57 protein-coding genes and 1 pseudogene are annotated in these 55,620 nt (G+C 75.1%); 36 read left to right on the forward strand and 22 right to left on the reverse strand.

The annotated features are described in order from the left end of the window. Positions 1-443 precede the first annotated feature (443 nt). A complete protein-coding gene (locus tag BMW62_RS18060; RefSeq protein WP_091933836.1) occupies positions 444-1,175 on the reverse strand; it encodes a hypothetical protein in 732 nt (243 codons plus the stop codon). 73 nt (positions 1,176-1,248) lie between these two features. Here BMW62_RS18060 and BMW62_RS18065 point away from each other — a divergent pair, with 73 nt between their 5' ends. Continuing rightward, positions 1,249-1,683, forward strand: coding sequence for an NfeD family protein (locus tag BMW62_RS18065; RefSeq protein WP_091934016.1), 435 nt, complete (start codon positions 1,249-1,251; stop codon positions 1,681-1,683). A gap of 78 nt (positions 1,684-1,761) precedes the next feature. Next, positions 1,762-3,000 (forward strand): SPFH domain-containing protein, encoded by a 1,239-nt coding sequence (locus tag BMW62_RS18070; RefSeq protein ID WP_244524137.1) that lies wholly within the window; start codon positions 1,762-1,764, stop codon positions 2,998-3,000. Between the two features lie 137 nt (positions 3,001-3,137). On the opposite strand, the gene BMW62_RS18075 is transcribed toward BMW62_RS18070, so the two are convergent. Beyond that, complete coding sequence (locus tag BMW62_RS18075; protein WP_091933839.1) at positions 3,138-4,190, reverse strand: RNA polymerase sigma factor SigF; 1,053 nt, start codon at positions 4,188-4,190, stop codon at positions 3,138-3,140. Continuing rightward, positions 4,187-4,615 (reverse strand): ATP-binding protein, encoded by a 429-nt coding sequence (locus BMW62_RS18080; protein ID WP_244524138.1) that lies wholly within the window; start codon positions 4,613-4,615, stop codon positions 4,187-4,189. The genes BMW62_RS18075 and BMW62_RS18080 overlap by 4 nt, the downstream gene beginning before the upstream one ends. A gap of 289 nt (positions 4,616-4,904) precedes the next feature. Here BMW62_RS18080 and BMW62_RS18085 point away from each other — a divergent pair, with 289 nt between their 5' ends. Both BMW62_RS18085 and BMW62_RS18090 read left to right on the forward strand, forming a co-directional pair. Then, complete coding sequence (locus BMW62_RS18085; protein ID WP_244524139.1) at positions 4,905-6,725, forward strand: SpoIIE family protein phosphatase; 1,821 nt, start codon at positions 4,905-4,907, stop codon at positions 6,723-6,725. 58 nt (positions 6,726-6,783) lie between these two features. Continuing rightward, positions 6,784-7,788 carry a DNA topoisomerase IB gene (locus BMW62_RS18090; protein WP_244524140.1) on the forward strand — a complete coding sequence of 335 codons (1,005 nt, stop codon included), beginning with the start codon at positions 6,784-6,786 and terminating at the stop codon, positions 7,786-7,788. Between the two features lie 93 nt (positions 7,789-7,881). On the opposite strand, the gene BMW62_RS18095 is transcribed toward BMW62_RS18090, so the two are convergent. Next, the gene (locus BMW62_RS18095) at positions 7,882-8,274 is read right to left on the reverse strand and encodes an STAS domain-containing protein (protein ID WP_091933845.1); all 393 of its coding nucleotides are present in this window, start codon (positions 8,272-8,274) and stop codon (positions 7,882-7,884) included. Between the two features lie 263 nt (positions 8,275-8,537). Further along, entirely contained in the window at positions 8,538-8,951 is a 414-nt protein-coding gene (locus BMW62_RS18100; RefSeq protein ID WP_091933847.1) for a hypothetical protein, read from the reverse strand. Positions 8,952-9,144: 193 nt separating this feature from the next. Between BMW62_RS18100 and BMW62_RS18105 the strand changes: the two genes are divergently transcribed. From BMW62_RS18105 to BMW62_RS18130, 6 genes are all read left to right on the forward strand, one after another. After that, positions 9,145-9,720, forward strand: a complete 576-nt coding sequence (locus BMW62_RS18105) for a DUF1360 domain-containing protein (RefSeq protein ID WP_091933849.1) — start codon at positions 9,145-9,147, stop codon at positions 9,718-9,720. A 138-nt stretch (positions 9,721-9,858) separates the two neighbouring features. After that, complete coding sequence (locus BMW62_RS18110; protein WP_091933852.1) at positions 9,859-10,893, forward strand: non-homologous end joining protein Ku; 1,035 nt, start codon at positions 9,859-9,861, stop codon at positions 10,891-10,893. A 1-nt stretch (position 10,894) separates the two neighbouring features. Continuing rightward, positions 10,895-11,863 carry a non-homologous end-joining DNA ligase gene (gene ligD, locus BMW62_RS18115; RefSeq protein ID WP_244524141.1) on the forward strand — a complete coding sequence of 323 codons (969 nt, stop codon included), beginning with the start codon at positions 10,895-10,897 and terminating at the stop codon, positions 11,861-11,863. A 34-nt stretch (positions 11,864-11,897) separates the two neighbouring features. Continuing rightward, positions 11,898-12,830: a non-homologous end-joining DNA ligase gene (gene ligD / locus BMW62_RS18120; protein WP_244524142.1), complete on the forward strand. Its 933-nt coding sequence runs from the start codon at positions 11,898-11,900 to the stop codon at positions 12,828-12,830. A 50-nt stretch (positions 12,831-12,880) separates the two neighbouring features. Beyond that, entirely contained in the window at positions 12,881-13,378 is a 498-nt protein-coding gene (locus BMW62_RS18125) for a Fur family transcriptional regulator (RefSeq protein WP_091933854.1), read from the forward strand. After that, the gene (locus tag BMW62_RS18130; RefSeq protein ID WP_091933857.1) at positions 13,375-15,036 is read left to right on the forward strand and encodes a catalase; all 1,662 of its coding nucleotides are present in this window, start codon (positions 13,375-13,377) and stop codon (positions 15,034-15,036) included. Before BMW62_RS18125 ends, BMW62_RS18130 begins: the two co-directional genes overlap by 4 nt. A 283-nt stretch (positions 15,037-15,319) precedes the next feature. Here BMW62_RS18130 and BMW62_RS18135 read toward each other — a convergent pair whose 3' ends face one another. After that, on the reverse strand, positions 15,320-16,273 hold the full coding sequence (locus BMW62_RS18135) for a proteasome assembly chaperone family protein (RefSeq protein ID WP_091933859.1): 954 nt from the start codon (positions 16,271-16,273) through the stop codon (positions 15,320-15,322). A gap of 112 nt (positions 16,274-16,385) precedes the next feature. Continuing rightward, the gene (locus BMW62_RS18140; RefSeq protein WP_091933862.1) at positions 16,386-17,717 is read right to left on the reverse strand and encodes an AI-2E family transporter; all 1,332 of its coding nucleotides are present in this window, start codon (positions 17,715-17,717) and stop codon (positions 16,386-16,388) included. Between the two features lie 76 nt (positions 17,718-17,793). On the opposite strand from BMW62_RS18140, the gene BMW62_RS18145 reads away from it, so the two are divergent. The 12 genes and pseudogenes from BMW62_RS18145 (at position 17,794) to BMW62_RS23280 (ending at position 25,011) form a co-directional block, all read left to right on the forward strand. Continuing rightward, on the forward strand, positions 17,794-18,261 hold the full coding sequence (locus BMW62_RS18145) for a PPOX class F420-dependent oxidoreductase (protein WP_091933865.1): 468 nt from the start codon (positions 17,794-17,796) through the stop codon (positions 18,259-18,261). A 38-nt stretch (positions 18,262-18,299) separates the two neighbouring features. Beyond that, on the forward strand, positions 18,300-18,887 hold the full coding sequence (locus BMW62_RS18150) for a hypothetical protein (protein ID WP_170852457.1): 588 nt from the start codon (positions 18,300-18,302) through the stop codon (positions 18,885-18,887). Further along, positions 18,884-19,402 carry a hypothetical protein gene (locus BMW62_RS18155; RefSeq protein ID WP_091933868.1) on the forward strand — a complete coding sequence of 173 codons (519 nt, stop codon included), beginning with the start codon at positions 18,884-18,886 and terminating at the stop codon, positions 19,400-19,402. Before BMW62_RS18150 ends, BMW62_RS18155 begins: the two co-directional genes overlap by 4 nt. A gap of 76 nt (positions 19,403-19,478) precedes the next feature. Beyond that, positions 19,479-20,231 carry a dienelactone hydrolase family protein gene (locus BMW62_RS18160; RefSeq protein ID WP_091933871.1) on the forward strand — a complete coding sequence of 251 codons (753 nt, stop codon included), beginning with the start codon at positions 19,479-19,481 and terminating at the stop codon, positions 20,229-20,231. Between the two features lie 103 nt (positions 20,232-20,334). Beyond that, positions 20,335-20,733 (forward strand): ankyrin repeat domain-containing protein, encoded by a 399-nt coding sequence (locus BMW62_RS18165; RefSeq protein ID WP_091933874.1) that lies wholly within the window; start codon positions 20,335-20,337, stop codon positions 20,731-20,733. A 50-nt stretch (positions 20,734-20,783) separates the two neighbouring features. Further along, complete coding sequence (locus BMW62_RS18170) at positions 20,784-22,082, forward strand: AI-2E family transporter (RefSeq protein ID WP_091934032.1); 1,299 nt, start codon at positions 20,784-20,786, stop codon at positions 22,080-22,082. A gap of 56 nt (positions 22,083-22,138) precedes the next feature. Beyond that, positions 22,139-22,183 (forward strand): annotated as a pseudogene (locus BMW62_RS23620) (hypothetical protein); the annotation flags it as partial. Positions 22,184-22,328: 145 nt separating this feature from the next. Next, complete coding sequence (locus BMW62_RS23270) at positions 22,329-22,598, forward strand: hypothetical protein (protein WP_244524150.1); 270 nt, start codon at positions 22,329-22,331, stop codon at positions 22,596-22,598. 101 nt (positions 22,599-22,699) lie between these two features. Beyond that, positions 22,700-23,470, forward strand: coding sequence for a 3-oxoacyl-ACP reductase FabG (gene fabG / locus BMW62_RS18180; protein ID WP_091934035.1), 771 nt, complete (start codon positions 22,700-22,702; stop codon positions 23,468-23,470). A 100-nt stretch (positions 23,471-23,570) separates the two neighbouring features. Next, entirely contained in the window at positions 23,571-24,341 is a 771-nt protein-coding gene (locus tag BMW62_RS18185) for a crotonase/enoyl-CoA hydratase family protein (protein WP_091933877.1), read from the forward strand. A gap of 46 nt (positions 24,342-24,387) precedes the next feature. Beyond that, complete coding sequence (locus tag BMW62_RS23275) at positions 24,388-24,741, forward strand: GDSL-type esterase/lipase family protein (protein WP_244524143.1); 354 nt, start codon at positions 24,388-24,390, stop codon at positions 24,739-24,741. Beyond that, entirely contained in the window at positions 24,742-25,011 is a 270-nt protein-coding gene (locus tag BMW62_RS23280) for an SGNH/GDSL hydrolase family protein (protein WP_244524144.1), read from the forward strand. Between the two features lie 3 nt (positions 25,012-25,014). Here BMW62_RS23280 and BMW62_RS18195 read toward each other — a convergent pair whose 3' ends face one another. From BMW62_RS18195 to BMW62_RS18210, 4 genes are all read right to left on the reverse strand, one after another. Next, complete coding sequence (locus BMW62_RS18195) at positions 25,015-26,181, reverse strand: cation:proton antiporter (RefSeq protein WP_091933879.1); 1,167 nt, start codon at positions 26,179-26,181, stop codon at positions 25,015-25,017. Positions 26,182-26,188: 7 nt separating this feature from the next. Next, positions 26,189-26,674, reverse strand: a complete 486-nt coding sequence (locus BMW62_RS18200; RefSeq protein WP_091934038.1) for a cation:proton antiporter regulatory subunit — start codon at positions 26,672-26,674, stop codon at positions 26,189-26,191. A gap of 25 nt (positions 26,675-26,699) precedes the next feature. Further along, a complete protein-coding gene (locus BMW62_RS18205; RefSeq protein ID WP_091933882.1) occupies positions 26,700-29,546 on the reverse strand; it encodes an FAD-binding and (Fe-S)-binding domain-containing protein in 2,847 nt (948 codons plus the stop codon). Between the two features lie 106 nt (positions 29,547-29,652). Then, a complete protein-coding gene (locus BMW62_RS18210; protein WP_091933884.1) occupies positions 29,653-30,054 on the reverse strand; it encodes a cupin domain-containing protein in 402 nt (133 codons plus the stop codon). 375 nt (positions 30,055-30,429) lie between these two features. Here BMW62_RS18210 and BMW62_RS18215 point away from each other — a divergent pair, with 375 nt between their 5' ends. From BMW62_RS18215 to BMW62_RS22780, 5 genes are all read left to right on the forward strand, one after another. After that, positions 30,430-31,761 carry an MFS transporter gene (locus tag BMW62_RS18215; protein WP_244524145.1) on the forward strand — a complete coding sequence of 444 codons (1,332 nt, stop codon included), beginning with the start codon at positions 30,430-30,432 and terminating at the stop codon, positions 31,759-31,761. A gap of 75 nt (positions 31,762-31,836) precedes the next feature. Next, the gene (locus BMW62_RS18220; protein ID WP_091934044.1) at positions 31,837-33,390 is read left to right on the forward strand and encodes a gluconokinase; all 1,554 of its coding nucleotides are present in this window, start codon (positions 31,837-31,839) and stop codon (positions 33,388-33,390) included. A gap of 15 nt (positions 33,391-33,405) precedes the next feature. Then, entirely contained in the window at positions 33,406-34,866 is a 1,461-nt protein-coding gene (locus BMW62_RS18225; protein WP_091933886.1) for a GntP family permease, read from the forward strand. Positions 34,867-34,923: 57 nt separating this feature from the next. After that, positions 34,924-36,498 (forward strand): FMN-binding glutamate synthase family protein, encoded by a 1,575-nt coding sequence (locus BMW62_RS18230; RefSeq protein WP_091933889.1) that lies wholly within the window; start codon positions 34,924-34,926, stop codon positions 36,496-36,498. A gap of 139 nt (positions 36,499-36,637) precedes the next feature. Beyond that, positions 36,638-36,814, forward strand: coding sequence for a hypothetical protein (locus tag BMW62_RS22780; protein ID WP_170852458.1), 177 nt, complete (start codon positions 36,638-36,640; stop codon positions 36,812-36,814). 45 nt (positions 36,815-36,859) lie between these two features. Here the strand turns inward: BMW62_RS22780 and BMW62_RS23285 are convergent, their stop codons facing one another. From BMW62_RS23285 to BMW62_RS18240, 3 genes are all read right to left on the reverse strand, one after another. Further along, the gene (locus BMW62_RS23285) at positions 36,860-37,240 is read right to left on the reverse strand and encodes an NAD(P)H-dependent oxidoreductase (protein WP_348271472.1); all 381 of its coding nucleotides are present in this window, start codon (positions 37,238-37,240) and stop codon (positions 36,860-36,862) included. An 81-nt stretch (positions 37,241-37,321) separates the two neighbouring features. After that, the gene (locus BMW62_RS23290) at positions 37,322-37,474 is read right to left on the reverse strand and encodes an NADPH-dependent FMN reductase family protein (protein ID WP_244524146.1); all 153 of its coding nucleotides are present in this window, start codon (positions 37,472-37,474) and stop codon (positions 37,322-37,324) included. A 31-nt stretch (positions 37,475-37,505) separates the two neighbouring features. After that, a complete protein-coding gene (locus BMW62_RS18240; protein WP_091934046.1) occupies positions 37,506-38,618 on the reverse strand; it encodes an LLM class flavin-dependent oxidoreductase in 1,113 nt (370 codons plus the stop codon). A 253-nt stretch (positions 38,619-38,871) separates the two neighbouring features. On the opposite strand from BMW62_RS18240, the gene BMW62_RS18245 reads away from it, so the two are divergent. The 3 genes from BMW62_RS18245 (at position 38,872) to BMW62_RS18255 (ending at position 41,397) form a co-directional block, all read left to right on the forward strand. Further along, positions 38,872-39,792, forward strand: a complete 921-nt coding sequence (locus BMW62_RS18245) for a DivIVA domain-containing protein (protein ID WP_139206301.1) — start codon at positions 38,872-38,874, stop codon at positions 39,790-39,792. Positions 39,793-39,886: 94 nt separating this feature from the next. Then, the gene (locus BMW62_RS18250; RefSeq protein ID WP_091933895.1) at positions 39,887-40,396 is read left to right on the forward strand and encodes a universal stress protein; all 510 of its coding nucleotides are present in this window, start codon (positions 39,887-39,889) and stop codon (positions 40,394-40,396) included. Between the two features lie 80 nt (positions 40,397-40,476). Next, positions 40,477-41,397: an SMP-30/gluconolactonase/LRE family protein gene (locus tag BMW62_RS18255; RefSeq protein ID WP_091933897.1), complete on the forward strand. Its 921-nt coding sequence runs from the start codon at positions 40,477-40,479 to the stop codon at positions 41,395-41,397. A gap of 27 nt (positions 41,398-41,424) precedes the next feature. Here the strand turns inward: BMW62_RS18255 and BMW62_RS18260 are convergent, their stop codons facing one another. Further along, on the reverse strand, positions 41,425-42,078 hold the full coding sequence (locus tag BMW62_RS18260) for a TetR/AcrR family transcriptional regulator (protein ID WP_091933899.1): 654 nt from the start codon (positions 42,076-42,078) through the stop codon (positions 41,425-41,427). 123 nt (positions 42,079-42,201) lie between these two features. Here BMW62_RS18260 and BMW62_RS18265 point away from each other — a divergent pair, with 123 nt between their 5' ends. The 5 genes from BMW62_RS18265 to BMW62_RS18285 all read left to right on the forward strand — a co-directional run bounded on the left by BMW62_RS18265 (position 42,202) and on the right by BMW62_RS18285 (position 47,584). Then, positions 42,202-43,683: a flavin-containing monooxygenase gene (locus BMW62_RS18265; RefSeq protein ID WP_091933901.1), complete on the forward strand. Its 1,482-nt coding sequence runs from the start codon at positions 42,202-42,204 to the stop codon at positions 43,681-43,683. Continuing rightward, positions 43,683-44,513, forward strand: coding sequence for an SDR family NAD(P)-dependent oxidoreductase (locus BMW62_RS18270; RefSeq protein WP_091933904.1), 831 nt, complete (start codon positions 43,683-43,685; stop codon positions 44,511-44,513). The genes BMW62_RS18265 and BMW62_RS18270 overlap by 1 nt, the downstream gene beginning before the upstream one ends. Before the next feature lie 40 nt (positions 44,514-44,553). Next, entirely contained in the window at positions 44,554-45,564 is a 1,011-nt protein-coding gene (locus BMW62_RS18275) for a GNAT family N-acetyltransferase (protein WP_091933906.1), read from the forward strand. A gap of 92 nt (positions 45,565-45,656) precedes the next feature. Further along, positions 45,657-46,313, forward strand: a complete 657-nt coding sequence (locus BMW62_RS18280; RefSeq protein ID WP_211435192.1) for a class I SAM-dependent methyltransferase — start codon at positions 45,657-45,659, stop codon at positions 46,311-46,313. A gap of 437 nt (positions 46,314-46,750) precedes the next feature. Further along, positions 46,751-47,584, forward strand: coding sequence for an aggregation-promoting factor C-terminal-like domain-containing protein (locus tag BMW62_RS18285; protein ID WP_091933909.1), 834 nt, complete (start codon positions 46,751-46,753; stop codon positions 47,582-47,584). 166 nt (positions 47,585-47,750) lie between these two features. Here the strand turns inward: BMW62_RS18285 and BMW62_RS18290 are convergent, their stop codons facing one another. Further along, complete coding sequence (locus BMW62_RS18290; RefSeq protein ID WP_170852459.1) at positions 47,751-48,923, reverse strand: glycoside hydrolase family 3 N-terminal domain-containing protein; 1,173 nt, start codon at positions 48,921-48,923, stop codon at positions 47,751-47,753. A gap of 225 nt (positions 48,924-49,148) precedes the next feature. Here BMW62_RS18290 and BMW62_RS18295 point away from each other — a divergent pair, with 225 nt between their 5' ends. Continuing rightward, entirely contained in the window at positions 49,149-49,532 is a 384-nt protein-coding gene (locus BMW62_RS18295; RefSeq protein ID WP_091933915.1) for a hypothetical protein, read from the forward strand. Between the two features lie 3 nt (positions 49,533-49,535). Here BMW62_RS18295 and BMW62_RS18300 read toward each other — a convergent pair whose 3' ends face one another. The 6 genes from BMW62_RS18300 to BMW62_RS18325 all read right to left on the reverse strand — a co-directional run bounded on the left by BMW62_RS18300 (position 49,536) and on the right by BMW62_RS18325 (position 55,581). Beyond that, positions 49,536-50,219: a sulfite exporter TauE/SafE family protein gene (locus tag BMW62_RS18300; RefSeq protein WP_091933918.1), complete on the reverse strand. Its 684-nt coding sequence runs from the start codon at positions 50,217-50,219 to the stop codon at positions 49,536-49,538. A gap of 50 nt (positions 50,220-50,269) precedes the next feature. Next, entirely contained in the window at positions 50,270-50,704 is a 435-nt protein-coding gene (locus BMW62_RS18305; protein ID WP_091933921.1) for a hypothetical protein, read from the reverse strand. Positions 50,705-50,757: 53 nt separating this feature from the next. Next, a complete protein-coding gene (locus BMW62_RS18310; RefSeq protein ID WP_091933923.1) occupies positions 50,758-51,477 on the reverse strand; it encodes a GAF and ANTAR domain-containing protein in 720 nt (239 codons plus the stop codon). 227 nt (positions 51,478-51,704) lie between these two features. Beyond that, the gene (locus BMW62_RS18315; RefSeq protein WP_139206302.1) at positions 51,705-52,562 is read right to left on the reverse strand and encodes an MEDS domain-containing protein; all 858 of its coding nucleotides are present in this window, start codon (positions 52,560-52,562) and stop codon (positions 51,705-51,707) included. Positions 52,563-52,609: 47 nt separating this feature from the next. After that, on the reverse strand, positions 52,610-54,016 hold the full coding sequence (pntB, locus tag BMW62_RS18320) for a Re/Si-specific NAD(P)(+) transhydrogenase subunit beta (protein ID WP_091933929.1): 1,407 nt from the start codon (positions 54,014-54,016) through the stop codon (positions 52,610-52,612). Beyond that, entirely contained in the window at positions 54,013-55,581 is a 1,569-nt protein-coding gene (locus tag BMW62_RS18325; RefSeq protein ID WP_091933933.1) for a Re/Si-specific NAD(P)(+) transhydrogenase subunit alpha, read from the reverse strand. Before BMW62_RS18325 ends, pntB begins: the two co-directional genes overlap by 4 nt. Positions 55,582-55,620: the final 39 nt, after the last annotated feature.

Below are 55,620 nucleotides of genomic sequence, written 5' to 3' on the forward strand. Positions count from 1 at the left end.
GATCCGCTCTCCCCAGGCGGCCGACCGCTGGACCTGGCTGGTCCTCGCCTCCCACACCCAACTGCGCCTGGCCCGCCACCTCGCAGCGGATCTGCGCCGGCCCTGGGAGAGACCCCTGCCTCCCGAGCGATTAACCCCCGCCCGGGTCCGACGAGGGTTTCGCCACCTCCGCGTGAAGATCCCCCAGCCGGCCAGCGCGCCGAAACCCACCCGCCCGGGCCCGGGACGCCCTCCCGGTGCCAAAAACCGACAACGCGCCACCCGCCACGGCATCGGCAAGATCACCACACGGAACCATCCCGACACCCACAACCAACAGGTCAGGGGTTAAACGGCAAGCTGAGCCCTTGCTTCGTGCCTGCGCGGGACCCTCCGGGCCCCACTCGGCCTGAGTCGCCCAGGGGCGACGTCCCCGCCTGGGCTACCTCGAAACGTGGTTGTAGCTACCTCGGGACATCGTTGTAGGCGGCGGTGATCGCCTCGCGCACCGCGTCCGACAGCGGCCGGAGGGCGGAGTCGCGGGCGGCGATCTGCGCCTGGTTGACCGCCGCACCCGGTGCGTCGGTGGCCGCGAGGTCGAGCACGGCCGCCAGCCGCTGCGCCCGCCCCAGCACCGAGAGCGCCAGCGGGTCGTGGTCGAACGGGAGACCCGGTGCGGGCTTCGGGCGCGCCAGGTCGGCCAGCAGCGCCGGCACCTCGGGGTGCCAGCGGGCCAGGTCCAGGCCGGCCAGCGTGCGGGCGGCGTCGGTGACCGCGAGGTCGAGCGCACCGGAGGCCGCCCGCAGGGTGCCCTCGACCGGTGGCGGGGCTGCCGCCGCGCCGAGGGGGAACGCCGTCCAGGTGACCACCTCCGGGCCGGGGCGCGGCACCAGCACCAGCCGGTCGCCGACGGCCGCCTGTCCCGCCTCCAGCGCCGCGGCGGCCAGTCCCGGCACCGCCGGCAGCCCGCGCACGTCTCCGGGCACCGGGAGCACGAGCCGCAGCCGCTGCTCGCCCAGGACGCGCAGCGTGGTCAGCGCCTCGCCGAGCGGCGTCGCCCCGACGGCTCCCGGCATGCCGGTGACGAGGTGGGCGTGCTCGGCGGTCAGCGCCTCCAGCGTCTCGTCGTACGAGCTGCGCCCGGTGAGCCAGGCGGTCGCCCAGACCGCGAGCCGGCCGGCGGGGAAGTCGTGCACCGGTCGAGGCTACGACGGCGCGGCCGCTCCGCAGGCGGGCGTCCCGGGCCCGCGGCTCTGCCAGACTCGTGGCATGGCGTGGTTGCTGTGGTTGATCGGTGCGGGGGCGCTGGCCGTCGGGGAGATGCTCACGCTCGACCTGGTGCTCCTCATGCTGGCCGGCGGGGCCCTCGGCGGGATGGCGGTCGCCCTCCTCGGCGGGGCGCTGTGGCTGCAGCTGGCCATCTTCATCATCGTCTCGGGGGTGCTGCTGGTGGCGGTGCGGCCGATCGCGAAGAAGCAGCTGACCGACCGCACACCGCTGCAGCTCGACGGCGTCGACACGCTCATCGGCCGGACGGCGCAGGTCACCGCGCAGATCGACCGCACAGGCGGGCGGATCCGGCTGGGCGCCGACGAGTGGAGCGCCCGCAGCCAGCACGGCGCGGAGTCCTTCGCCGTCGGCGAGACCGTGCGCATCCTGCAGGTCGACGGTGCGACGGCGGTCGTGGGCGACGCCCTGGAGTGAAGTCTGTCCCCAGGGTGCTGACCCGGGAGGACCCGGCAGGGCAGGATCGACGGTGACCCCCGACGAAGGGAGCCAGCCGTGGATGCGGCGCTCATCGCACTGATCGTCGTCGCCGTGCTCGTGATCATCGTGATCGCGAAGAGCGTGACGATCGTCCCCCAGGCCCAGGCCAAGGTCGTCGAGCGACTGGGCCGGTACAGCCGCACCTTGTCGCCCGGCCTCTCGGTCCTCGTGCCGTTCGTCGACCGCGTGCGCGCGACGATCGACCTGCGCGAGCAGGTCATCTCGTTCCCGCCCCAGCCGGTCATCACCGCCGACAACCTCCAGGTCGGCATCGACACCGTCGTCTACTTCCAGGTCACCGACCCCCGGCTGGCCGTGTACGGCATCGCGAACTACATCACCGGCATGGAGCAGCTCACCACGACGACGCTGCGGAACGTGGTCGGTGGCCTGAACCTCGAGGGCGCGCTCACGGGGCGCGACGGCATCAACAGCCAGCTGCGCTCGGTGCTCGACGGCACGACCGGCCCCTGGGGTCTGCGCGTGGCGCGCGTGGAGATCAAGGCGATCGACCCGCCGCCCTCCATCCAGGACTCGATGGAGAAGCAGATGCGTGCCGACCGCGACAAGCGCGCCATCATCCTGACCGCCGAGGGCGCCCGGCAGTCGGCGATCACCACCGCCGAGGGCGAGAAGGCCGCGGCCATCCTCTCGGCCGAGGGCAAGAAGCAGGCGGCGATCCTGGAGGCGGAGGCCGAGCGGCAGAGCCGCATCCTGCGCGCCGAGGGCGAGCGCGCCGCGCTGTACCTGCAGGCGCAGGGCCAGGCGAAGTCGATCGAGACCGTCTTCCAGGCCATCCACGACGGCAAGCCCGACCAGGGCCTGCTGGCCTACCAGTACCTGCAGACGCTGCCGCAGATCGCGCAGGGCGACGCCAACAAGATGTGGATCGTGCCCAGCGAGTTCAGCAAGGCGCTGGACGGGCTGGCGAACCTGGGCGGCGCCGCGGAGGGGAAGTCCTGGATGGACGTGCCCTCGTCCGGTGGCGGCGACGGCGGCAGCGGCCCGAAGGACGGCGGGCTCGACACCAGCACCTGGTTCGAGTCGCAGCTCCCGCGGGCGGCCGACCAGCCGGAGGCGAAGATCGAGCTCTCGAGCATCGCCGACACCGCGCCCGCGGTGCCGACCCCGCCGCCGCTGGCCCAGGTCACCCAGGACGTGCGGGACAGCGGCCCGGCCGCCGATCCGCGCAACCGGGTCGGCAGCGACGACCCGGACGCCCCGGACGGCCCGCCGCAGCTACCCGCGCAGTAGCGACCGCTGAACGCCGATGGCCCAGAACTCGTGGAGTTCTGGGCCATCGCCGTTCACGAGCCGGTTACGGGCAATGGAAGCTTTACGTGCGTCCTGGCCGGCCAGAACGCACGTAAAGCTTCCATTGCCTGGGGCAGTCAGTCCTTGAGCAGGCCCTCGCGGAGCTTGGCCAGCGTCTGGCTGAGCAGCCGGGAGACGTGCATCTGCGAGATGCCGATGTCGGCGGCGATCTGCGACTGCGTCATGTTGCCGAAGAACCGCAGGATGAGGATGCGGCGCTCGCGGGCCGGGATGGTGGCCAGCAGCGGCTGCAGCGACTCGCGGTACTCCACGCCCTCCAGCGCGGCGTCCTCCTCGCCCAGCGTCGCCGCCAGGGTGGGGGAGTCGTCCTCGCCCGAGAGCCGCTCGTCCAGCGAGCTGCTCCGGTAGGCGTTGGCCACCGCCAGGCCCTCCAGCACCTCGGCCCGCGGGATGCCCAGGTGTTCGGCGAGCTCCGACGGCGTCGGCGCGCGGCCGTTCTTCTGCGCCAGCTCGCCCACCGCCGCGTTCAGCGACAGGTGCAGCTCCTGCAGCCGGCGCGGCACCCGCACCGACCAGCCCTGGTCCCGGAAGTGCCGCTTGATCTCGCCGGTGATCGTCGGGACGGCGAAGGACAGGAACTCCACGCCCCGGGTCGGGTCGAACCGGTCGATGGCGGCGATGAGGCCGAGCGTGCCGACCTGCAGGAGGTCGTCGAAGGGCTCCCCCCGGTTGCTGAACCGGCGCGCGAAGTGGCGTACCAGCGGCAGGTGCTCCTCGACCAGGATCTCCCGGAGCCGTTCCCGGCGGGGGTCGTCCTTCTCCAGCGTGGCGAGCTCCGCGAACAGCGGCGCGGTGCGCTCGGCCCGCCGCCGGTTCTCCGACAGCGGCGGCGTGTCCGGCTCACCGGCGTCAGCGGCCGGCTCACCGGCGTCGGGGGACGGCCCGCCGGAGGCGTCCGGGACGGGCTGCTGGGGAGCCTCCGGGACGGGCTGCTGGGGAGCCTCCGGGACGGGCTGCTGGGGAGCCTCCGGGACGGGCTGCTGGGGGGCCTCCGGGGCGGGCTGCTCGGGGGTGTCGACCGGCTCGTCCGCCGGGGGGGTGACCGGTGTGCCGTCGGTGGCGTCCAGTGGTTCCTCCTCGACGGAGTCGGCGGCGGCCGACCTGCTCACCGGGCCACCGAGAGGTTGTCGTCGCTGCCCACCCCGGCCGGGTGCTGCCCCGGCAGGTACTTGGCGAGGGAGATGACGGCGACCGGCACGTCGCGGCCGTCGCCGCCCGGCATCTCGCGCTCGGTGGACCGGCGGCCCTCCACGGAGTCGACCAGGGCGGCGAGCACCGCCCAGCCGAAGCCGTCGGTGGGGACCTCGGTGCCGTCCGCCGTCGGCACCCACGCGCTGATGTGCAGGCCGGCCCGCGTGGTCTCGAAGACGACGGTCAGCGGCGCATCGCCCTCGACGATCGTCGACAGGGTGGCGCAGGCCTCGTCGACCGCCAGGCGGAGGTCCTCCACCGCGTCGAGGTCGTAGTCCATCCGCATCGCCAGGTCACCGGCCATCGCCCGCACCGCGGGCAGCTGGGTCGGTGTGGTGGGCACCCGCAGCTCCAGTCGCTCCGCGCGCCGTCCGTCCTGCGCGAGGGGGCCCCTCGAGTCGACCATCCGTCGTCCGCTCCTTCGTTCCCGGCGCGCTCGACCCTCGAGTCGCGGCGGTCCTACGTGCCGGGTGGTCCGGCCTCCGGTGGGGGCGCGGACCGGCGTCCCGGTCGGTGCACAAGGCTGCTGCCTACCCGGACGGCGACGACCGCGAAACGTGGCCCGGACCACGGGTTCCGCGCCCCGGGCACGCGGTTGCCGCCTCCAGGACCCTGCTGTTTGCTGGCCGGAGATGAGCACCGGTTCCGGCAGTCTGCCACCTCCCGCCGACGGCGCCCTGGACGAGGGCTCCGCCGTGCTGCTCGCTGCCATGGAGACCTCGCCCGACGCGCTGTTCTGCCTCGCCGCCGACGCGGACCGGCCGCTGTGGGCCAATGCCCGCGCCCGCGGGCTGGAGGTGCGCCGCGGCGGTCTGCCCGAGCTCTCCGGCCGCCCGCTGGCCGACCTCGTCGACGCCGCCCTGCGCACCGGCCAGACCGAGACCCTCAGCGGCCCCCTCGGGACCGAGGGGCCGATGGCGACGGCCACGGTGCGGCCCATGGCGGTCGGCGGGCGGCCGGGCGCGCTGCTCGTCATCGAGGCGCTCGCCGCCGACGACGTCCACCGGGCGCAGCAGGCGCTGCTGCCGCCGTCGCTGCCGATGCTCCCCGACGTCGCGCTCTCCGGCAGCTACCACCGCGCGACCGAGCTCTCCGCGGCCGGTGGCGACTGGTACGACGCCGTGCCGCTGGGCAAGGGCAGGGTCGCACTGGTGGTGGGCGATGCCGTGGGGCACGGGGTGGCCGCGGCCGGTGCGATGAGCCGGCTGCGCGGCGCGCTGCGCTCCACCCTGCTCGGCGACCCGGAGCCGGCGGCGGTCCTCGGCGCGCTGGACGCGTTCGCGGCCCAGATGGACGACGTCGAGGGCACGTCGGTGTTCTACGGCGTGCTCGACGCCGCCACCGGCCGCCTGATCTACAGCGCGGCCGGGCACCCGGCCCCGCTCGTGGTGCACGCACACGGGAGCAGCACCTTCCTGGCCGTGACCCCCCGGCCCCCGCTCGGCAGCCTGCCCGGGGCGCCCGCCCCCGTGCACGAGGCGCAGCTGGCCCAGGGCGCCACGCTCGTGCTCTTCTCCAACGGGGCGGTCCTCGGCCTCGACGAGCCGCCCGCCGAGGCGCTGGAGCGGCTCGGCGCGGCCGCGCGCGCGGTGCTGGACGAGCCCGGCTCCCTCGACGTCGAGGCGGCGGCCGGGCTCGCCGGGGCGATCGCCGAGGGGGCGCGCCGCCCGCACGGCTGGCTGGACGACGTCGCCGTCCTGGTCGCCCACCGGCGGGCGACCACCCACGAGGCCCTCCGGCTGGACCTGGTGGCGGTACCGGCGGCGCTGCCCGGGGTGCGCCGCCGGCTCAACGCCTGGCTGACCGAGCTCGGCATGGGGGAGCAGGACCGGGTGGGCGTGATGGTCGCGGTGGGCGAGGCCTGCGCCAACGCCGCCGAGCACGCCTACCGGGGGGTGGAGCCCGGACCCATGTCGGTGACCGCCCAGGTCGACGTCGACGGCGTCCTCACCGTGACGGTGCACGACGAGGGCACCTGGCGCCCGCCGGACCGCGATCCCGGCGACCGGGGGCGCGGGCTGCTCATCATGCGGCAGCTGGTCGACGGCGTGACCCTCGCCGAGGACCACGGGACGACGGTGACGCTGAGCTTCCGGCTGCGGCGGACCCCGGACGAGGAGGCCGACCCGCACCGCGTCGTGGAGGGCGCCGACGTGGTGGTCGACCGCGAGGGCCCGCGCCCGGTCGTGCGGGCCGGTGGCGTGATCGACGCCACCGCCGCGGAGCAGCTGCGCATCCGGATGCTGGAGGCCAGCCACGGCGGTGCCACCCCGATGGAGCTCGACCTCTGCGAGGTCGGCCTGTTCAGCAGCGCGGCGGTCCGCGTCGTGCTGGCCATGGCGCGCATCGCCCGCGACGAGTCGTGGCGCCTGGTGGTGCTCGCCCCCGAGGGCGGCGTGACCCGGCACGTGCTCGAGATCAGCGGCATCGACGGGCTGGTCGACCTCTGCTGAGGTGTGACACTGCGTACCGCGGGGTTTGCGGAACGCCCGCGGTGCCCATGGACCGCCCGTGAGACTGCGGCGCAGCGACGTGCACGGCCCCGGCTACCGACGCCGCAGGGCCGGACGGGGCTTCGCCTACCACGACACCGACGGCAGCCTCATCAGGGACGACCGGCTGGACCGGCTCCGGGCGCTGGCGATCCCGCCCGCCTGGAAGGACGTCTGGATCTGCCCGTGGCCCAACGGGCACATCCAGGCGACCGGCGTGGACGCCGCCGGGCGCCGGCAGTACCGCTACCACGACGAGTGGCGTGCCCGGCGCGACGCGGAGAAGCACGAGCGGGTGCTGGAGATCGCCCGCCGGCTGCCGGACGTCCGCGACGCGGTGACCGCCGCCCTGCGTACCCGCGGGCCGAACCGGGAGCGGGTGCTGGCCTGCGCGCTGCGGCTGCTCGACCTGGGCACCTTCCGCATCGGCAGCGAGGAGTACGCGGAGGAGAACGGCACCTACGGGCTGGCCACCCTGCGCCGGGAGCACGTGACCGTGCGCGGGGAGAAGACGTTCTTCCGGTACACCGCCAAGGGCGGCATCGAACGCGAGGTGGAGATCGTCGACCGGCCCACGGCGACCGTCGTCCGCCAGCTGCTCGAGCGGCCGGACGACACCGGCGACGACCTGCTCGCCTACTCGACCGACGACGGCTGGAAGGACGTCACCAGCGACGAGATCAACGCCTTCCTCAAGGAACTGAGCGGCGCCGACATCACGGCCAAGGACTTCCGCACCTGGAACGCCACGGTGATGATGGCAGCCGCCCTGGCCGAGGCACCCCCGCCGGCGTCGAAGACCGCCCGGAAGAAGGTCGTCACCGCCGCCTACAAGCGGGTCAGCGAGCAGCTCGGGAACACGCCGGCGGTCTGCAAGGCCAGCTACGTCGACCCCCGCGTCGTCGACCGGTTCCAGCACGGGGAGACCGTCGCGGAGGCTCTGGTCGAGGCCGACGAGGCGGACGCCGACCGGGACACCCAGAAGGTGCTCGAGCAGGCCGTCTGCCGGCTGCTCTCGGACTGAGGACGACGAAGGCCCCGTTCCGCAGTGCGGAGCGGGGCCTTCGTCGAGGACCTGGTCCCGAAGCTCACCTCGAGGGTGAGAGGGACGTGGCCGTCAGCGGGCGTCGGCGATGGTGAAGAGGTCGATCAGGCCGGTCACCTCGAGCGGCCGCGTGACGGCGCGCGTGGTGGCGATCAGCCGCAGGGCGACCTCGCGGCTGCGGGCGGACTTCTGCGTCTCGACGAGGACGGCGAGACCGGCCGAGCCCAGGAACTGGACGCCGGACAGGTCGATCACCAGTTCACGCGGCTGCTGCTCGAGCTGGCTGTCCAGGGTCGAACGGAGCACGGGAGCGGTGAAGGTGTCCACCTCGCCGACGACCGTGACTGTGACAGCGCCGTCCTCGTCGGTGGAGGTCGACAGCGTGATCACGTCGTCGAAGGGTGCCTCGGTGCCCTCGGTCGACACGTCGGGCTGCCCCTCGGCGGGCAGGTCGGAAGTGGTCACGGACAGTGGCTCCTCTCGGCGGACCCGGGCGACGGGGCCACCCGGACAATCTACCGCTCTGCGGCGCCGGGGACCCGGGCCCCCGGCTCGCGGTGGTCGAACGTGTCGCGTACCGGACCACCTGGTCCAGCACGTCGCGGCTGCCTGCTGAACCGCTGACCCAACGTAGACAACCGGCCGGGCGCGCGCCAACCCACCCCCCGGAGCGCACCCGGTGGGGGCGCAGGGGGGGGTGGGTCGGCGGTGCGTGCGGGGGGAGCGGCTCAGCCGTCGGTGACGTGGACGGCGGACTCCTCGGGGCCCTCGCCGCCCACGGGCAGGTCCGCGGTGGCCTCGACGTCGTCGGCGGTGCGGTTGGTGCCCGAGTCGCTGTCGGGGGTGGTCGAGGTGTCCTGCTCCAGCTGGGCGTCGGCGCGGTCGGGGTCCTCGGCCGGCCGGACGTCGAGCGCGTCGTCGGGCAGCTCCCGCTCCAGCCGCTCGGTCAGCGGCTCGCCGTCGGACTGCTCGCGGGCCGTGGTGCCGAAGTCCGTGGTGGCGGTCGGCCGCTCGCCGGGCATCGGCTCGAACTGCGGGTCCTCGGCGCGGTCCATGGTGGGGGAGTCGTCCTGCGCCACCTCGGGGATGCCGTCGTCCTCGGGGAAGACGTCGCGCGCGGTCTGGCCCTCGGGCTGCGTCATGCGGTGCCTCCGTCTCTGCGCGGGTGCGCTCGTGGTTCTCGCCGGCGTCGCACGGGGGACGCCGCGCCGGTCGGGGGGACCGGCGTCGGACCACCGCCCTACCCGGGTGCCCGGCGGCCATGCGCCGGTGTGCGTCGCCGCACTGCGGCGGCGGGGGCGGCATGGTCGTGCGCCGGCCGGGTAGCGGGGGGCCATGGCGATCGCAGACGAGGTGCAGCGGGTCGGCGCCCCCCTCCGCCGGTGGGCACGGACCCAGAAGCGCGAGTACACCCATGGGGAGCCCCGGCCGCTGGGCGGCTCCCTCGGCGCGATGGGCGTGTACTCGAGCCTGGTGGCGGCCGGTGCTGTGGCGGTGCGCGCGTCGGGCCGCCAGCTGCCCGAGCGGATCCCCTTCGGAGATGCCGCGTTGCTCACCATCGCGACCTTCCGGCTCGCCCGCCGGCTGGCCAAGGACCCGGTGACCGCCCCGATCCGGGCGCCGTTCACCGCTTTCCAGGGCGCCTCGGGCCCCGCGGAGATCGAGGAGGAGGTGCGGGAGCACGGCGGGGTGAAGCACGCCGTGGGGGAGCTGCTGACCTGCCCGTTCTGCCTGGCCCAGTGGGTGGGCACGGCCTTCGTCTTCGGGTACGTGACCGCCCCGCGCGCCACCCGGCTGGCCGCCCTGACGATGACCACCGTGGCCGGCTCCGACGTCCTGCAGTTCGTGTACGACTCGATCCAGAACGGGGCGCTCGCGCCGACGGGGGACGGGCCGGCCGAGCCGGTCTGACGCCTCGGCGGTCGCTCGTCGGGGGGATCCGGCGCGTCGTTCGCGCTGCCGCGCAGGGCGCTGCGGACCTATCCTGCGATCTTGACCCGACTGCGGGCCGGGGACCGCCCGGCGGAACGGGTGCGAGGGAGGCTCGGCATGCGATCGATCTGGCGCGGCGCCGTGTCGTTCGGCCTGGTCAGCATCGGCGTGAAGCTGTACTCGGCCACCGAGGACAAGGACATCCGCTTCCACCAGGTGCACGCGGCCGACGGCGGCCGGGTGAAGTACCGGCGGGTGTGCTCGATCGACGGCGAGGAGCTGGAGTACGCCGACATCGCCAAGGGCTACGAGCTGCCCAGCGGCGAGGTCGTCATCCTCACCGACGCGGACTTCGACGAGCTGCCGCTGAGCACCCGCCGCGAGATCGAGGTGCTCGAGTTCGTCGACCAGGGCGAGATCGACCCGATCATGTTCGAGAAGACCTACTACCTCGAGCCCGACGGCCCCGCGGCCCGCCCGTACGTCCTCCTCCGCGACGCGCTGGAGAACGCCGGCCAGGTCGCGATCACCAAGATCGCCTTGCGGCAGCGGGAGTCCCTGGCGGCGCTGCGGGTGCGCGACGGCGTCCTGGTGCTGCACACCATGCGCTGGCCGGACGAGATCCGGCGTCCCGACTTCGGCTTCCTCGACGAGGACATCTCGGTGCGGCCGCAGGAGCTCACGATGGCCGAGGCCCTCATCGGCTCGATGACCACCGAGTTCGACCCCTCGCAGTTCACCGACGACTACCGCGAGGCCATGACCGCGTTGCTGGAGGCCAAGCAGAGCGGCGGCGAGGTGGCCCAGCCCGCGGAGGTCCCGGACGAGGGCGCCGCCGTCGTCGACCTGATGAGCGCGCTGCGCCGCAGCGTCGAGCGTGCCCGGGGCGGCGCCGCGGACGGCGGGGCCGCGGAGGCGCCGGCGACGACGGCGACGTCCGCGCGGAAGGCCGCACCGCGGAAGACCGCACCGCGGAAGACCGCCGACGACGAGCCGGTGGAGAAGACGCCGGCGAAGAGGGCCGCGGCCAAGAAGGCGGCTCCGAAGAAGGCGGCCCCGGAGAAGGCGGCGGCCGGCCCGGCGAAGAAGACGACCGCGCGGGCCGCCGGCGGCGACAAGCCACCGGCCAAGCGGGCCCGCCGCAGCGCCTGAGGTGGCGGCGCCCGAGCCGGCCGGCCTCTCGCTGCCGATGCTGGCCGTGCCGGGAGAGCTGCCCGCCGACGACGGCGGCTGGGGGTTCGAGTTCAAGTGGGACGGCGTGCGCGCCGTCGCCGGGGTCCGCGACGGGCGGCTGAGCCTCTCCTCGCGCAAGGGCGGCGACATCACCGTCCGCTACCCGGAGGTCGGCCGGCTCCCGGAGGCGCTGGCCGCTCGCGACGCGGTCGTCGACGGTGAGGTGGTGCTGATGGACGTCCGGGGCAGGCCGGACTTCGGCGCGCTGCAGAACCGCATGCACCGCACCGGGCCGGAGGTGCCGCGCCTGGCGGCGGCGGCGCCGGTGAGTTACCTGGTGTTCGACCTGCTCGCCCTCGACGGCGCGGACCTGCGCTCCCGCCCCTACACCGAGCGCCGGGAGCTCCTGGACGAGCTCGCCCCGGCCGGCGGCCGCTGGGTGCTGACTCCCTGGTTCGCCGGCTCCGGCGCGGAGGTGCTGGCGGCCAGCGAGGAGAACGGCCTCGAGGGGATCGTCGCCAAGCGGCTGCGCTCCCCGTACCGGGAAGGGGTCCGCAGCCCCGACTGGCGCAAGGTCAAGAACTTCCTCACCCAGTCGGTCGTCGTCGTCGGCTGGCGGCCTGGCCAGGGCCGGCGCGCGGGCACCATCGGCTCGCTGCTCGTCGGCGTGCCGGACGGCGACGGCCGGCTGGTCTACGTCGGGCACGTGGGCACCGGCTTCGGTGACCAGGACCTGCGCGATCTGCAGCGTCTGCTCACCCCCCGCCGCACCCCACCCTTCGACGGCGCCCTGCCCCGCGAGGTCACCCGGGACGCGCAGTGGGTGGAGCCGGACCTCGTCGGGGAGGTCGCCTACGCGGTGTGGACGGCGGAGGGGCGGTTGCGGCACCCGGTCTGGCGCGGGGTGCGCGACGACCTGGAGCCCGACGACGTGGTGAGGGAGTCGTGACCGGAGCGCGCAGCGGCAGCGGACCGGGTGCACCGTGAGCCCCGCCAAGCAGCTCGTGGAGATCGCCGGCCGGCGGCTCGCGGTGTCGAACCTGGAGAAGGTGCTCTTCCCCGAGGTCGGCTTCACCAAGGCGCAGGTCATCGACTACTACGTGCGCATCGCGCCAGTGCTGCTGCCGCACGTGGCCGGCCGGCCGGTCACCTTCACCCGGTGGCCCGACGGCGTGGAGGGGCAGGCCTTCTTCGAGAAGAACAGCGCCCGGCACGCCCCCGACTGGGTCCGCCGGGTGCGGCTGCCCAGCCCCGGCAGCTCGCGGGGGCGCGAGACTCTGGACATGGTGCTGCTGGCCGACGTCCCCGACCTGGCCTGGGCGGCGAACCTCGCGGCGCTCGAGGTGCACGTGCCGCAGTGGCGGGCGGACGACGCGGGGGAGCCGCAGCTGCCCGACCTGCTCGTGCTCGACCTCGACCCGGGCCCGGAGACCGGCATCGCCGAGTGCTGCGAGGTGGCCGAACGGCTCGGCGCCCGGCTCGAGGCCGACGGCCTGGACCCGGTGGTGAAGACCTCCGGCTCCAAGGGCATGCAGGTCTACGCGCCGATCGAGACGCCGGCCGACCGCGAGCACCCCAGCCGGTACGCGAAGAAGCTGGCGCAGGAGCTGTCGGCCGAGACCCCGGACGACGTCGTCTGGCGGATGGAGAAGGCCCTGCGCCCGGGCAAGGTGCTCATCGACTGGAGCCAGAACAACCCGGCCAAGACGACGGTGGCGCCCTACTCGCTGCGGGCCCGGGCGGGGGCGACGGTCTCCACGCCGATCGGCTGGGACGAGGTGGACGCCGTGCGCGACGGCTCGCTCGACCCGGCCGAGCTGCTCTTCACGACCGACCAGGTGCTGGCCCGCGTGGAGGAGTACGGCGACCTGTTCGACGTCGCCGGCGCCGCGCGCGCCTCCCTGCCCGCGGCGTGAGCGAGGCGGCACCCTTCCTTTTCTTGACTCGCTCAAGACAAGCGCGTTGGATGGACGCGGTGGAGACGACCTGGGCGCACCAGCTGCGGGAGGCGGGGCTGCGCGTGACGCGCCCCCGCCTGTCGGTGCTGAGCGTGCTGGCCGACCGTCCGCACGCGGACGCCGGGACGATCCTGACCGGCGCCCGCGAGCTGCACCCGTCGCTGTCCCCGCAGGCCGTCTACGGCGTGCTCGAGGCGTTCGTCGCCGCGGGGATCGCCCGCCGCATCGAGCCCGCGGGTGCGCCCGCGCTGTTCGAGCTGCGGGTGGGCGACAACCACCACCACCTGGTCTGCCGCTCGTGCGGCGCGGTCGCGGATGTCGACTGCGTCGTGGGCGCGGCCCCCTGCCTGGCCCCCTCGGACGCGGCCGGCTTCGTCGTCGACGAGGCCGAGGTCGTGTTCTGGGGGCTGTGCCGGGCATGTCAGGACCGCGACCGCCAGGTCGCGGACGCCGCCGAACCCGTGCAGCTCGAGGAGCACGGGATCCGAGGAGGAGCAGGAGCATGACCGACGTCGCATCGCAGGGCACGGCGCCCAGCCAGGCCGGCAAGCCCGTCCTGACCAACCGCCAGGGCCACCCGGTCTACGACAACCAGAACCAGCGGACGGTGGGCGCCCGTGGCCCCGCCACCCTGGAGAACTACCAGTTCCTCGAGAAGATCAGCCACTTCGACCGGGAGCGGATCCCGGAGCGCGTGGTGCACGCCCGCGGCGTGACCGCCTACGGCTGGTTCGAGGCCGACGGCACCGTGGGTGACGAGCCGATCAGCCGGTACACCCGCGCCAAGCTGTTCCAGGAGAAGGGCACGCGCACCGACGTCGCGCTGCGCTTCTCCACGGTGGCCGGTGGCCGCGACTCCTCGGAGATGGCCCGCGACCCGCGCGGCTTCGCCGTGAAGTTCTACACCGAGGACGGCAACTGGGACCTCGTCGGCAACAACCTGGGCGTCTTCTTCATCCGCGACGCCATCAAGTTCCCCGACTTCATCCACTCCCAGAAGCCGGACCCGGTGACCTTCGAGGCGAACGTCGCCGAGCGGGCGTTCGACTTCTTCAGCCAGACCCCGGAGGCCATGCACATGGTCTCCCTCGTCTTCAGCCCCCGTGGCCTGCCGGCCAGCTACCGGACCATGCAGGGCTTCGGCGTGAACACCTACAAGTGGGTCAACGCCCAGGGCGAGACGGTCCTGGTCAAGTACCACTGGCTGCCGAAGCAGGGGGTGAAGTCCCACACCGCCGAGGACGGCGCCACGGTGCAGGCGCAGACCCTCGGGGCGCACACCAAGGACCTCTACGACTCGATCGCGGCCGGCGACTTCCCGTCGTGGGAGCTGCACGTGCAGCTCATGAGCGACGACGAGCACCCCGAACTGGACTTCGACCCGCTCGACGACACCAAGGTGTGGCCGGAGGAGGTCTTCCCGCTCCGCAAGGTCGGCACGATGACCCTGGACCGGATGCCCGAGGACAACTTCAGCGAGAACGAGCAGATCGCCTTCGGCACCGGCGTGCTGGTCGACGGGCTGGACTTCTCCGACGACAAGATGCTCGTCGGCCGGACGTTCTCCTACTCCGACACCCAGCGCTACCGCGTGGGCCCGAACTACCTGCAGCTGCCGGTGAACCGCCCCAAGGTGCCGGTGAGCACCAACCAGCAGGGCGGTCCGATGTCCTACGGCCGCGACGACGTGGGCGAGAACCCGCACGTCAACTACGAGCCGTCGATCACCGGCGGCCTGCGTGAGGCCACCTACCCCACGCACGACGAGCAGGGCCCGGTCGTCAACGGCCGGCTCACCCGCAAGCGGATCCCGCGCACCAACGACTACCAGCAGGCCGGTGAGCGCTACCTGCTGAGCGAGCAGTGGGAGAAGGACGACCTGGTGGCCAACCTGACCGGGGCGCTGCAGCAGTGCCGCCGCGAGATCCAGGAGCGGATGGTCTGGCACTTCTTCCTGTGCGAGGACGAGTGGGGTCAGCGCGTCGGCGATGCGCTGGGCATCACCGCGGACGACGTCCGCGGCCTGCCGCCGCTGCAGACCCAGACCCTGACCGAGGAGGAGCAGCAGCGCGCCGCCAACCTCGGGAAGAACGGCCCGCGCGACGTGACCGGCCTGGTCATGACGCATTGCGTGCCCAACGAGCGGGTCGTCGTCGCCGGCTGACAGCGGGCGGCACCAGCACGACCGCGGCGGGCCGCGACCGGATCGCCGGTCGCGGCCCGCCGTGCGTCGTCCGTCGTCCTCCGGCCCGCACCGCGGCCGGGTGCGTCGCGGGCCGCGCGGTGCCGAGGCCGGTCGTCGGCGTCTCCCTCACCGCGGCGCGTCCACCCCCACCGCACACCGCGAGGGAGGACACGGCACGATCAGGGAACCTGGTCCCAGCCGGGGAGGCGCCGTCGTCGCCGGGCGGACCGGCTGGGCCCGTTCGGCACGACCGGGCCCAGCGTCAGTCCCTCGGGCCCCGGCGGTCCTGGTCGGCGAGGAACCGCTCGAACTCCGCACCGATCTCCTCGGCGCTGGGCACCTCGCCGGCGCCCCCGAGCAGGTCGGTGCCCTCACGGGCGGCGGTGAAGGAATCGTACTGCTGCTCCAGCGCGGCGACGACGGCGACGTTGTCCGCCGACCGCGCGATCTGCGCGTCGACCTCGGTGCGGTGCAGGTCGGCCGCCTCGCGCAGCGACTCGGTCGGCAGCCGCAGGCCGGTCAGCTGCTCCAGGTGCTCGAGCAGCGTGAGCGAGGCGGCGGGGTAGGTGGCCTGCGCCAGGTAGTGCGGCACGTGCGCGGCCACGCCGAAGGCATCCACCCCGGCCTCGCCCATGCGCAGCTCCAGCAGCGCCGAGACGCTGCCCGGGATGCGCATCTCTCCCCAGTAGACCGGATAGGACTCGATCAGCTGCCGCCGCGTCGCGTGGGCGGTGACGGTGACCGGGCGGGTGTGCGGCACCGGCATCGGGATCGCCTGCAGCGCGGCGACGGAGGTGACGCCGAGCCGCTCGACCAGGCTGCCGACCGCGGCGACGAACCGCTCCCAGGAGTAGTCCGGCTCGGCGCCGTGCAGCAGGAGGAACGGTGCACCGGCGTCGTCCTCGACGGCGTACAGCAGGATCTCCGGCGCGGTGAAGGCCTCGTACCGGTCGGCGTTGAACGTCATGCGGGGACGGCGGGCCCGGTAGTCGACGAGGCTGTCGGCGTCGAAGCGGGCGATCACCTCGTGCGGCAGCCCGGCCAGCAGGTGCGCGCCGGCGAGCGTGCCCGCGGAGGCGGCGTCGAAGTCACCGGCGAGGTCGTGCACGAGGACGAGCCCCCGGCGTCCGGCCGGGTCGTCGACGTCGGCCTCGCGGGCGACGAACGGCTCGGCCGCGGGGAGCAGCTCGACCAGGTCCTCCGGTCGCTGGGCCACGGGGCACCTCCTGTCGGGTGGTTCGGCGTGACGGTGGATCACGCTGATCCGTAGAGCCGCCGGGCGGGCCGCGGCATTCCCGCGCGGCCGCGGACCCGCCCGGCCGGGTGCGTCAGCGGGTGGCGGGCTCCTCCCGGCTCTCGTCGCGGCCCTCGCCCCGCGGCGGGTTCTCGTCCTCGGGGGCGGCGACCTGCTCGCGGGACAGGTGGGCGCCGGTCTCGTCGGGGACGATCTGCGCGCGGGTGCCGTCCGGGAGGACCTCCGGCGACTTGCCGTCGAGCTGGTCGCGCGCGTAGCGGTAGGCGACGGCGATGAGCGCGGTCACCGGGACGGCGAGGAAGGCGCCGATGATCCCCGCCAGGCTGGCGCCCGCGGTGACGGCCAGGATGACCACGGCGGCGTGCAGGTTGAGCCCCCGGCCCTGGAGGATCGGCTGCAGGATGTTGCCCTCGATCTGCTGCACGAGGATCACGACGCCGAGCACGAGCAGCGCAGTGGTGAAGCCGCTGTCGACCAGGGCGATCAGCACCGCGAAGCCGCCGGCGACGAATGCACCGATGATCGGGATGAAGGCGCCGAAGAAGGTCAGCACGGCCAGGGGCAGGACCAGCGGCACGCCGAGGATCCACAGGCCGAGGGCGATGAAGAAGGCGTCGAAGAACCCCACGAGGGCCTGCTGGCGGATGAACTCCGAGAGGGTCGACCACGTCTTGTAGGACAGCGCGGCGACGTGCGGGGCGGCCGGGGGGCCGGTCTGGGCGGCCAGCCACGGCACCCAGCGGGGGCCGTCCTTGAGGAAGAAGAAGGTGAGCACCAGGGCCAGCACCAGGTTGATCAGCAGGCCGCCGATCGCCGTGGCGCCGGTGACGGCGTACTGGGCGATGTTCTGCGCGTTGCCCTGGATGGTGTTGATCACCTGGTCGATCGCGGTGCCGATCTGCTCCTCGCCGAGGTTGAACGGCGGGCCGGTCAGCCACTCCTGCAGCTGCTGCAGGCCGTCGCTGACGCCCGTGGCGAGCTCCTCGACCTGGCTGACGACCGGCGGGGCGATCAGCGCGATGATCCCGCCGAAGGCCGCGAGGAAGGTGAGCAGGACGGTGAGCGCGGCCAGTGCCGAGGGCCAGCCGTGGTTGCGGAGGAAACGCGTGGCCGGCCACAGGACGGTGGTGAACAGCAGCCCGAGGACGACCGGCAGCAGGATGACCCACAGCTTGCCCAGGACGTAGCCGACGACGATGAGCCCGCCGACGACGAGCAGCAGCTCGGCCGAGGCGACGGCCACGGCCCGGCTCGCCCGCCGCAGGCGCTCGCCGCGTTCGGTGGTCGGTGCCGGGGCGTGCGTGGCGGGCCGGACGCCGGACCCCGCCGTGGGCTGGTCGGGCTCGACGTCTTCGGGGGTCTCGTCCGGTGGCGGGTCGGTGCGACCGGGCAAGCGGATCCTCATGTGCCGATCACAGCACAGATGCACGACACCGACCGGGCGGGAAACGATCATCACACCCGCGTCGTAGCGTGCGGGCATGCCGAAGATCGCGACCGCCGACCGGGTCGACCGGGAGTCCTTGCTGGAGTTCCTCCGTCCGCGGCACCGGGCGGTGCTGCTCACCCGCCGCCGCGAGGGCGGCGCCCAGCTCTCGCCGGTCACCTGCGGGGTGGACGCCGAGGGTCGGATCGTCATCTCCACGTACCCGCAGCGGGCCAAGGCGGCCAACGCCCGGCGCGACCCCGCCGTCTCGCTGTGCGTGCTCTCCGACGAGTGGGACGGCCCGTGGGTGCAGCTCGACGGCCGGGCGGAGGTGCTCGGGCTGCCCGAGGCGCTGGAGCCCCTGGTCGAGTACTACCGGTCGATCAGCGGGGAGCACCCCGACTGGGACGGGTACCGCGCGGCCATGGAACGCCAGGGCAAGGCGCTGGTGCGCGTGACGGTGACCTCGTGGGGCCCGATCGCCACCGGCGGCTTCCCCGCCGGGGTGGCCGACAAGCTCTGAGGCTTGCTCTTGCCGAGGAAAGGTGTCAGACTTTCTCGATGGTGTACGTCCTGACCGTCGACCAGCGGGCCAGCCGGCGCGGGCCCGACCGGGTCGCCGACGTCCTGGCGCGGCTCAACGCCGACGTCGGCACGGTGCTGGCGTTCGAGCGGACCGCGGGTGACGAGTTCCAGGGGGTGCTCGGCGAGCCCGGGGCCGTGGTCGACGTCGCCCTGCGCCTGGTCCGGCTGGGCGGGTGGAGCATCGGCATCGGCGCCGGCGCGGCCCAGCACCCGCTGCCGGCGAGCACGCGGGCCGCGGCCGGGCCGGCCTTCCTGTGCGCGCGGCGCGCCGTCGACGCGGCCAAGCAGCGGTCGGTGCACCTGGCGGTCCGCGGGGCGGTAGCCTCCGACGCCGCCGATGCGCAGGCGGTGCTCGGCGCATTGGCGGTGCTGGTGGGCCGCCGCAGCGAGCAGGCGTGGGAGGCGATCGAGCTGGTCGAGGGCGGGCGGACGCAGGCCGAGGCGGCCGCGGCCCTGGGCATCTCGCGGCAGGCGGTGGGGCAGCGCCTGGGCGCCGCCTCCTGGGACCTGGAACGCGAGCTGCGGCCGACGGCGGCGCGGCTCCTGGAGCGGGCCGCGGGATGAGCGTCGCCGTCCTGCTGCTGCTCGGGCTGGTCGGTCTGGCCGGATCGGCCCTCGCCCTCCGCGGTGAGCGGGGGACCGGCGCCACCGGCGCGATCGCCCTGGTCGGCGCGCTCGCGGTCGCCGCGGCCTTTGCCTGGCCGGCGAGCGGCGGTGCCGGCGTGGTGCAGGCGGGAGCAGCGCTCGCCGCGCTGGCAGCAGTCGCCGGCGGCGGCCCGGTGGCGACGGCGGTGCTGCACGCCGCCGACCCTGCGGCCACCGGGGTCTCCGGCGGGCCGCAGGACCCCGACATCCTCCGGGGCGGCGCGTGGATCGGCGTGCTGGAGCGGGGTGCGGTCGCCGCCACGCTGCTGGCCGGCTGGCCCGAGGGGCTCGCCGTCGTCCTCGCGGTCAAGGGGCTGGGCCGGTTCTCCGAGCTGCGCGCCCCGGCGGCGGCCGAGCGGTTCATCGTCGGCACGCTGGCCAGCGGGCTGTGGGCCGCCGCCTGCGTGGGGGTCGCGGTGCTGCTCCGCGGCTGACCCGCGCCGAGCGGGGTGGCGGCGGCGCGGCGAGGATGACCTCGGGCACCGCCGGGAACCGATCGAGGGAGGCCGCATGTGCCACGGTCAGGACAGCCGGCCGCCGGCCCCGCCGCGCACCGGCCCGGTGGGTGAGCGCACCACGGCCACGCTGACGGCGGCCGACGGCGCCACCTTCTCCGCCGCCACCGCGCTGCCCGGGAGGCGCGCGCGGGCGGGTGTGGTGGTCCTCCCGGACATCCGGGGGCTCCACCCCTACTACGTCGCCCTGGCCGAGCGGTTCGCCGAGGCGGGCCTGGCCGCGGTGGCGATCGACTGGTTCGGCCGCACCGCCGGGGTGTGCGCGGACGGCGTCCGGCCGGAGGGCTTCGACTGGCAGGCGCACATCCCGCGCACGACGCACGAGGGCGTCGACGCCGACGTCACCGCCGCGATCGCCCACCTGCGCGCGCGGGCCGGGGGGGACCTGCCGGTGGTGACGGTCGGCTTCTGCTTCGGTGGCAGCCACGCGTGGCGGCTGGCCGGCGGGAACCTGGACCTGGCGGGCTGCGCCGGCTTCTACGGCCGCCCCGCGCTGGTGGGCGACGCCGCCGACCGGGCGCACCTGCCCACGGTCCTGCTGGTCGCCGGCGCCGACACCGTGACCCCGTTGGCGGAGCAGCTCGCCCTGGCCGACCGGATGCGGGCGGCCGGCGCCGAGGTGGACATCGCCGTCTACGACGGGGCGCCGCACTCCTTCTTCGACCGGGCGCACGGGGAGTGGGCCGAGGCCTGCCGCGACGCGTGGGAGCACGTGCTGGCCCTCGTCGACCAGGTCGCCCGGCCGTGACCGCCCCCGGGTGGGGGCCGCCGTGCACCCGCGACGCACGTCGTGCGACGCGGCCCCACCGGCGTCCGGACCCGTCCGCCGCCGGTCTCCTACGCTGGGTCGGGTGAGCGGCCAGCCGATCGATCCCGGAGTCATCGAACTCGCGGGGCGGGTCTTCGACCTCGCCCGCGGCGGGCACACCGACGAGCTCGCCGCCTACCTGGACGCCGGCGTGCCGGTGAACCTCACCAACGACAAGGGGGACACGCTGCTCGTGCTCGCGGCCTACCACGGGCACAGCGGCACGGTGGCTGCCCTGCTGGAGCGCGGCGCCGACCACGCCCGGGTCGACGACCGGGGGCAGACGGCGCTGGCCGCGGCGGTCTTCAAGCAGTCGGCGGAGACCGTGCAGCGGCTGCTCGCCGCCGGTGCCGAACCCGACGCGGGTGGGCCCACCGCCCGCGAGACGGCGGCGTTCTTCGACCTGCCCGCCATGACCGCGCTCCTGGACACCCGCGCCTGACGGGCTCGGCAGAACCGGTGCGGCCGCGGGCGACGGAGGGGGAGGCGGGCGTGGCAGCACGTCGTGACCTGCCGGAGGCGGGGGGGCCGATCCGGCCGGAGGAGCAGGACGTCGCGGCGGCCGGCACGGAGCCGCCTGCCGGGGCGGAGCCGGTCGTGCCCCTGCCCGCGCCCGAGCCGGGGTTGCCGCGCTGGCTGCTGCTGGTGGGCGGCGCAGCCGCGGCCACCATCGCCATCGCCGGCCTGCAGGCGGTCGCCTGGCTGGTGGCGCCGGTGTTCCTCGCGCTGGTCGTCGTCATCGCGCTCACCCCGGTGCAGCGCTGGCTGCGTCGCATCGGCGCGCCGCGCTGGCTCGCGACGACGGTCCTGCTGCTGCTCGTGTGGGCGGTGCTGCTCGCCTTCGTCGCCCTGCTGGTGGCCTCGGTCGCCCAGTTCGCCGCCCTGCTGCCGGACTACGCCGATCAGGCCCAGGTACTGATCAACGACGTCGTCACCGACCTGAACAGCCGGGGGATCGTCTCGGGGCAGCTGTCGGACCTCGTCGAGCAGATCGACTACGGCTCGCTGGTGGGGCTGGCCACCGACCTGCTGAGCCGGCTCACCGACGCGGCCACCACGCTGCTGCTCCTGCTCTCGGCGCTGGTGTTCATGGCCATCGAGAGCAGCGGCTTCGGCCGGCGGCTGGCGCTCATCGGCGCCGAGCGCCCGCACCTGCCGGTGGCGATGACCCTGTTCACCCGCGGCACCCGCAGCTACCTGCTGGTGAGCACGGTGTTCGGCGCGATCGTCGCGGTCGGCGACACGATCGCCCTCGCGCTGCTGGACGTGCCGGCGGCCCCGCTGTGGGGCCTGCTCGCCTTCATCACCAACTACGTGCCCAACATCGGGTTCCTGCTGGGCGTCGCTCCACCTGCGGTGCTGGGGCTGCTCGCCGGTGGCTGGGGCGACTTCATCGCGATCCTGGTCGTCTACTCGCTGCTGAACTTCGTCGTCCAGACCCTCATCCAGCCCCGTTTCGTCGGCGACTCCGTGGGCCTGTCCATGACGGTGACCTTCGTGGCGCTGCTGTTCTGGGGGTGGGTGCTCGGTGCGCTCGGCGCGCTGCTGGCCATCCCGCTGACGCTGCTGGTCAAGGCGCTCATGGTCGACGTCGACCCGCGGGGCCACTGGCTGGACGCACTGCTGCGCGAGGAACCGCGCGCCCCGCGCACCATGCGCGCCCGGCGGCGAATGGCCGACCGGCACGCCGCGCTGGCGTCGATGCGGCGGCTGCACCACCACCCCTCCCGCCGGTCGGCGGCCGCCGACGCGGAGCAGGAGGAGACGGCGATTCCGGCGGGGCGGTCCTGACCGCGCAGGAGCTCGTCGTGCTGGCCGGCCTGCAAGGGAGCGGCAAGAGCACCTGGGTGGCGGCGCACCTGGCCGCCACCCACGAGGTGGTGAGCAAGGACCACTGGCCCAACGCACGGCGCCGCGAGGCCCGCCAGCAGCGGTCGAAGGACCCCCGTGCCCCCCGCCACTCGCAGGCTCGCGACGGGACCCTGCACGGGGGCCGAGGACCGGGCGGCGCTGATCGCCCTGGCCCGGGCGGCGGGGGTGCCGGTGCGCGCGGTGTGGCTGGACACCCCGCCGGAGGTCTGCCTCGCCCACAACGCCGCCCGCACCGGCCGGGCCCGCGTCCCGCTCGTCGGTGTCCACGCCACCCGGGCCCGGTTCGTGCCGCCGTCGGTCGGCGAGGGGTTCGACCGGGTGGACGTCGTCCGGCACGCTCTGCCTCTGCTCCCAGTTGAGTTGGGAACAGAGGCAGAGCTCCTGAGGGGTCGGGTTGGCCCTCCGGCGTGCACGGGGGAGCGGCGGACCATGTGACGGCGGCCGCAACCGGCGGCCGTAACGTGTCGGGCGCAGCTCGCCGCGCGCCGGGGCCGACCGCTCCGGTGATCGCCGGCATCCGAGACGAAGGGAACGACATGACCGAGGCAGGCACCACGGCATCCCGCGTGGCCATCGTGACCGGCGCGGCCCGTGGCATCGGCGCCGCCACCGCCCAGCGGCTGGCGAAGGACGGCTTCGCCGTCGCCGTCCTGGACCTGGACGAGGGCTCGGCCAAGGGCACCGTCGAGGCGATCGAGGCCGCCGGCGGCCGTGCGCTGGCCATCGGCGCCGACGTGAGCGACGCCGCGCAGGTGGAGGCCGCCGTCGAGCGGATCGTGACCGAGCTCGGCCCGCCCACCGTCCTGGTCAACAACGCGGGCGTGCTCCGCGACAACATGCTGTTCAAGATGTCCGACTCCGACTGGGACATCGTCATGAACGTCCACCTCAAGGGCGCCTTCCTCATGACCCGCGCGGCGCAGAAGCACATGATCGACCAGAAGTGGGGCCGGATCGTCAACCTGTCCAGCACCTCGGCGCTGGGCAACCGCGGCCAGGCCAACTACTCGACGGCGAAGGCGGGCCTGCAGGGCTTCACCAAGACCCTCGCCATCGAGCTGGGCAAGTTCGGCGTCACCGCCAACGCGATCGCCCCGGGCTTCATCGAGACCGAGATGACCAAGGCGACGGCCGACCGCATGGGCATCCCGTTCGACGACTTCATCAAGGGCGCGGCCTCGCAGATCCCGGTGGCCCGCACGGGCAAGCCGGAGGACATCGCGCACCTGGTGTCCTTCTTCGTCAGCGAGGGCGCCGGTTTCGTCTCCGGCCAGGTGGTCTACGCCGCCGGCGGCCCCAAGGCCTGACACCGGACCCCGTGCCCGCGCACGGGGCCGCCCCACGGGGCCGGGCAGCCGCACCGGCTGTCCGGCCCCGCGCCGTTCCCCCCACCGCCGAGGAGGCGTCATGGTCGACGACGACAAGGTCCTGGTGGAGCGCCGCGGCGCCGTCCAGGTCATCACCATCAACCGGCCGTCGGCGCGCAACGCCCTCGACGGCGCCGTCGCCCGGGCGGTCGCGGCCGCGGTGGACGAGCTCGATGCCGACGGCGACCTACGGGCCGGGGTGCTCACCGGCGCGGGTGGCACCTTCTCGTCCGGGATGGACCTCAAGGCCTTCCTCCGCGGCGAGAGCCCGTCCATCGAGGGCCGGGGCCTGTGCGGCATCACCCGCACGCCGCCGCGCAAGCCCCTCGTCGCCGCCGTCGAGGGCTGGGCGCTGGCCGGCGGCTTCGAGCTGGTCCTCGCCTGCGACCTCGTCGTCGCCGGCCGCGGCGCCCGGTTCGGCGTGCCGGAGGTGAAGCGCTCGCTGGTCGCCGCCGGCGGGGCCGCGCTGCTCCTGCCGCAGCGGGTGCCGCGTGCGGTCGCGCTCGAGCTGCTGCTGACCGGGGAGCCGGTGGACGCCGAGCGCGCGGCGGCCGTCGGGCTGGTCAACCGGGTGGTCGACGACGGCGGCGCGCTGGACGCCGCGGTGGCGCTCGCCGAGGTGATCGCCGCGAACGGCCCGCTGGCGGTGGCCGCCACCAAGCGGGTCGTCCTCGAGGCGCCCTCGTGGCCGGCGGAGGAGGCGTGGGAGCGGCAGGAGCAGGTCGTCCGCCCGGTGTTCGGCTCCGAGGACGCCCGCGAGGGCTCCACCGCGTTCGCCGAACGCCGCCCGCCGGTGTGGCGCGGCCGCTGACCCGCCGCAGCGGCATACCGGGGCGGTCCCCGTCGTTCTCGCCGACGTGGACCGCTCCGCTCTGCGCCTGCTCGTGCTCGGTGACTCGCTCGGCTCCGGCACCGGTGCCGCCCGGCCCGCCGACGCCCTCGGCCCGCGGCTGGCCCGGGCGCTGGGCGAGGACGGGTTCGACGTCGACCTGCACGTCCTCGCCGTCCCCGGCGCCGCCTCCGCCGGGCTGGCCGACCAGGTGCGCCGCGCGCTGCCGCTCTCGGCCGACCTGGCCGTCGTCGTCATCGGTGCCAACGACCTGGCCCGGTTCGTGCCGGCCGAGCAGGCCGCGACGGCGCTCGCGGCCGCGGTGACCGCGCTGCGGGCCGCCGGCACCGACGTCGTCGTGGTCCCGGCGCCGGACATGTAGATGGTGCCCTTCGTCCCGCCGGCGCTGCGGGCGCTGGTCCGGGGCGCCTGCACGGTGCTCCAGCAGCGGCAGTCGGACGTGGCCCTCACCGGGGGCGCCACGGTCGCGCCGGTGGCGGCGGAGGTGGCGCGCGCCTTCTCGGCCGACCCGGCGCTGTTCTCCGCCGACCGCTTCCACCCGTCCTCGGCCGGCTACGCGCGCATCGCCGAGGTGCTCGTGCCCTTCGTGCTGGCCGCGGCCCGCGCCCGGCGGGACGACGCCGCGGCCTGACGCTCAGACCGGCGCCGGGGAGCGCACCAGCCGGGCGGACAACGGCTCGACGAAGCGGGTCAGCACCGGTCCGGTCACCGCGAGCACCAGCACGTACCCGGTGGCCACGGGGCCGACGGCCGGGATGCCGGCGGTGACCGCCAGCCCGGCGATCACGATCGAGAACTCACCGCGGGCGACCAGGGCCGTGCCGGCGCGCAACCGGCCGGGGACCGCGACGCCGTCCCGCGCCGCGGCGAACCAGCCGGTGCCGACCTTCGTGAGCGTGGTGACGGCGGCCAGCGCGAGCGCCGCGGGGAGCACCGGCAGGATCGCCCCCGGGTCGGTGGCCAGGCCGAAGGCGACGAAGAAGGTGGCGGCGAACAGGTCGCGGAGCGGGCCGAGGATGGCCCGGGCGCGTTCGGCGAAGGACGCCGGCAGCGCCAGCCCGACGAGGAACGCGCCGACCGCCGCCGACGCCCCCATCGCCTGAGCCGCGCCGGCGACCAGCAGCGTCAGCCCGATCAGCCGGAGCATCACCTGCTCGTCGTCGTCGTGGGAGAGCAGCCGGCCCAGCCGGTGGCCGTGCCGCTGCGCCGCCAGCAGCACCAGCAGCACCGCTCCCACGGCGAGCCCGACGCCGGCGACGGCGGACATCGGGCCCTGGCCGGCGAGGGCGACCACGAGCAGGGGGAGGAACAGGGCCATCGCGAGGTCCTCGAGGACCAGCACCGAGAGCACCGCCGGGGTCTCCCGGTTGGCCAGACGTCCCAGGTCGCCGAGCAGCCGCGCGATGATCCCGGACGACGAGATGTAGGTGACCCCGCCCAGCGCCAGCGCCCCCTGCCACGGCAGCCCGAGGAGCAGCCCGGCGACGAAGCCGGGCGGGCCGTTGAGGACGAGGTCCACGAGCCCGGACGGCGCGTGCCGGCGGAAGGACGCGAACAGCTCGGTGGCGGAGAACTCCAGGCCGAGGGTGAGCAGCAGCAGGACGACGCCGATCTCCGCGGCCGCCGCCAGGAACGGGGCCGCGTTCTCCACCGGCACCAGGCCGCCCTCGCCGAGCGCCAGGGCGGCCAGCAGGATGAACGGGATGGGGGAGAGCCCCAGCCGCCGGGCCAGCAGCCCCAGCGCCGAGAGGCCGAGGAAGAGCAGCCCCAGCTCGAGCAGCAGGGCGGCGACGTGGTCCACCGCGGACCTAGGCCTGGCCCGCGAGCCGCCGGTCCAGCTGCTCCAGCCCGGCCGCCGACCCGATGGCGACCAGCACGTCGCCGGCGGACAGCGGGTCGCCGGGCGAGGGGGAGGGGACGACGTCGGCGCCGCGGACGATCGCGACCACCGAGCAGCCGGTGAGCGTGCGTGCCCGGGTGTCGCCCAGCGTCCGGCCCGCGAACGGGGAGCCCGGCCGCACGGTGATCCGCCCGGACTCCAGCCCCGGCACCTCGCGGGAGAGGTCGGCGAACCGCTGGGTCAGCCGGGGCGCGCCCAGCACCTCGGCGACGGCGTCGACCTCCTCCGGGTCCAGCCGGAAGGTCTCCCGCGCCCGGTCGGGATCGCGCCGGTCGAACACCGCGATCTCCGCTCCGCCCTCGCGCTGCACGACGATCCCCAGCAGCTGGCCCGACCGGGTGCGCAGCTGGTACCGGACGCCGACACCGGGCAGCAGGGTCTCCTCGAGCTCCACGTCCGGCATCGTCGCAGACCCGCGCTCAGCCCAGCCGGTCCGCCAGCAGCTCGGCGAGGTGCTGCCCGCGCCGGCCGGCCAGCTGGTCGAGCTGGGTGCGGCAGGAGAAGCCGTCGGCCAGGACGACGGCGTCGTCGGAGAGGTCGCGGACGGCGGGCAGCAGCTGCTGCTCGGCGACGGCGACCGACACGTCGTGGTGCCCCCGCTCGACGCCCCAGTTGCCGGCGAGCCCGCAGCAGCCGCCGAGCCGGGTGACGGAGGCGCCGGCCTGCTGGAGGAGCCGGGCGTCGGCCGACCAGCCCAGCACCGACGCGTGGTGGCAGTGCGGCTGCGCGACGATCTCCAGCCCCTCCAGCGACGGCGGCGTCCAGTCCGGGGTGTCGCGGAGCAGCTCGGCGAGGGTCCGGGTCGCCGCCGCCACCTGCTCGGCCTCCGGTCCGCCGACGAGCTCCAGCGCGTCGCTGCGCAGCACCGCGGTGCACGAGGGCTCGATGCCGACGACCGGCACGCCGGCGGCCGCGAGCGGGGCGAGGGTGCGCACGGTGTCGCCGAGGATGCGCCGGGCGGCGTCGAGCTGGCCGGTGGTGATCCAGGTGAGCCCGCAGCAGGTGTCGGCGCCGGGCACCTCCACGCGGTAGCCGGCGGCCTCCAGCACCCGCGCGGCGGCGTGCGCGACCTCGGGGGCGAAGTGGTCGGTGAACGAGTCGACCCACAGCGCGACCCGCGGCCCCTCGCCGGTCCCGGCGCGCTGCGCCCACTGCTGCCGGAAGGTGCGCGGGGCGAACGCCGGCACCGGGCGCCGCTGGTCGATGCCCGCCCCCCACTTGGCCACCGAGCCCACGAGCGCGGAGCCGAGCATCGCGTTGACCAGGCGCGGGGCCCGGGCCACCAGGTCGGACCAGAACGGCAGCCGGCCCAGCGTGTAGTGGGAGCGGGGCCGCAGCCGGCGCCGGTAGGACTGGTGCAGCACCTCGGCCTTGTAGGAGGCCATGTCCACGCCGGTGGGGCAGTCCGAGGAGCACCCCTTGCAGGACAGGCACAGGTCCAGCGCCTCGTGCACCTCCGGCGCGCGCCAGTCGCGCACCGGGCCGCCGGGCGCGAGCATCTCCTGCAGCACCCGGGCGCGGCCGCGGGTGGTGTCCTTCTCCTCCCGCGTGGCCGGCCAGGACGGGCACATGACGGCACCGGTGGACTGCAGGTCGGCCCGGCACTTGCCCACGCCGGTGCAGCGGTGCACCGCGGCGGAGAAGTCGCCGCCATCGTGCCGGTAGGCCAGCGCCAGGCCCTCCTTCAGCGACGGGGCGGCGGCGATGCGGACGTCCTCGTCGAGCGGTGCCGGGCGCACCAGGACACCGGGGTTCAGCACGTCGGCGGGGTCGAACACCGCCTTGACGCGGGCGAAGAGGTCCAGCGCGGCGGGGGAGTACATGTGCGGCAGCAGCTCGCTGCGCGCCCGCCCGTCGCCGTGCTCGCCGGACAGCGAACCGCCGTAGCCGGCGACCAGCCGGGCAGCGTCCTCGACGAACGACCGGTAGGTCGACCGGCCGCGGTCGGGCCCCTCCCCGAACGGGAAGTCGATGCGCACGTGCACGCAGCCGTCGCCGAAGTGGCCGTAGGGCACGCCCTGCAGCCCGTGGCCGTCGAGCAGCGCCTCGAACCCGTGCAGGTACTCCCCGAGCCGCTCCACCGGGACGGCAGCGTCCTCCCAGCCGGCGTGCGCCGGCCGGCCGTCGGAGGTGCGGTTGGCCAGCCCCGCGCCGTCCTCGCGGATCCGCCAGATCGCCGCGGCGTGCGCCGCGTCGGTGACGACGAGGGAGTCCAGCGCGCCGGCGTCGGCCAGCACCCCCTGCGCCTTGCCCTGGACCTCGGCCACGGTGTCCCCGGTGAGCTCCACGATCAGCCAGCCGTCGCCGCGCGGCAGCTCGGGGACGACGGCGGCGGGCACGTCGCGCAGCCGCTGCACGATCCGCTGGTCGAGCCCCTCGACCGCGGTGGGCTCGTGGGGGAGCAGGCCGGGGGTGGCGTCGGCGGCGTCGGCCATGCTCGGGTAGCCCAGCACCACCAGGCCGCGGACGGGGGCGTCGGCGACCAGCCGGACGGTGGCCCCGAGGACGACGGCGAGCGTCCCCTCGCTGCCGACCAGCGCCCGGGCCACGTCGAAGCCGCGCTCGGGCAGCAGGTGCTCCAGCGAGTAGCCCGACACCTGCCGGCCGAAGGTGCCGAGCTCGGTGCGCACGGTCGCGAGGTGCCCGGCGACGAGCCGGTGCAGGTCCTCGAGCACGCCCGGCGCGGGCTCGGTGCCCGGGCCCAGCCGCAGGCGCGTGCCGGTGCCGGTGACGACGTCCAGGCCCACGACGTTGTCCGACGTCCGGCCGTAGCCCAGCGCCCGGGACCCGCAGGCGTTGTTGCCGATCATCCCGCCGATCGTGCAGCGGTTGTGCGTGCTGGGGTCCGGGCCGAACCGCAGGCCGTGCGGGCGCGCGGCGGTCTGCAGCGCGGCCTGGACCACGCCGGGGTCCACCGTCGCCGTCCGCGCCTCCGGGTCGATCGCGTGCACCCGGGAGAGGTGGCGGCTGGTGTCCAGCACCACGCCGGTGCCCACGGCGTTGCCCGCGATCGACGTGCCCGCGCCGCGAGCGGTCAGCGGCACACCGAGCGTGCGGCACACCTCCAGCGCCGCGACGATCTCGTCGGGGTGGCGCGGCCGGACCACGGCCTGGGGGAGGACGCGGTACAGCGACGCGTCGGAGGAGTACAGGGCGCGGGCCAGCCCCGAGTCGTCGACGTCCCCGATGCCGGTGCGGCGCAGCGCGGCCACCACCGCCCGGCCGTCGTCGGTGCGCGTCGTCGTGTCCGCGGCCGGTGCGCTCATGCTGCCGAGTCTGGCTCGCCCGTCCCGGACCGGCGCGCCCGGCCCCCGGGACGGCCGGGGCCGGGCACCCGCGGGTGCCCGGCCACGCCGGTGGTCGTGCGTCCGGTCAGGACGTCGGCGGCTCGTCCTGCCCCGACTCCTCGGCCTCGTCGGCCTCCTCCTTGGTCTTGTGCACCGCACCGTCGGCGTGCTCCGGCGGGCCGTAGACCGTGTACAGCACCAGCGGGTTCTCGCCGGTGTTGAGGAAGTTGTGCTTCGTGCCGGCGGGGACGACGACCAGGTCGCCCTGCGCCACGTTCTTCTCGCTGCCGGAGACGACGGCCTTCCCGACGCCGCTGACGAAGGTGAGGATCTGGTCGATGTCCTCGTGCGTCTCCTCGCCGATCTCACCACCCGGCGGGATGGTCATGATGACCAGCTGGGTGTTCTTCCCGGTCCAGAGGACCCGGCGGAAGTCGGGGCTCTTCTCGGCCTCGGTCGCGATCGTGTAGTGGATGACGGACGCCATGGACGGCGCTCCTCTCGTCTCGGGGACGGACGGCTGCGGCCGGCCGGGAGTGGGTCGCCGGCCGGCGATGGCCTGCTCCTGCCCTGACCGGGCCGGGAGTAGTCGTCCCGGGCAGCGGTGCCGATCACCCCCCGGGGGGCGGCACCATCCCGCCGGCGGTCATCGCGGGCGCGGCCCGGGCGCGGCGGCCTGGTACGCCTTCCCGGCATGCAGTCGGCCGGCGCGCGCAGGATCCGCCCGCGGCGGTGCCCGTCGTCCACGGCCGGGCCGTCGGTGAGGTCCGCCAGCGCGTCCACCGGCCGGGATGCCGACCGTGGGTGAGGGAACTCACCGACCGGCGGGGAAGGTGGCGGCCGCTCGTGGTGTCCTCCTCAGGTGACCTCCGTCGACCGTGCCCGCCCGTCGGGTCGCGCCTACGCGATGTGGGCCGTGGGCCTGCTGGCGTACGCGGTCGCCGTCTTCCACCGCTCGTCGCTGGGCGTCGCCGCCGTGGACGCGCAGGAGCGGTTCTCCGCCGGCGCCTCCGCGGTGTCGCTGTTCCTCGTGCTGCAGCTGGCCGTCTACGCCGGCCTCCAGGTGCCGGTCGGTGTCGCGCTGGACCGCTTCGGGTCCCGCCGGATGATCTTCGCCGGCGCGGTGACCATGGCGGCCGGGCAGCTGGTGCTCTCGCTGGCGGGTGACGTGCCCACCGCGGTCGCCGCGCGCGTGCTCGTCGGCGCGGGCGACGCGATGACGTTCATCAGCGTGCTCCGGGTCGTCTCCTTCTGGTTCCCCGGGTCGGCCGCGCCGCTGATCACCCAGCTCACCGGCATCCTCGGGCAGGTCGGCTCGATCGTCGCGGCCTACCCGCTGGTCACCCTGCTGCACACCACCTCCTGGACGGCGACCTTCCTGGGGGCGGCGGCCACCGGCGCCCTCGTCGCGCTGCTGGTGCTCCTCGCGTTGCGGGACGCGCCCGACGGCACCACCCGCCCGGCCGTGCCGGACCTGGCCCAGCTGCGCCGGGGGCTCGCCGACACCTGGGCCGAGCCCGGCACCCGCATCGGCCTCTACACCCACCTGGTCACCCAGTTCTCGGGCACGGTGTTCGCGCTGCTGTGGGGCTACCCCTTCCTGGTGGTCGGCCAGGGGCTCTCGCCGGGCATCGCGGCGGCCCTGCTCACGCTGCTGGTGCTGGTCGGCATGGGCGTGGGCCCGGCGCTGGGCCGGCTCTGCGCCCGGTGGCCGCTGCGCCGCTCGGTCCTGGTCTTCGGCATCCTCGCGGCGACGGCGAGCGCCTGGACCCTCGTGCTCCTGTGGCCCGGCCGTGCCCCGCTGCCGCTGCTCGTGCTGCTGGTCGTCGTCCTGGGCACCAACGGGCCCGGGTCGATGATCGGCTTCGACTACGCCCGCACCGAGAACCCGGTGGAGCGGCAGGGCAGCGCGAGCGGCGTGGTCAACGTCGGCGGCTTCGTGGCCTCGCTGCTGACCATCCTGGCCGTCGGGGCGGTGCTGGACCTGCTCACCCCGGGCGCCTCGACCGCCTACGACCTGGACGCCTTCCGGGCCGCGTTCTCCGTCCAGTACCTGTTCTGGGCGATCGGGCTGGCCGGGGTGGTGCGGCACCGCAAGCAGCTCCGCGCCCGGCTGGCCCGGGACGGCGTGGTGCTGCAGCCCCTGCACGTCGCGGTCCGGCAGCGGCTGCGCGGGGGCCCCTCGGCCGGCTGACCGGAACGGCCTGTTGCCGCTCCGCTCGTGCACGGGCACGATGCGGCCAGCGGACGAGCCGGTGAGGGGGTGCCCGTGGACGTCGTGGTCGGGCTGGACTCGGGCACCACGGCGACGAAGGCGGTCACCGCGGGCACCGACGGCCGCGTCCGCGACGTCGCCAGCGTGGCCTACCCGCTGCTCGTCCCCGCCCCCGGTCGCGCCGAGCTCGACGCCGGGCGGCTGACCGCGGCCGCCGTCGAGGCGCTGGGGGAGGTCGCCGCCCTGGCCCGCGACCGCGGTGACACCGTCGTCGCCGTCTCGCTCAGCGCGGCGATGCACGGCCTGGTGCCCATGGACGACGAGGGCAGCCCGCTGGGGCCGGTGGTGACCTGGGCCGACGACCGCGCCGCGCAGTGGGCCCAGGCGCTGGTGGCCGACGGTCGCGCCGCCGACCTGCACGCCCGCACCGGCACCCCGGTGCACGCGATGTCGCCGCTGGTGAAGCTCTCGTGGGAACGCGCGGAGGACGCCACGCGGGTGGCCGGCGTGCCCCGCTGGGGCGGGGTCAAGGAGCTGGTGGTGGCCGCCCTCTGCGGCGGCCGGCACGTGCTCGACCGGTCCTGCGCGTCGGCCACCGGCCTCTACGACATCCGCGGCGGGCGCTGGGACGAGGAGGCGATGAGCATCGCCGGCGTGCGCCCCGGGCAGCTGGGCGAGGTGCTGCCGACGACGGCGGTGCTGCCCGGCCTGCGGTCGGAGGTGGCCGCCGCCACCGGCCTGCCACCCGATCTGCCCGTGGTGGTCGGCGCCTCCGACGGGGTGCTGGCCAACCTGGGCGTCGGCGCCGTGCGCTCGGACGTCGCGGCCGTGTCGCTGGGCACCAGCGGGGCGATGCGCGTCGTCGTCCCGCGCCCGACGGTGGACCCGGGCCGCCGGCTCTTCTGCTACGCGCTCACCGACGACGCCTGGGTCGTCGGCGGGGCGATCAACAACGGCGGCTCCGTGGTGCGCTGGGCCGCCCAGGCGCTCGCCGCCGGCCCCGAGGGCTCGGCGGGTCCCGAGGGCGAGGCCGCCGACGATCTCGACGCCCGACTGCTCGAGGAGGCCGCGGCGGTGCCGGTCGGCAGCTCCGGGCTGCTGTGCCTGCCCTACCTGCTCGGCGAGCGGGCGCCCTGGTGGCGGTCGGGGATGCGGGGGGCCTACCTGGGGCTGCGCCGCGAGCACCGCCGCCCGCACCTGGTGCGCGCCGCCGTCGAGGGGGTGTGCCAGCAGCTGGCGCTGGTGCGCGACGCCTTCGCCGCGACGGACGTGCCGGTGCGCGAGGTGCGCGCCACCGGCGGTGCGGTGGCCTCCCCGCTGTGGATCCGCACGCTCGCCTCCGCCCTGGACCTGCCGGTGCGGGTGGCCGACTCCCCGGAGGGCACCGGGCTCGGCGCCTGCCTGCTCGGCTGGCACGCCCTCGGCGCGCTGCCCGACCTCACCGCGGCCACCGCGCTGGTCGCCGTCCACGAGCCGGTGCGGCCCGACCCGCACGCCGTGGACGTCTACCGGCAGCTGCGCCCCCTCGTCGACCGGTCCACCACGGCCCTGGCCGACGTCCTCACCGCCCTCGACGCGCTGGACGACGCACCGCCACCACCCACCTGATCCTGCGGAGGACCCATGACCGACGTCGAACCGGCACTCAGCGCCGGCCCGTTGCTGCTGATCGCCGCGGCCGCGGTCGCGGTCCTGCTCTTCCTGATCATGAAGGTGAAGCTGCACGCCTTCCTGGCGCTGGTCCTGGTCAGCTTCCTGGTGGCGCTCGCCGCCCGGGTGCCGCTCGACGACGTGGTGACCACCATGACCACCGGCTTCGGCTCGACGCTGGCCAGCGTCGCGCTGCTGGTGGGCATCGGGGCGATGCTCGGGCGGCTGTTCGAGCACAGCGGCGGCGCGCAGGTGCTGGCCGACAGCCTGATCCAGCGCTTCGGCGAGCAGCGGGCGCCGCTGGCCCTGGGCGTCGCGGCGCTGCTGTTCGGCTTCCCGATCTTCTTCGACGCCGGCCTGGTCGTCTTCCTGCCGATCGTGTTCAGCGTGGCCCGCCGGCTGGGGAGCTCGCTGCTCACCTACGGGCTGCCGGTGGCCGGCGCCTTCGCCGTCATGCACGCGTTCGTGCCCCCGCACCCGGGGCCGGTCGCCGCGGCCGAGCTGGTGGGCGCCGACATCGGCCTGGTGCTGGTGTTCGGCCTGCTGATCGGCGTCCCGACGTGGTTCCTCGGCAGCTACCTGTTCGGGCTCTGGGCCGGCAAGAAGTTCGTGCTGCCCGTCCCGAACATCCTGGCCGACGAGGCGAAGGCCGCCGACAACGCACCCGACCCCTCGGTCGAGGGCAGCTCCCCGGGCATCGCCGCCACCGGTCCCGACCGGGTGGCGACGGCGACCCGGCCGGCGCCCCCGAGCTTCGGCACGGTGGTCTCGCTGCTGCTCCTGCCGATGGTGCTGATCTTCCTCAACACCGGGCTGACGACGCTCGCGACCAACGGCACCGTGGACGAGGAGTCGCTGGTGGTCCGCTGGGGGCAGGTGATCGGGGCGACCCCGATCGCGCTGCTCCTCACGGTGCTGGTGGCCATGTGGGTGCTCGGGCGCCGCCGGGGCGACAGCGGCGCCGAGGTGGAGTCGGTGCTCAACAGCGCCCTGGGGCCGGTCTGCGCGATCATCCTGATCACCGGCGCCGGCGGCATGTTCGGCGGCGTGCTGCGGGCCAGCGGCATCGGTGCGGCGCTGGCCGACGTCCTGGGTGACATCGGCCTGCCGGTCATCGTGGCGGCGTTCGTCATCGCCGCCCTGATCCGCGTGGCGCAGGGCTCTGCCACGGTGGCCCTGACGACGGCGGCCGGCCTGATCGCCCCCGTGGTGGAGGCCAGCGAGGGCCTCAGCACGGTGGACCTCGCGCTGGTCGTCATCGCCATCGCCGGCGGCGCCACGGTGCTCTCGCACGTCAACGACTCGGGCTTCTGGCTGGTGAGCCGGTTCTTCCAGATGGACGAGAAGACGACGCTGAAGACCTGGACGGTGATGGAGACGCTGCTGGGCACGATCGGCTTCCTCCTGGCCCTGGTGCTCAGCCTCTTCCTCTGACGGCGGCCGGCGGGGGGCACCTCCTGCGCCGGGCTCCCGGGCGCGCCATAGTGGGGCATGCCGCTCCTCCCACGTGCCGCGGCCGCCGGCCTCGGCGCGCTCGCCGCCGTCGCCGTCCGTGACCTGCTGCAGCGGGAGCACACGCTGCTGCGCAACTACCCGCTGGTGGGGCACGCCCGCTACCTGCTGGAGTCGATCGGGCCGGAGCTGCGCCAGTACCTGGTCGCCGGCAACAACGAGGAGCGCCCGTTCACCCGCGACCAGCGGCGCTGGGTCTACGCCTCGAGCAAGCGGGCCAACAACTACTTCGCCTTCGGCACCGACAACGACCTGGAGTTCACCGCCGGCTACCCGGTGATCAACCACCGCACCTTCGGGCCGGCCGTGCCGGCGACCGACGTGCACGCGGGGCAGGACGTCGACCTGCCCTGCGCCAAGGTGCTCGGGGCCGCCCGCGGGCGGGCCGCCGCCTTCCGGCCGCCGTCGGTGGTGAACATCAGCGCGATGAGCTTCGGCTCCCTGTCGGCGCAGGCGGTGGAGGCGCTCAACCGGGGGGCGGCGCTGGCCGGCTGCCTGCACAACACGGGGGAGGGGGGCATCTCCCGGCACCACCGCCACGGCGGCGACCTGGTCTTCCAGATCGGCACCGCGTACTTCGGCTGCCGCGACGAGCACGGCCGCTTCGACCTGGACCGGCTGAAGGACCTCGTCGCCGGTACGCCGGTGCGGGCGCTGGAGATCAAGCTCAGCCAGGGCGCGAAGCCAGGCCTCGGCGGCGTGCTCCCCGCGGCCAAGGTGTCGGCGGAGATCGCGGCGGCGCGCGGGGTGCCCGAGGGGGTGGACTGCATCAGCCCCTCGCGGCACGCCGAGTTCTCCGACGCCGACAGCCTGCTGGACTGGGTGGAGCTGCTGGCCGCCGAGACCGGCCTGCCGGTCGGCATCAAGTCCGCCGTCGGGGACATGGCGTTCTGGGAGGAGCTGACCGACCTGATGGCGGCCGGCGACCGCGGGGTCGACTTCGTGACCGTCGACGGCGGGGAGGGCGGCACCGGCGCCGCACCGCTGATCTTCACCGACTCGGTGTCGCTGCCGTTCCAGCTCGGGTTCGCCCGGGTCCACGCGACGTTCGCGCGCAAGGGGCTGGCCGAGGCCGTGGTGTTCGTCGGCGCCGGCAAGCTCGGGCTGCCCGACAACGCGGTGGTGGCCTTCGCGCTGGGCTGCGACATGGTGAACGTGGGCCGGGAGGCGATGCTCGCGATCGGCTGCATCCAGGCGCAGAAGTGCCACACCGACACCTGCCCGACCGGGGTGGCGACCCAGAACGCATGGCTCACCCGCGGGCTGGACCCGGAGCTGAAGTCGGTGCGCGCGGCCAACTACATCAGCACCCTGCGCCGCGACCTGGTGAAGGTGTCCGAGGCGTGCGGCGTCGCGCACCCCGGCCTCATCGACACCGGGTCGGTGGAGGTGCTCACCGGGCGCACCACGTCCTCGCCGCTGCGCGAGGTGTACGGCTACGAGCCGGAGTGGGGCCTGCCCTCGCCCGCGGACCGGGCCGCGATCACCGCGCTCATGACGGGGGAGGCGCCCGAGGGCGGCAGCGCGCCGCCGTCGCCGGACGCCGTCGGCTGATTCGCCGGACTCCTCGGGACCGTATTACGGATCCGTAAATGTGGGTGCGGGGCGGGGATGAGGCGAAGGGGTCGCGGACACAGGTCCCGTGGCACCACCCCGTTGCCGGTTGCGGCCGGCCGACCCGGAGGAGAACCCCATGAGCCGTACCGCTCTGCCCAACCGTCGCTGGCGCTCGGCGGCCGCCGGGGTCGCCATCGCGGCGGCTTCGTTCACCATGGCCGCCTGCGGTGGTGAGGAGCCGCTCGACGAGGGCGGCATCGTGGAGGAGGAAGGCGGCGGCGAGGAGGGCGTCCTCGAGGAGGAAGAGGACTGACCCGCCGCCGGCCGGTGCCGTGCGGGCACGGCACCGGCCGGCACCTCAGCTCCCGCGGAGCAGGTCCTCGAAGGAGGTCGCGGGGTCGGCGAACGGATCGGCCGGGGCGGCCGGGGGGCGGCCGGCCACCAGGTCGGCGAGCTCGACGGCCGCGCGGCGCACCCGGCCGGTCAGCCCCGGCGTCGCGGTGTCCCCACCCGCCCAGTCCTCCGGGGCGGCGAAGACGGCCGTGGGGACCACCGTCGCGCGCAGGTGGGCGAACAGCGGCCGCATGGCGTGCTCCAGCGCCAGCGAGTGCCGGGCGGTGCCGGCGGTGGCCCCCAGGAGCACCGGCTTCCCGGTCAGCGCGTCCCTCTCCAGGACGTCGATGAAGGTCGTGAACGGCCCGCTGTAGGACGCCGAGATGATCGGCGTGACGGCGATCAGCCCGTCCGCAACGGACTGGAACGGCCTTCCTGCCGGGTCCCGCCGCGAGCGGAGCGAGGAGTGGGGGGCAGGGAGGTCCTCCTACTGCCGCAACTCGACGACCTCGACGGTGACCGCGACGCCGCGCTCGCGCAGCGCCCCGACCGTCGCCGTCGTGAGCCGGTCGGCCAGCAGCCGGGTGGACGACGGCGTCGACAGCCCGGCGCTGACCACCGCGAGGGTGTGGGTCCTCATCGGACCTCCACCTCGTCCCGCACCCGGCCGGTCACGTCGTCGGCGGGGCGTGCACCGTGCGGTCCGCAGCGCCGCCGGCGGCGGCGACCCGCGAGGCGTGGGTCGGCGCGTCGGGGACGTGCGCGGGCTTGAGCGCGGCGAACTCGCGGCGCAGCACCGGGACGACCTCCTCGCCCAGGATGTCCAGCTGCTCGAGGACGGTCTTCAGCGGCAGCCCGGCGTGGTCGATGAGGAACAGCTGGCGCTGGTAGTCGCCGACGTAGTCGCGGAAGCCCAGCGTCCGCTCGATCACCTGCTGCGGGCTGCCCACGGTCAGCGGGGTCTCCCGGCTGAAGTCCTCCAGCGAGGGGCCGTGGCCGTAGACGGGGGCGTTGTCGAAGTACGGCCGGAACTCGGCGACGGCGTCCTGGCTGTTCTTCCGCATGAACACCTGCCCGCCGAGCCCGACGATCGCCTGGTCGGCGGCGCCGTGGCCGTAGTGCTCGTACCGGCGGCGGTAGAACTCGACCATCTTCTGCGTGTGCTCCGGCGGCCAGAAGATGTGGTTGTGGAAGAAGCCGTCGCCGTAGTACGCGGCCTGCTCGGCGATCTGCGGGGAGCGGATCGAGCCGTGCCACACGAACGGCGGGACGCCGTCGAGCGGGCGGGGCGTGGAGGTGAAACCCTGCAGGGGCGTGCGGAACCGGCCGGACCAGTCGACGACGTCCTCGGTCCAGAGCCGGCGCAGCAGCGCGTAGTTCTCCACCGCCAGTTCGATGCCGTTGCGGATGTCCTGCCCGAACCACGGGTAGACCGGGCCGGTGTTGCCGCGGCCCATCATCAGGTCCACCCGGCCGTCGGCCAGGTGCTGCAGCATCGCGTAGTCCTCGGCGATCTTCACCGGGTCGTTGGTGGTGATCAACGTCGTCGAGGTCGACAGCTGGAGCTTCGAGGTCCGCGCCGCGATCCAGGCCAGCGTCGTCGTGGGGGAGGAGGAGAAGAACGGCGGGTTGTGGTGCTCGCCCAGGGCGAAGACGTCGAGCCCCACCTCCTCGGCCTTCTGTGCGATCGCCAGCACCGCCTTCAGCCGCTCGGCCTCGGTGGGGGTGCGGCCGGTCGTGGGGTCGGTGGTGATGTCGCTGACGGTGAAGACGCCGAACTGCATCTCGAGCTCCAAATCTGGTTGAGAGTGCAATCATCTCTGCCCGGGTCAACACGCGTCCCCGCCCGGCTATGCCCGCTCGCCCCGACGCGGGTGCGGAGGCGCCGTGCACGCGTTCCGTGACCGGTCCGGTACACCCCGCCGTGGCACCACCGGGCCCACCGCGACACGGGTCACGGAGCCGTCACGGTGAGCCGCGCGCCCGGTGGCGCTCTGGCAGATTCCGCTCCACCTACTTCCCAGGGGGGCCATCCGGATGCTCCGGCGTGTCGAATTCGTCGCCAACCGTGTCCAGGACGAGGAGGTGCCGCCGGACGGGGTCGCCGCCCCGCCCGTGCGGGCGACCGGCGGCCTGGAGGTGCTGCTGGACCACGGGCCGTCGTTCCGCGGATCGGTGCGCGGCTACGACCGGGTGCAGGTCGACAACTACGTCGCCTGGGCCGAGAACGAGCTCTCCGCCGCCCAGCGCGAGCGCGAGCACCTGCTCGACCGCGTCGTCGCCTGCGGGACCGAGCTGGAGATCTCCCGCCGGCTCCTCGCCGAGCAGCCGGTCGGCCGGGAGCGCCCGGCGGTCAGCGCCCGCGTGGGGGAGGTGCTGCGCCTGGCCGAGGACCAGGCCGCGCAGGTGCTGGACGCCGCGGAGGCCGAGGCCGCGCAGCTGCGCGCCGACGCCCGCCTGGAGGCCGACGCCCGGCTGCGCAAGGCGCACGAGATCAAGGAGCTGGCGATCGACGTCGCCGACCAGCTGCGGGTCAACGCCCAGCGGGACCGGGCCGAGGGTGCCGCCGCCCTGGAGCAGGCGCAGGTCGAGGCCGCGGAGCTGCTGCGCATCGCGTCGGCCGAGCGGGACCGGCTGGCCGCGGAGGCCGCCGCCGAGCGGGACCGGCTGGCCGCGGAGGCCGCCGCCGAGCGGGACCGGCTGGCCGCCGAGGCCGCCGCCGAGCGCAAGGCAGCGGCGGAGCAGGCGCGCCGGGACCGCGCCGCGGCGGACGACGCCGCCGGCGCCCACCTGGCCGGCGTCCGCGCCGAGGTCGAGGACCTGTGCCGCCAGCGCGACCAGGCCCGGGAGTCGCTGCGGTGCCTGACCGACCGGATCGGTGAAGCGCTGCAGGCCGTCGGCGTCCCGCCGGCCGAGGAGCTGGCGCTGCTGGGCGGACGCGCCGAGCCCGTCGGCTGACGGCGCGCCGCGCCGGAACGTACACGGTCGCGGGTGGTGAGAGGCTGGCCGGGGCCGGTGATCGCGCCGGCGCACGGCGACGAGGAGGTCAGCGGTGGACGAGGTCCGTGAGGTCGTTCAGGTCGAGGGCGGCGTCGTGGTCGGGCACGACGGCTCGAAGTGCGCGCAGGAGGCGCTGCGCTGGGCCGGGCGGCTCGCCCGCCGCGCCGACGTGGAGCTGCACGTCGTCCGCGCCTGGTCGATGACGAGCGCTCCGCAGCCCGCCAGCTGGGAGCCGGGCTACGTGCCGCCGCTGACCGACTGGGAGCAGGCCGTGCGGGACGAGCTCGCCGCGCACGTGGCGGCGGCCGGCCTCGACCCCGCCTGCCGGGTCACCACCCACGTCGTCCACCGCGCCCCGGTGCCCGGCCTGCTCTCCGCCGCCGAGGGGGCCAGCCTGCTGGTCGTGGGCGCGCGCGGCCGCGGCGGCTTCGCCGGTCTGCTGCTGGGCTCGGTCAGCGACCAGCTGGTCCACCACGCCGCCTGCCCGGTCACCGTGGTCCGCACGGGTGCTCAGGGGCGCGACTTCACCACCGACGAGGCCGGCGCCGTCGTCGGGGAGTGACCCCCGGGGCCGGGACCGCGGTCGGGCAGACTGCCGCTGACCCGCGGGGCGACCGCGGGCGGCGAGCGGGAGGGGACGGCGTGCGCGACTTCGCGGGGACGACGGTGGTGCCGGTCGGCGAGGGGCCCGAGGACGTCCTCGTCGACGGCGCTGGGCGGGTCCTCGCCGGCCTGGCCGACGGGCGGATCGTGCGGCTGGCCGGCCCGGAGGGGCCGGTCGAGACGGTCGCCCGGGTGCCCGGCCGCCCCCTCGGGCTGGAGCTCCTGGGGGCCGACGAGCTGCTGGTGTGCGCCTCCGACGCCGGGCTGCTCGCCGTCTCGCTCGTCGACGGGGCCGTGCGGACGCTCGTCGACCAGGTGGCCGGGCGCCCGCTGCGGGCGGTCAACAACGCTGCCGTCGGCGCCGACGGGACGATCTACTTCACCGACTCCTCGCAGCGCTACCTGATCCCGCGGTGGCGGGCGGACCTGGTGCGGCGGACCGCCAGTGGGCGGCTGCTCCGGCGGGCGCCCGACGGCACGGTGACCGAGCTGCTCGGCGGCCTGGAGTTCGCCAACGGTGTCGCCCTGGCCGCCGACGAGTCGTGGGTGGCGGTCGCGGAGACCGGCGCGGCCCGGCTGCGCCGGGTGTGGCTGACCGGCGCGCGGGCCGGCACGAGCGAGGTGTTCGTCGACGACCTCCCCGGGCACCCCGACAACATCGCGCTCGGCTCGGACGGGCTGGTGTGGATCACCCTGCCGAGCCCCCGGGTCGCGGCGCTGGCCGCCATCCACCGGCTGCCCGCCCCGCTGCGCGCGCTGCTCAGCATGCTCCCGCCCCGCCTGCAGCCCAGCCCCGGCCGGACGCTCGGCGTCCTCGCGGTCGACGCGAGCGGGGCGGCGGTGCACCGCATCAGCGGCGAGATCCCCGGTTTCGAGATGCTCACCGGCGTGCGCGAGGCCGGCGGCACGCTGTGGTTCGGCAGCCTCACCGGCAGCACGGTGGCGACCCTCCGGCTCTGACGCCGCGCCTGCAGCGGCGCCCGCGGCTCAGCCCGGCGCGGCGGTGCCGTAGACGGCGGAGAGCCAGATGCCGAGCAGGACGTCGACGACGTCCTGCTCGGCGACGGCCGGGCCGTCCCCGCTGAAGGTCGCGTAGAGCACGCGCTCGTTCATCGACGTGAGGGCGACCGCGAGGTCGCGGGCGGCGGGGCCGGGCGGGGCGGCGCCGCGCGAGCGCTCGGCGTCGATCGCCGCGGCCGACCGCTGCACCCAGCGCTCGACGACCGCGGACCAGAGCGCCCGGACCTCGTCGTTGGTGGAGCGGGCCTGCGCCCAGGCGACCGTGAGCGCCCGGTGCGCGCGGAAGGTCTCGTAGTAGGCGCCGATCGCCCGCGCCCAGCCGTCCCGTGCCCCGGACGCCGGGGTGTCGAAGACCTGGCGCATCGCCGTGTCGGCCTCGGCCACCACCCGGTCGAGCAGGGCGAGCAGGACGGCGTCCTTCGAGGAGAAGTAGAAGTAGAACGTGGGCCGGGAGATGCCGGCGCCGCGCGCGAGGTCGTCGACCGAGATGGCGGCCAGCGGCCGTTCGGCCAGCAGTCGTTCGGCGGTGGCGAGGATGGCCAGCTCGCGGTCGTCGCCGGAGGGCCGGGCCGCCCGCCGGCCCCGGCCGGCGAGGGGCGGGTCGCTCGCGGCAGTCGGCACGGGACGGAGGATAGCCACCCGGCGGCGGTTGTCGACACCGTGTTGACGTTCTCGACGGACCGTCGATACCGTCGGGGCCAGCCCGCGGCAGCCCGGCCGGCGGCGCGGACCGGGGAGCGCGACGTGACCACCGACCACCTGGACGTCCTCATCGTGGGCGCCGGCCTCTCCGGCATCGGCGCCGCCTGCCACCTGGAGCTCGAGCGCCCGGGGACCAGCTACGTCCTGCTGGAGTCCCGGGCCGCGCTCGGGGGCACCTGGGACCTCTTCCGCTACCCGGGCATCCGGTCGGACTCGGACATGTTCACGCTCGGCTTCTCCTTCCGGCCGTGGCAGGAGCCCGAGTCGATCGCCGACGGCCCGGCGATCCGCCGGTACCTCGAGGAGACCGCGCGCGAGCACGGGGTCACGGAGAAGATCCGGTACCACCACCGGGTCGTGCAGGCGGAGTGGTCGAGCGCCGACGCCCGGTGGACGGTCACCGCCGAGCGGACCGACACCGGCGAGACGGTGACCCTCACCTGCTCCTGGCTGCAGGTCTGCTCCGGCTACTACCGCTACGACCAGGGCTTCCGGCCGGAGTTCCCGGGGGAGGAGCGCTTCCGCGGGCAGCTGGTCCACCCGCAGCACTGGCCCGAGGACCTCGACGTCACCGGCAAGCGGGTCGTCGTCGTCGGGAGCGGGGCCACCGCGGTCACGCTGGTGCCGAACCTGGCCGAGCAGGCCGCGCACGTGACCATGCTGCAGCGCACGCCCAGCTACGTGATGTCGCTGCCCGGCCGCGACGCCCTGGCCCAGCAGCTCCGCGCCCGGCTGCCCGAGAAGGCGGCCTACTCGGTCGTGCGGTGGAAGAACGTGCTCACCAGCACCGCGCTCTACCAGCTCAGCCGCAGGCGCCCGGCCCTGGTGCGCGCGCTGCTGCGGCGGATGACGCAGAAGCAGCTGCCGGGCATCGACGTCGACACGCACTTCAACCCGCCCTACGACCCGTGGGACCAGCGGCTGTGCCTCATCCCCGACGGCGACCTGTTCCGCGCCCTGCGCCGGGGCACGGCGTCGATCGTCACCGACCGGATCGCCACCTTCACCGAGGACGGCATCGAGCTGGCCTCGGGGGAGCGGCTGGCGGCCGACGTCGTCGTCACCGCGACCGGGCTGAACCTGCTGCCCGTGGGCGGGATGCGCATCGTCGTCGACGGAGAGCCCGTCGAGCTGCCGGAGCGGGTCTCCTACAAGGGCATGATGCTCTCCGGCGTGCCCAACTTCGCCATGGTCATCGGCTACACCAACGCCTCGTGGACGCTCAAGGCCGACCTGGTCAACCGCTACGTCTGCCGCCTGCTGGACCACCTGGACGCGCACGGCTACGCGTCGGCGACGCCGGTCGCCCCGCCCGAGGGCGGCGGCGCACCCTTCCTGGACCTCGCGGCCGGCTACGTGCAGCGCGGTCTCGCGGGCCTGCCGCAGCAGGGGCGTCGCGCGCCCTGGCGGCTGCACCAGAACTACCTGCGGGACGTCGCGGTGATGCGCCGCGGCCCGCTGGAGGACGAGGGCATGACCTTCCAGCCGCGCGTGCCGGCCACCGCCGACCGGGTCGTGGCCTGATGCGGCCCTACGCGTTCGCCGGCGGGACGGCGGTCGTCACCGGCGCGGCGAGCGGGATCGGGGAGGCGCTGGCGGAGCAGCTGGCCGGCCGCGGCAGCCACCTGGTGCTCCTGGACCGGGACGCCGAGCGGCTGGCGGCGGTGGCCGGCCGGATCACGGCCGGGCACCCCGCCCTGCGCGTCGCCACCCACGTGGTCGACCTCGCCGACGACGAGGCGACCGCCCGGGTGGCCGCGACGCTGGTCGCCGAGCACCCGGAGACCACGCTGCTGGTCAACAACGCCGGCGTGGCCCTGGGTGGGCGCTTCGACCAGGTGGGCCTCGAGGACGTCGAGTGGCTGCTGTCGATCAACCTGCGCGCCGTCGTCCGCCTCACCCACACCCTGCTGCCGGTGCTGAAGGCGCACCCCGGCGCCCACGTGGTCAACGTGTCCAGCGTCTTCGGCATCTTCGCCCCCGCCGGGCAGGTCGCCTACGCGACGAGCAAGTTCGCCGTCCGGGGGTTCAGCGAGGCGCTCCGCCACGAACTGGCCGACGACGGCATCGGCGTCACCGTGGTCCACCCCGGGGGGATCCGCACCCGGATCGCCGAGAGCGCCCGCACCGGCGCCGGGGTGTCGGTGGAGGAGTACGAGGAGGGCCGCAAGCAGTTCGGCAAGCTGCTGCGCATCCCGCCGGAGGTCGCCGCCGCGCAGATCGTCGCGGCGGTCGAGCGCCGTCGCCCGCGGCTGCTCATCGGCTGGACCGCGAAGGTGCCCGACGTGCTCGTCCGCCTGCTGCCCGGCACCTACTGGCGGCTCGTCGCCCGGCGGTCGGCGGCGAAGCGCTGAGACCGGAAAAGGGCTTGCCGCGCCCGGTAGAACGGGAGCCGTGACCCACCCCTCGCACCAGTTCGTCGAGCTCGCGCCCGACGACGACCTCTTCCCCTCCTGGTGCGAGGTGTGGGCCGCCGCGGGCCGCGACGCCCGGCCCGCGGACCCGCCCCGCCCGGCGCAGGAGCACGTCGCGCTGGGCCGCGAGCTCGTGGCGCCGGGCGGGTCGCGGGACGGCACCCACCGGGCGGCCCTCGTGGACGGCGCGGTCGCCGGCGCCCTGCGGCTGATCCTCCCGCTCAGGGACAACCCGTCGCTGGCGATGGTCGACCTCGCGGTGCACCCGGCCGCCCGGCGCCGAGGGCTGGGCAGCGCCCTGCTGGCCGAGGCCCGTGCGATCGCCGCCGCGCACGGCCGCACGCTGCTGGTGAGCGAGGTGGACGAACCGGGCCCCGGGGCACCGGGGCGGGCCTTCGCCGAGCGGCACGGCTGGAGCTGCGACCTGGTGGAGACCCGCCGGGAGCTGGCGCTGCCGGTCGACGAGGACCGGCTGGCGGCGCTGGCGGCCGGGGCCGCCGCGGCGGGCGCCGGCTACGGGATCGTCACCTGGCGGGACCGCACCCCGGACCCGCTGCTGGCCGATCGCGCGCTGCTGGAACGGCGCATGACCACCGACGCGCCGCACGGCGAGCTGCCGGTGGAGGAGGAGGAGTGGGACGGCGACCGGATCCGCGAGTACGAGCAGACCCACCTCGCCCGGGGCCGCACGGTGCTCAGCGCGGGAGCGGTGACCGGCGGCCGCCTGGTCGGGTTCACCGACCTGCAGATCACCCTCGCGCAGCCGGTGGTCGCCCACCAGGGCGGCACGCTGGTGCTGCGTGCGCACCGCGGCCACCGGCTCGGCGCCCGGATGAAGGCCGCCGTGCTGCGCGAGCTGGCCGCCGGGTTCCCTGAGGTGCGCCGCATCAGCACCTACAACTCCGACGGCAACACCCCCATGGTGGCGGTCAACGAGGAGCTCGGCTTCCGCCCCGCGGGTGCGCTCACCTCCTGGTCGGCCCGCCTCTGACACCCCATGGCCTTCGGCCGCCTCGGGGTGGTGGAAGTCGCCGACGTCCTCCACAGCCGGGCGTCCGGAGCCGGGTGCGGTTGACTGCCGGGGTGGACCGTCCCATCCCTGCGGAGTTCGTCCGCGCCCACACCCGGCCGGTGCGCCCGGAGCTGGTGCCCGAGGTGGAGCTGCTCGTCGCCGGCGACGTCGTCGCCCTGTGGGAGGCGATGGAGACCGAGCACGGTCGCACCTCCACCGACCCGCCGTTCTGGGCCGCGGCCTGGCCGGGCGGGCAGGCGGTGGCGCGGCACGTGCTCGACCACCCGGAGCTGGTGGCCGGGCGCACGGTCCTCGACCTGGGCGCCGGCAGCGGGCTGGTCGCCGTCGCGGCCGCCCTCGCCGGGGCGGGCGCGGTGCTGGCCAGCGACGTCGACCCGTTCGCGCTGACCGCGATCGCCGTCAACGCCGCCCGGAACGGGACCCCGGGCATCACCCCCGTCGGCGACGTGCTCGGTGCGGAACCGCCGGACGTCGGCGTCGTCCTGGCCGGGGACGTCTGCTACGACCGGGAGATGACCGACCGGGTGCTGCCCTTCTTGACGGCGGCCCGGGCGCGCGGTGCCGAGGTGATCATCGGCGATCCGGGGCGGGTGTACCTGCCCGAGGACCGGCTGGACCCGCTGGCGACCTACGACGTCCCCGACACCGAGCCGTCGCCGACCGGGCCCGTGCCGGTGCGCCGGACCACCGTCTGGCGGCTGCCGTGACGCCCGGGTCACGGACCGATGGCCGCCGGGGGATTGTCACGACTGCATAACGGTGGTTACCGTGGCTGCGCCCGGCCGGTCGTCCGCTCCCCACCGGGGAGGTCCGCCGGGCGCCGCCGAGTCGCCTTCCGGGGCGAGCCGGGGACCCACCGCAGCACTGGGGTGAATCGCGCGCCGGGCACGTCCCGTCGCGGGTAGCAGCGCTTCCCCCCGTCAGCCGGCCCGGTAGGCGGCACGACGGAAGAAACGGAGAGCCGCCGCATGGCGAGCCTGCGGGCCCACCTTGCACGGAACCGCAGCCGGTACGGAGCCTCGCGCGCGCCTTCCCCGCGCTGAGCGCCCGGGCGACCGCCCGACCACCGCTGCCACTCGACCACCCCCGCAGCAGCGCCGGCCACCGGCCCGCTGTGCCCTGCCCCCTGGAGCAGTTCCTCCCCATGAACCTTCGCGACACCTCGATCACCCGCGCCCCGCGCCCCACGGGCGAGCGCACCGCCCGGACGATCCGTCGTCCCGCGCTGCTCCTGGCGGTCGCCGCCGCGGGCGGGCTGCTCGTCAACGTCGTCGTCGTCGACGAGCCGGCCGCGCAGGCCGAGCCGGAGCTGGCGTCGGTCAGCGTGGCCGAGCAGCTCGGGATCCCCACCGAGGCTCCCGCCGCCGACGCCGTCGAGTCCGCCGTGCAGAGCCTCGCCCCGCTGGCCGCCAGCCGCAGCGAGCGCGCCGCCGAGCAGACCGCCGCCGCCGAGGCGCGGGCCGCGGCCGAGCAGGCCGAGCTCGACCGCCGCGCCGCGGAGGAGGCCGCGCGCAAGGCCGCCGAGGAGGAGGCCGCCCGCAAGGCCGCGGAGGAGGAGGCCGCCCGCAAGGCCGCCGAGCAGGAGGCCGCCCGGGCCGAGGCCGCTCGCCAGCAGGCGGCCAGCGCCCCCGCGCCGGCCGCGCCGGCCCCCGCCCGCTCCGCGCCCGCACCGGCCGCCGCGCCCGCCCCGGCCGGCTCCTTCAAGGACTACGCGATGGGCAAGGTGGGCTCGGGCAGCGAGTTCTCCTGCCTGGAGAGCCTGTGGGGCAAGGAGAGCGGGTGGAACCCCGACGCCCAGAACCCGCGCAGCACCGCCTACGGCATCGCGCAGTTCCTCGACTCCACCTGGGCCGGGACCGGCATCGCCAAGACCTCCGACGGCTACCGGCAGATCGACGCGGGCCTGGTCTACATCAACAACCGCTACGGCTCGCCGTGCGGCGCGTGGTCGCACTCCCAGTCCAAGGGCTGGTACTGAGAGGCCCCGTCCTCCCCACTCCTCGCAGGCTCGCAACGGGACCCGGGACGGGGCCGTTCCAGCACGTCACCAGGACCCTGCAGCGAGGCCGTTCCGCTGAGGCATAGGAAGCTCTACCTGCGTCCCACGGGGTCATCACGCAGGTAGAGCTTCCTATGCCCGGGGGTCACCCGAGCAGCCCGGCCTCGGCCTTGGCGGTGAGCGCGGTGCGGACGGCGGCGTCGACGACGTCGGCGAACCCGGGATCGGCCTCGGCCCGGGCCAGCACCGCCTCGACCATCTCGGGCACCAGGTCGCCGTCGCAGCTCAGCACCAGCGTGCCGCCGGCGGCGAGGAACCGGGTGGCCCGCTCGCCGACGGGGATGCCCTGGACCGCCGTGGCGTTGGCCAGGTCGTCGGAGACGACCACGCCGTCGAAGCCGAGCCGGTCGCGCAGCAGGTCGGTGACCACCGTGCGGGAGAAGGCCGCCTGGTTCTCCGGGTCGATCCGCGGATAGGTCGCCGACGACGTCATCACGAACCCGTCGGCAGACGTCCGGGCGAGCGCCTCGGCGAAGGCGGTGACCTGCTCGCCGTCGGCGTCGGTGACCGGGTCGACGACGCCGGCGCGGGTGTCGGTGTTGCCCTGCACCAGCCCGAGCCCGGGGAAGTGCTTGAAGGTCGGCACCACGCCGTGCGCCGCGAGGCCGTCGGCGACGGCGGCGGCGTCCTCGGCCACCTCGGGCCCGGTGCCGGCGTACTGGCGGCCGAAGGCGCCGATCGGCTCGTTGCCCTCCTCGGTGCCGGCCGGGACGACGTCGGCGACCGGCGCGAGGTTCAGGTTCACCCCGGCCGAGCTCAGCTCCCGCCCCAGGCCGTCGGCGAGGCCGGCGAGCCGCCCGGCGGGCAGCGCGCCCTGCTCGGCGGCGGCGGGGAGCCGCTCGAACCCCTCGCCCTTCAGCGTCTGCACCGCGCCGCCCTCCTGGTCGACCGCGATCCACAACCCCGGCCCGGGGGCGTGCTGCTGCCAGCGCGCGGTCGTCGCGGCCAGCTCGGTGGCCGGGGCGGCGCTCCGGCCGGCGAGGAACACGCCGCCCACCCCCTGGGCCACGAGCGCCTCGGCGTCGCCGAGGTCGTCCAGCGCGACGCCCGCGACGAACAGCTGGGCGACCTCCGCCCGCCGGTCGAGCGCGGCCAGGGCGGCGTCGACGGCGGCCGCGGGGTCCTCCGGCACCGTGCGGTCAGGGGCGGCGTCGGCGGTGGCCGAGGCCGGGCGGACGGCGATCGGGGTGCTGCAGCCGGCCAGCACCGTGCAGAGCGCGACGGAGGTGAGGGCCGGCAGGATGCCGCGGAGGTGCACGGTTCTCCCAGGGGTTCGGGGTCGGTCCGCGGGCCAGCTTCCGCGGGGCGGCGCCCCCGTCCGTGCTCCGACGCGTGGTGGGCGCCCCTCCCGTCCCACCGGGCCCCGGCGCACCGGCCGCACCGGCCGCGCGGCCCGGGAATGCCCGGGCGAGCCGCCGCGGCGCGCTCGCGGCGGAGTGCTCGCGCTGCCTAAGGTCGGTGCAGCAGCGACGGAGGGGGAGCGATGACCGAGGCCGGTGACGACGACCGGACCACCCCGCAGGGCGGGTTCGTGGGCCGGTCGATCGACGAGTTCGTGAGCCAGCTGCGGTTCTTCAGCGACCGCGCCCGAGGGCTCGCGGGCAGCGCGACGTCCCGGCTCCCGCTGCCCGCACTGCCCAGCCCGCCCGGCGCGATGTCCGCCGCCCAGCTCCGCGCGATCAAGGAGATGGTGACCGCGCAGCGCAGCTCGATCGCGGCGATGCGGGCCCAGCTGGACGCCTTCGACCAGCAGCTCGCCGTCTTCGAGCGGATCCTCGACCCGCTGGTCGAGTGGAGCGGGACGTGGGCGCGGCTGGAAGAGGCCGTCGGCGACATCGTCCGCCGGGAGCCCCCCGCCGAGCAGTGACGGTCAGCCCGCCAGCGACCTGACGAGCAGCGCCGCCCCGGAGAGCAGGCACAGCACCAGGGCGGCGCGGCGCATCACCGGCAGCGCCAGCCGGCGGCGCAGCGGTCCCGCGAGCAGGAAGCCGACCAGCACGAAGGGCACCAGCCCCGCCCCGGCGGCCAGCCCGCCGCCGGTGAGCTCGCCACCGGCCAGCAGGACACCCAGGGAGAGCAGCGTCGTCCCGACGAAGAACACCGACAGGTTCGCCCGCTGGGCGGCCGGTGTGGGCGCCCGGTAGGTGACCACGAGGGGCGGGCCCGGCGTCGCCGCGACCGTCGACAGCGTGCCGGAGGCGAACCCGGCGACGGCGAGCGCGCGCCGCCCGCCCGGCAGCCGCACCCCGGCGAGCGACGCACCGCAGGCCAGCAGCACCACGAGGGCGACCGTTATGCCCAACATCCGACCATCGATCACCTGCAACAGCAGCAAACCCGCGACGACGCCCGGGACCGACGCCAGCACCGCGCCGCGCATGGCCGTTAACTCCAGCGCGGCGCGCTCGCGCCACACCACCGGCAGCAGCGCGGCGAGCGTGCCCACCAGCAGGGGGCCGGGCACCAGTGCAGGCTGCACGAGCAGCACCAGCGGACCGGCGAGCAGGCCGAAGCCCATGCCGGTCGCCGTCTGGACGACCGAGGCCAGCAGCACCGCCAGGCCGCAGACCAGCAGCGCGACCGGGTCGGTGGTCAGCTCCCCGGTCAGTAGCCGTCGTCCTCGTCCCCGGGGGGACGGCGGCGCAGCAGGCCGGTCACCGAGCCAACGCGGGTCTGGGCCTGGCGCAGGCCGTGGATCAGCGGCATCAGGTCGTCGTGGATGCGGCGCAACGTCTCCGGCACGGTGTCGACGGCGGGGTCGTCCAGCACCCGCCCGACCCGCTCGATGCCCGGGCGCAGGGCCCGCACCGGCTCCTCGAGCTCCTCGACCAGGCCCTCCAGCCGCTCGGCCATCCGCTGGGCGGACGCGATGGTCTCCCGGGCGGCGGTGGTGGCGGCGGTGAGCTCCCGGACCGTGCCGTTGAGGTCGGCCAGCGTCCGGGGGAGCTGGGACAGCGCCTCCGTCTGCGTCTGGAGCAGCGCGATCAGCTCGCCGAGCCCGGGGATGCGGGGGATGCCGAGCCCGCGGAAGGGATCCACCTGGAAACCGTGGGCGACCGGCGCCGCGGGCGCAACTCCTCGGGGCGCCGCGGTCAGTCCGGCCGCAGCTGCCCGGTCAGCACGAACCGCGCGGCGACGTCCCGCAGCTTGGTGTTGCTCTCCATCGACACGCGGGCCAGCAGCTGGAACGCCTGGTCGGCGGTGAGCTTGTGCCGCTCCATGAGGATGCCCTTGGCCTGGTCGATGGCGGCCCGGTGCTCCAGGGCGGCCTGCAGGTGCTCGGCCCGCTCCGCGGCGGTCTCGTACAGGTACATGTTGGACACCGGGCCGACGGCGTAGGCGGCGAGCCGGGAGACCAGGGAGCGGGTGCGGTCGTCGGCGACCGGGAAGTCCCGGGCGTAGACGTTCATCGACCCGGAGACCAGCTCCTGCACCGGCAGCGGGTAGGACAGCGTGCTCCCGCAGCCCCGCGCGGCCGCCTCGGCGCCGAACGCCGGCCAGCGCGGCTCGGACCGGGTGTCGGTGACGACGGTGGGCCGGCCGGTCGTGGCCGCGTCGAGGCAGGGACCGGTGCCCAGCCGGTACTGCAGCTCGTCCAGCTCCACGGCCAGTTCCCCGCTGGCGGCCACCGTGCTGGGGCGGCCGTCGCCGAGGATCGTCACCGAGGCCACCGGGCGGCCCGGGAGGATGCGGGTGGCCAGCTCGGTCACCGTGCGCAGCACGGACTCCAGCGAGTGCTCCGCGAAGGAGAGCCGGGCCAGCTCGTCGAATGCCGGCTGGACGGCGAGGGCATCGTCGTCAGGGGGTGTCACGCCTTGCACTCCGTCGGTTCCTGCACCGGACGTACGCGCGCCGGCGGTCAGAGGAGGGCTCCCGCGTGGTTCCAGGACGCCCTCGGTGCCGGGCCCAGGAGGCCCGGCCGCGCGCCGGCTGTGTGACGCGTGTGCAGCAGTGCTCAATATGGCCACCGGCCAGGGCCGATCCCGGGCGGCGTGCGACGTCGGCGTGGGCCCGGCCGCAGCAGGGAGCTGGGGCGGGGTCAGACGGCGGTGGTGAAGGTGACGGGTGCCCACCGGTCGAACCCCAGCAGCGGCCACGCCCGCCGCACCAGCGGCGGGGCGTCGCGCAGCTCCACCCGTACCCCCGTGCCGGCGAGCGTCCGGACCCAGCGGGCGATCGCCCGGCAGCCGGCGACGTCGGCGAACCCGAGGCCGGAGAGCGCCAGCGTGCAGTTGCCGCCCTCGACCGGCGAGGTGGCCAGGACCCGGGCGAGCCGCTCCGCACCGACCAGGTCGACGTCGCCGACCAGGGCGACCCGGTGCCGGTCGAAGAACACCTGGAAGGCGGGGGGAGCGCCGGGCGCGTGGACCTGCGGGTGCACGGCGGTCACCGCGTCCAGGGCCGCCGCCGTCAGGTCGCCGTCGTAGAGGCACATCGCCGACATGCCGGGCCCGCGGGCGATGTACTCGTCGGCCACGTGCTCCCACCGGGCCAGCTCCGCCCGGGCGCCGGGGTCCTCGGCCAGCCCGCTGACGTCGGCGAGCACGCGCAGCCCGCGGTAGCCCTCCGCCCGGGCATCCCGGGTCGCCCGGGCGTAGAAGGCGCGCTGCCGCTCGGCGCTGAACGCCCCGGTGGCGGCGTAGGCCTCCTCCAGCGAGAGCAGCTGCAGGGTGCCGGCGGCGGCGAGCGCCGCGACGTCACCGAGGGACGCGCCGCCACGGCGGACGGCCGCCACGACCCGGTCGCCCACGCCCAGCAGGCGTTCCCCGCGGTCCAGCCCGCCGCGGGCGAACGCCAGCACCGCGGCGTCGAGCTCCTCCTCGCCGCGGAACACCCAGCAGACGTGGTCGCGCGCCCGGGGTGGAGGCACCTCCCGCACCGGCCCGTGAACGCGCATGTGCTCACGGTAATGGCTCCCGCCGCGGTGGGACAGCCGGGCGGAGGTCACAGCGCCTTCAGGATGTCCTCCACCCGCTCCCGGGCATCGCCGAAGAGCATGCGGCTGTTCTCCCGGAAGAAGAGGGGGTTCTGCACGCCGGCGTACCCGGTGTTCATGGAGCGCTTGAACACCACCACGTGCTCGGCCTCCCACACCCGGAGCACCGGCATGCCGGCGATCGGGCTGGCCGGGTCGTCGGTCGCGGCGGGGTTGACCGTGTCGTTGGCGCCGATGACCAGGACGACCGACGTGCCGGCGAGGTCGTCGTTGATCTCGTCCATCTCGAGGACGACGTCGTAGGGCACCTTGGCCTCGGCGAGGAGCACGTTCATGTGCCCGGGCAGGCGCCCGGCGACCGGGTGGATGCCGAAGCGCACGTCGACGTCGTGCGCGCGCAGCTTGCGGGTGAGCTCGGCGACGGCGGACTGTGCCTGGGCGACGGCCATGCCGTAACCGGGGGTGATGACCACCGACTTCGCGTCCCGCAGCAGCTCGGCGGTCTCCTCGGCGGTGATCTCGGTGTGCTCGCCGTAGTCCACGTCGGACGACGCCGCGGCGCCCTCGTTGCCGAACCCCCCGGCGATCACCGAGAGGAACGAGCGGTTCATCGCCTTGCACATGATGTAGGAGAGGTAGGCACCGGACGAGCCGACCAGGGCGCCGGTGATGATCAGCAGGTCGTTGCCCAGGAGGAAGCCCGACGCGGCGGCGGCCCAGCCCGAGTAGCTGTTGAGCATCGAGACGACGACGGGCATGTCGCCGCCGCCGATCGAGGCCACCAGGTGCCAGCCCAGCGCCAGGGCCAGCACCGTGACGACCGAGAGCACGAGCAGGTTCGGCGCGGCCACGAACACGACGGTCAGGACGGCGAACAGCGCCAGGGCGCCCAGGTTGAGCCAGTTGCGGCCCGGCAGCACCAGCGGGTTGCTCTTGATCCGGGCCGAGAGCTTGAGGAAGGCGACGATCGAGCCGGTGAACGTGACCGCGCCGATGAAGACGCCGACCACCACCTCGCCGGAGTGGATGCCGGCCTCGGCGCCGGTGAGCGTCGAGCCGCCGTCGGCACCCTCGACGGAGAGGTAGCCGTTCCAGCCCACGAGCACCGCGGCCAGGCCGACGAAGCTGTGCAGCAGCGCGATGAGCTCGGGCATGCCGGTCATCTCGACCACGCGCGCCCGCCACAGGCCGATGGCCGCGCCGATGACCACCGCGAGCACGAGCAGGGTGAGCCCCACGGCAGAGATGTCCCGCGTGGCCAGGCCGACCGTGGCGGCCAGCGCGATCGCCATGCCCGCGATGCCGTAGGCGTTCCCGGCCTTGGCCGTCTCGTGCCTCGACAGCCCGGCCAGGCTCAGGATGAACAGCAGGGCGGCGACGATGTAGGCCGCGGCCGCGGCGGTGGTGGCGGTCATCGGACGGCGCTCTCCGGGCTCGGGCCGCGGGAGAACATGCCCAGCATGCGGCGGGTGACGGCGAAGCCGCCGAAGACGTTGATGCTGGCCACGAGCGTGGCGACGAACGCCAGCACGCGCACCACGCCGTCGTCGCTGCCGAGCTGCAGCAGCGCGCCGACGACGATGATCCCGGAGATGGCGTTGGTGACGCTCATCAGCGGCGTGTGCAGGGCGTGGTGCACCTTCCCGATCACGTAGAAGCCGACGACGACGGCGAGCGCGAACACCGTGAGGTGCCCGAGGAGCTCGTCGGGGGAGAAGGCGGCGACCAGGAAGAGCAGGGCGGCACCGAGCCCCACCAGGGCGAACCGGCGCCCGGGCGCGGGCGTCCGCTGCGGAACGGCGGGGGTGCCCGCCGTCGCCCCCGCGGGAGGAGCGGCCGGCGGCGGTGCCGCCGAGACCTGCACGGGTGGCGGGGGCCAGGTCAGCTCGCCCTCGCGGACCACCGTGATGCCCCGCTGCACGACGTCGTCGAGGTCCAGGACGAGCCGGCCGTCCTTGCCGGGCGTCAGCAACTTGAGCAGGTTGACCAGGTTGGTGCCGTAGAGCTGCGAGGCCTGCGCCGGGAGCCGGGCAGGCAGGTCGGTGTACCCGATGATGGTGACGCCGTTCGGGGTCACCACCACCTCGTCGGCCACCGAGCCGGCCACGTTCCCGCCCTGCGCGGCGGCCATGTCGACGATCACCGACCCGGAGCGCATCGAGGCCACCATCTCCTCGGTGAGCAGCCGCGGCGCCGGCCGGCCGGGGATCAGGGCCGTGGTGATGACGATGTCGACGTCCCGGGCCTGCTCGGCGTACATCTGCGCGGCCCGCCGGTTGAAGTCCTCGCCCATCTCGCGGGCGTAGCCGTCGCTGCTGACCTCCTGCTCCCCGGCGGGGACGGCGACGTACTCGCCGCCCAGGGAACGCACCTGCTCGGCCACCTCGGGGCGGACGTCGGTGGCCCGCACGATGGCGCCCAGGCTGGACGCGGTGCCGATCGCGGCCAGCCCGGCCACCCCCGCACCGGCGACGAGCACCTTGGCCGGCGGCACCTTGCCCGCCGCGGTCACCTGGCCGGTGAAGAACCGGCCGAACACGTTGGCCGCCTCGACGACCGCCCGGTACCCGGCGATGTTGGCCATCGAGGACAGCACGTCCATCGACTGCGCCCGCGAGATGCGGGGGACGGCGTCCATGGCCAGCACGGTGATCGGGCGGGCGGCGAGCGCCTCGACCAGCTCGGGGTTCAGCGCGGGGGAGAGGAGGCTGATCAGCGTCGCGCCGTCGGCCAGCCGCCCGATCTCGTCGCGGGCGGGGGCGTTCACCCGCAGCACGACCTCGGCCGCCCACGCCTCGGCCGCCGCGTCGATCCGCGCCCCGGCGGCCACGTAGGCGTCGTCGGGGAAGCTGGCCGCCGTCCCGGCGCCGGTCTCCACCACGACGTCGTAGCCCAGCTGCACCAGCTGCGTGACCGTCGCCGGTGTCGCCGCGACCCGGGTCTCGCGGGGCCGCGTCTCGCGCGGGACTCCGATCTGCATCGTGGCGCTCCGTTCCTCGGTGGGCAGGCCTGGTCGCCT

It is taken from the genome of Blastococcus sp. DSM 46786 (assembly GCF_900109665.1).
In the GTDB taxonomy this organism is placed as follows: domain Bacteria; phylum Actinomycetota; class Actinomycetes; order Mycobacteriales; family Geodermatophilaceae; genus Blastococcus; species Blastococcus carthaginiensis.

Coding starts and splice junctions, on each gene's coding strand:
- BMW62_RS18325 (WP_091933933.1), bottom strand. CDS start 55,581: ATGCAGATCGGAGTCCCGCGCGAGACGCGGCCCCGCGAGACCCGGGTC.
- BMW62_RS18065 (WP_091934016.1), top strand. CDS start 1,249: ATGGCGTGGTTGCTGTGGTTGATCGGTGCGGGGGCGCTGGCCGTCGGG.
- BMW62_RS18245 (WP_139206301.1), top strand. CDS start 38,872: ATGCTCCGGCGTGTCGAATTCGTCGCCAACCGTGTCCAGGACGAGGAG.
- BMW62_RS18160 (WP_091933871.1), top strand. CDS start 19,479: ATGTGCCACGGTCAGGACAGCCGGCCGCCGGCCCCGCCGCGCACCGGC.
- BMW62_RS18105 (WP_091933849.1), top strand. CDS start 9,145: ATGGCGATCGCAGACGAGGTGCAGCGGGTCGGCGCCCCCCTCCGCCGG.
- BMW62_RS18100 (WP_091933847.1), bottom strand. CDS start 8,951: ATGACGCAGCCCGAGGGCCAGACCGCGCGCGACGTCTTCCCCGAGGAC.
- BMW62_RS23290 (WP_244524146.1), bottom strand. CDS start 37,474: ATGAGGACCCACACCCTCGCGGTGGTCAGCGCCGGGCTGTCGACGCCG.
- BMW62_RS18210 (WP_091933884.1), bottom strand. CDS start 30,054: ATGGCGTCCGTCATCCACTACACGATCGCGACCGAGGCCGAGAAGAGC.
- BMW62_RS23280 (WP_244524144.1), top strand. CDS start 24,742: ATGGTGCCCTTCGTCCCGCCGGCGCTGCGGGCGCTGGTCCGGGGCGCC.
- BMW62_RS18085 (WP_244524139.1), top strand. CDS start 4,905: ATGAGCACCGGTTCCGGCAGTCTGCCACCTCCCGCCGACGGCGCCCTG.
- BMW62_RS18140 (WP_091933862.1), bottom strand. CDS start 17,717: ATGAGGATCCGCTTGCCCGGTCGCACCGACCCGCCACCGGACGAGACC.
- BMW62_RS18285 (WP_091933909.1), top strand. CDS start 46,751: ATGAACCTTCGCGACACCTCGATCACCCGCGCCCCGCGCCCCACGGGC.
- BMW62_RS22780 (WP_170852458.1), top strand. CDS start 36,638: ATGAGCCGTACCGCTCTGCCCAACCGTCGCTGGCGCTCGGCGGCCGCC.
- BMW62_RS18205 (WP_091933882.1), bottom strand. CDS start 29,546: ATGAGCGCACCGGCCGCGGACACGACGACGCGCACCGACGACGGCCGG.
- BMW62_RS18225 (WP_091933886.1), top strand. CDS start 33,406: ATGACCGACGTCGAACCGGCACTCAGCGCCGGCCCGTTGCTGCTGATC.
- fabG (WP_091934035.1), top strand. CDS start 22,700: ATGACCGAGGCAGGCACCACGGCATCCCGCGTGGCCATCGTGACCGGC.
- BMW62_RS18295 (WP_091933915.1), top strand. CDS start 49,149: ATGACCGAGGCCGGTGACGACGACCGGACCACCCCGCAGGGCGGGTTC.
- pntB (WP_091933929.1), bottom strand. CDS start 54,016: ATGACCGCCACCACCGCCGCGGCCGCGGCCTACATCGTCGCCGCCCTG.
- BMW62_RS18130 (WP_091933857.1), top strand. CDS start 13,375: ATGACCGACGTCGCATCGCAGGGCACGGCGCCCAGCCAGGCCGGCAAG.
- BMW62_RS18270 (WP_091933904.1), top strand. CDS start 43,683: ATGCGGCCCTACGCGTTCGCCGGCGGGACGGCGGTCGTCACCGGCGCG.
- BMW62_RS18155 (WP_091933868.1), top strand. CDS start 18,884: ATGAGCGTCGCCGTCCTGCTGCTGCTCGGGCTGGTCGGTCTGGCCGGA.
- BMW62_RS18145 (WP_091933865.1), top strand. CDS start 17,794: ATGCCGAAGATCGCGACCGCCGACCGGGTCGACCGGGAGTCCTTGCTG.
- BMW62_RS18110 (WP_091933852.1), top strand. CDS start 9,859: ATGCGATCGATCTGGCGCGGCGCCGTGTCGTTCGGCCTGGTCAGCATC.
- BMW62_RS18240 (WP_091934046.1), bottom strand. CDS start 38,618: ATGCAGTTCGGCGTCTTCACCGTCAGCGACATCACCACCGACCCCACG.
- BMW62_RS18185 (WP_091933877.1), top strand. CDS start 23,571: ATGGTCGACGACGACAAGGTCCTGGTGGAGCGCCGCGGCGCCGTCCAG.
- BMW62_RS18125 (WP_091933854.1), top strand. CDS start 12,881: ATGGACGCGGTGGAGACGACCTGGGCGCACCAGCTGCGGGAGGCGGGG.
- BMW62_RS18315 (WP_139206302.1), bottom strand. CDS start 52,562: ATGCGCGTTCACGGGCCGGTGCGGGAGGTGCCTCCACCCCGGGCGCGC.
- BMW62_RS18230 (WP_091933889.1), top strand. CDS start 34,924: ATGCCGCTCCTCCCACGTGCCGCGGCCGCCGGCCTCGGCGCGCTCGCC.
- BMW62_RS18150 (WP_170852457.1), top strand. CDS start 18,300: ATGGTGTACGTCCTGACCGTCGACCAGCGGGCCAGCCGGCGCGGGCCC.